Here is a 57,671-nt window from a genome sequence, read left to right on the forward strand (position 1 = left end):
TCAGGTTTTCCATCATCTCCATCGGGATCTCGCTCAGCGTCTTTATTGTACGTACACCCATTTGATTGAGTAGTTCAGTGGTCTTGGGGCCCACCATGGGAAGTTTTTCTACGGCTAGTGGCGCTAGAAACGACTTCTCTTCACCAAAAGGAATTTGCAGCTGACCGTTTGGCTTGGCTTCATCAGTTGCTACCTTGCTTACCAGCTTATTTATAGAAAGACCATTAGAGATCGGGAGCCCTGTTTCCTTTAATACCTTGCTACGAAGTTCTTGGCTGTACTTCTGGCAACCAAAGAACTTGTCCATCCCCGTTAGATCGACATAGAACTCATCAATACTGGCTTTTTCAAACTGCGGAACATTGTTACGGATAATATCAGTAACCAGGTGAGAGTACTTGCTATAGCTTTCCATGTCGCCACTGATAATAGTGGCTTGGGGGCATAAACGCTTGGCCAGCCTCATTGGCATGGCGGAACGGATGCCAAACTTGCGGGCTTCATAGCTACAGGCCGCCACGACTGCTCGATCACTGTGGCCACCAACTAGTAGTGGCTTTCCCTTGAGCTTGGGATTTTTAAGACATTCAACATTGACAAAGAACGCATCCAGGTCATAGTGCGCTATTGTCCTTACCTGCGTAGGCATAATGGGTTAGTTAGTAATGTAAAACTAAAATAATTAGTAATATATATGCTAAAAAGTTTAGCACAATGGCGATGCACTTAAGCGTAATGGACACCCACGTTAATCGGCATCTTTATCCACAAATAAGGTAATGCGCTATTCAGTTGTTGTGTTGGGGTGAAGGCTTTGTGCTTGGCTGTCCAACAACTTTTGATGTAAGGCATAACTGCCTTTAAATAAATTCGGTTGTTGATGCCGCATCACAGACTCAATTGAATACCAACAATAGCGTAGAAAAGAATTTATTCTTAATACGGTTACTATCTTTATTGCAGGTTATGATGCGTCTGTTTACTTTTTTACGCTGCTGCTTCCGTCTGTATTTTTTTCCTGCAAAGAACATCGTGTTCCTGCATCTTATTTTGTTTATATAGATACTGCTAGCTCATTTACAAGAGAGTTTCCTAAGGTTAGCAAACCTAGTTACTATCCCTATGCTTTGACCAACGACAAGGCACAACAACTTCAATTGGATACTATTGATCGTGGTTATAATAACTTTCAAGCCAGAATATGGTATGAACAATCGCGTGGTCAAAAACGTAAACTTGTTGTAATCAAAGATGATGCTTCCGACTGGAAGGGATGGGTATATGAATTGCGAGTAGAATGGGACGGTGAAAAGGAGCACATCTTAACAAAGACGGTCAAAGAAGTTGTGCCAAAGTCAGGATGGAACCATTTTATGAAACGGTTGATTGATTTACGGGTTACTACACTTCCAGATATGTATGCTATTGAAGAGTTAGTTGACAATTGGAAAGATGGGCACAGCTATAGCGTAGAAATCGCTAGTAAAAATCAGTACCGGTATTATACTTACCATGTGCCAGAGGAATTTCAGCAATATGAAGAAACCAGAGATATGTCTGCCATTATTGATTTGCTTAAGGAAGAACTGGCTGTTGAAAGAATAGATACTTATGCGAGATTGGTTCATTAAAGCAAGTCCTTGAACTGCGGATCCCGGAACTTTTTTTCTAATCAGTTTATTGATACACAAAGCCCCTGCGTTATAAGGGGCTTTGCTATTTGTTACAAGACTTTATACAGCAAGCGCCTCAGCCTGTATCATTTGTCCAATTACTTCTTGTGGGCTGGTTGTCATTCCGCTGGCATTCACTTGATCAAAGTAATTATGCCAACCTACGCTTTCTACCATTTTTTCAAACTCACGAGCAGCGTCTTCGCTGGGGAATGACCAAACAGCAAAATAATCATAGCCAACTTTCTTTACTGTTGCAGTATCATTGGCTCCCCAACTTATTATTTGTACTCCATTGTCCAATAGTTTTTGAATGGCAGGCCCTAATCCGTTGGTGTAGTTTTCTCTTTCTTCTTTGGATAGATCATTCCAAGTGGATTTTGCTTTCCATAACTCGATGTAAGTAATCATTATTTGTGTTTTTGGTAAAAAAATAGGTGCTTACTCGTTGGTCATATCATTCGGTATAGAACCAATTCGTTTTTCTTATAAACAAAATGTATAAGCTTACTTCAGCCGCTCATAGGTTTCTGTGCCCTTACTGCCACTAGGAAATACAATGGTTTGCTTAAAACGGTCTTTCCCCATAAACTCCAATTCCAATGTAACTGGGACGTTTACTAAGGCCGTGCGGAAGGTGGAACTCATATTCACTTCTTTGGCGCGATTGGCGCCCATCATCTCAAATGTTCCATAGCCGTAATTAGAGACTAGTTGATGACTGGCAGAATCGGTTTGTGTATTGGCCCATATAAAATGGCCCGATTGAAAGACTTTAAACTGGGTAGGGTGATCATCAACCGTTGTTTCACCACTGGTAGATGTGAATTCAGTCTTTACCTGTTTCCAGGCGCCATCAAGGGGCGTATTCACGTTTTTGCTTACCGTTTTATAGTCTTCTGTTAATACACCCTGGCCATTAAAGTTGATCACTTGCGTATAGCCATCATTCTTTTTGGTAATGGCCAGTTCAAAGGAGCTATTGCGGGCGCCGCTGTCGGAGGTAAAGAAAACATGTTCTATTACCTTGCCGTTTTTGATCTCGTAAGTACCAATACCATACATGCCCAGAGAATCATCTGGTAGCGAATGAGCATACATCATGTAGCGGTCGGTGAAGATCTTCAATTGCTGGGTATTCATTACACTATCCTTTTTGCCATCATTGATCACTTGTCGTTGCATCAAATAGGCGCCTTGCATGGACTTGCTGTTTCCTGTATTCTTATTTTGAGCGTTAGTGACAGTAGTAAATGCCAGCAAGTAGGATAAAATGCATAGCATGATCAACTGTTTCATATAAAAGTATTTAAGATTGATGTGTGACTGGCGATACCAGTTTAGCAAAGGGCAGTACCTGGTTTTGGTAGGAGAGGTTCTTCTAAGTTAGTTAACTTGTCATTCAATTCAAAGTGGTATGGGATAAGACGTTTAGTCCATATTGCCGTCTTATTTGAAATAAATGATGGAAAAGCTGTATAACAAAAGCAGGATTTTGTTATACACGAAAGCCATGCAGCTTGTGCAAATGGTAGATCAGTAATAGTAAATAATATCGCTTCAATAATTAGGAAGCTGGTTGTAGTGCCGCAAACGCAAGAAAACGATTGATTTGCTGCTTTAGCGCTTCGTAAGTAGGTGGCTTGGTTACCATCTCTACACCAAACCGGTTACAAAAACTGCTATCAGTGTGGGCACTGGAAGTGGTAAATACAACTACAGGAATAGACTCTGTTTCGGCTTCACTTTTCAAAATAGCCAGCGTTTCACGGCCACTTAAGCGAGGCATGTTCATGTCCAGAATAATCAGGTGGGGAGGATTGGCCCGCCCTTCTTGTGAGCGTAAATAATTTAGTGCTTCACGACCATCGCTTGCTTCCTTTACCACATACTGCGGATCAATAGAATGAAGCACATCGCTGATCATCTCTCTGTCATCTGGATCGTCGTCTACACAAAGTATTATAGGGTGGCTTGTCATGGAAGGCGCAAAGGTAATGCATTGTATGCAGTGCAGAGGTCTATGTGGTAGTGTTTAACGTTCTTTTGCTGTAAACAGTGTTGGCCGTAACTTTATCCTCCTTAACCTTACCATGACAACGTTAAACCTTAACACCAACGTAGTACTTTCCCTGTTGGATAACCAGCCCGACTCTGTATTCTATTTTGTACCTGTGTACGCAGCAGATAACAATAAAGAAATCGTAGATTTTAAACTTGCCTACTGTAACAAACATGCGGCTTTAATGGCAAATGTTTCAACAGAAACCTTAATAGGACAGAACGTTTTGACGCTGATCAATTCCAATAATTTGTTCTACGGGATAAAGCTTGATGAGCTTTCCCAGGTATATCAAACGGAAAAACCTTTTGAAGCCAGCTTTTTGAATCCGGCACTTAATAAACATTTTCAATTATGGTGTACAAGAGTAGAAGAAGGGGTGCTCACTATTACCCGCAATACAACAAATGAAGTTAAAGTCCAGGAAGAACAGCAACGACAAGTAGAGCTTACCGATAGTATACTTGATGCTTCTATCAATGGAGTGCTTGCTTTAGAAGCTGTCCGTAATGAAAATAATGAGATCGTAGATTTTGAATTTGTAAAGGCTAATGACAAGGTAGAGCTGCTGCTGGGTAAGAAAGAAAAAGAGCTTATTGGAAAAAGCTACTTATCCATGCTGGCGCCTTCAAAGGAGAACGGAATGTTTGATCTGAAGGCCGGGGTAGTTGAAACAGGGGTGCCCGTGCGTATGGAGTTTTACTATAAAGGGGTAGGTATTGATGGATGGTTTGATATATCTATTTCCAAACTGGGAAAGAGCGGTGTGGTTGAAACCTTTACCGATATTACCGAACGCAAGTTGGATAAAGACCGGTTAGAACAATCGGCACAGCGATTTGAAACAGTGGTGAATACATCTAAAGCAGGAATGTTTACATTGATTCCCGTTAAAGATGAAAAGGGCGAGGTGATTGACTTTCGCTTTGGTATTGTAAACCAGGCAGTAGCAACCTACATTGGACAAACTGCAGAAGTACTAATGGGGTCATTAGGCAGTACTTATTTTCCGGCCTATATGACCAATGGCTTGTTTACCATTTATAAAGACTGTTACCTGCATAATAAACCCTACAACTTTGACTTTCATTATGAAGATGGGTATGATGTCTTTTTTCAGATTGATGTCACCAAGATGGGCGATGAAGTATTGGTAACATTTACCGATCACACCGTTATGAAGCGCTTGCAACGTGAACTGGAAATGAAGATCATTGAGTTAGGCCGCTCCAACGCTAACCTAGAGGAGTTTGCCAATGCGGCTTCGCATGACATGAAAGAGCCACTACGCAAGATCCGCACGTTTGCGGATCGGCTGAAACGTAGTTTAAACCCCAAAATGGATGAAACGGAAAAAAGCTTGTTTCACCGTATTGAACTATCCACAGAACGGATGCAACTCTTGCTGGACGATCTGCTGGAATTCTCGCATGTTAGTGAGCGCCCTTTGGAAACGGAGCTTGTAGACCTGAATGAAAAAGTGAAGAAAGTGCTAACCGACTTAGAGCTACCCATAGAGGAGAAACATGCTACTATCATTGCAGAAGCCTTACCTACCATAAATGGTTATCGGCGCCAGTTACAACAGCTCTTTCAAAACCTGATTGGTAATGCATTAAAATACAGTAAGGCTGATGTAGCACCAGAAGTTATTATTCGCTCCCGTATAGTAAATGGGACAGAAGTTCAGGATAAAATACCTGTAGAACTGAACGATAAAACTTTTTACCTGATAGAGGTTAGTGATAATGGAATTGGATTTGAGCAGCAATATGCTGAACAAATCTTTGATATGTTTCAACGCCTGCATGGCAAAATGGAATACTCGGGTACAGGTGTAGGACTGGCCATTGCCCGTAAAGTAGTGGAAAATCACAATGGCTTTATTTGGGCTACCAGCCAACCGGGTATCGGGTCCACATTTTATGTATTGCTTCCTGCTTAAATCGGAAGGATTTAGCGCCTGCCCTTGTTTATGGAGGTTGCGTTTCTATGATTTATGGACTAAAATTTGTTATTGGGAAGGTGACAAAAAGTACCAATGAGCAGAATTTACCTACTCGTCCAAAACAATATTAGAACAGGTCCTTTTACGCTAGAGGAACTGCTCCAACAACCGCTGCATGATAATGGTTTGGTATGGGTCATTGGCCAGAGTGAAGATTGGCTTTCCCCCTTAGAAATTGCGAGTTTAGAACCTTTTTATTTTAAACGCCCCGACGGCTCTATTGCCGTTAAAGAAACGGTTATAGAGGATATCCGTTCCAAACGTTTTGTTGATCTGCATGCTATTGACAGTGTAGACGAGCACCGGCAAGGTGTTTTAGATACACAATTGTTTCAAGAGGAGCATGAAATAAATTCGCTACAAGCAAACTCCTTAGAAGAAGGTAACACACCAATACAGGCCATTGAAAATGAGGCACACACTCATTATGTGCCAGCCCCTGCACAACAAGAGCGTCTGAAAGCTGGTAAAAGTGTGATAGAAAAAGAGGACGATAATCTAGCTATCGCCAAAAAGAATTGGGCAGTAGTAGGAATTGCAGCCTTACTCATTCTCTTTATTACCTGGAACGCCTTGTTTAACGATGGCGCTAAGGAAAAGCGCCGGCTCTCTTCAACAAGTAAAAAGGAGCAGTTGATAGAAAACACTTCCTTTGCAGCGGCTGCACCAACTGAAAAGAAAGAAAGCACTAAGCAAACTGGATATCTGTCAAGAAATGAAGTAACCCACACCCCAGTCCCAACTAAACCTACTGATGGTTTCCTTGATTCCGTACAGCGTGTGATGGATGAACAAGATCAGCTGATGGCGGATGTTGATGCGGTTTACCACAAAAGCTTTTCATATCGTAAACGATATCCTTCTAAGCAAACAACAGTTTCATCTTCCAGAATAGCAAATAAGAAAACTTCTAATTCCATAGCTGCCTTACAACAAGCGAATACCGCAACTAACGTACCGTTAAGCCAACAGGTAGATCTGCAAAGCCGTTTGATAATGGATAAGAAAAATCAGCAAATAAATGCAGTGGAGTTGAAAGTGAAAAACAACAGTGGGGAAATCTTGAAAAAGGTAAGTGTAGATGTATTTTATTATAAAAATGGTCAAAAGCTTTTAAATAAAGAGACTGTTTACTTTACCAATATTTACCCCAGGCAATTAATGACCATGTCGATTGCAAGTAGCCAGCGCGCTACATCTGCACGCTTTCAATTGGGGTCAGTATTAGCCGGAAAGAATTGACGCCCTATGCATTGTTTAATAGGTTAGCTGCCGTTTTATAAAATAGAAAAGGGCAGGCTGACAGTTCACATCCTTTAGTATACATACAACCATTTAAGAAAACAACCGATTATATGAATCCACCTACGTTCATATAATATTTATTTGATTTTCTTTTATTTATCTTATTAATTATTGTTATTTGTAGCGCCTTTTTAAACCCAAGAAAAACTAAAGCTTTGATAAGTGCCCACCACACCGAACTCATTATTAATAGCTTCCCTGGTATTTTTTATATAGTTGATCCAGCGGGTAAGTTTCTTCAATGGAATAATAATCTTGAAACCATTTCTGGTTATAGCGCAGATGATATAAAGGGTATGATCCTGTTTGACCTTTTCCGGAATGACGAGAAGCAACTGATGGCAGAAACCATGCATAAGGCAGTAGCGGAAGGCTTTGCCGATATGGATGGATATCTTATAAGTAAACAAGGGCAACCACTGCCACATTATTTTACAGGTACACTAACGGTAATTGATAATCGCCCATACCTGATAGGAACAGGTATTGACATTTCTCGCCGTAGAAGGGCCGAAAAGAATTTAAAAGAAAGTGAAGAACGCTACCGGCTAATTGTAGAAACAGCACAGGAAGGCATATGGATGATTGATGAAAACAGCCTGACAACCTTTGTAAATGAGCCAATGGCGCAAATGCTGGGTTACTCGCGGGAAGAAATGGCTGGTAAGCACTTGTACGACTTTATGAAAGAGTCGGAGTTCATGAAAGCTGATAGCAATATTGCCCGCCGGCGTAAAGGCATTGCTGATGAAGAAGAATTCGTTTTTCAAAAGAAAGACGGACAACTTATCTGGGCACATCTGCACGTTACTCCCATTTTTAAAGAGGAAGAATATAAGGGAGCACTCGCCATGGTAACAGATATTACTGATAAGCGAGAGGCTGAGCAACAGTTACGTTTAAGCGAGCAACGCTTTAAGTCGCTCGTACAAAATAGCTCTGACTTGATTTCGATCAATGACGAGCAAGGCGTTTGTCGATATGTTAGTCCTACTGTTTCTGAAATCCTGGGATATACTCCTGAGGATTTACAAGGTAGAAATGCGCTTGACCTGGTGCACCCAGATGACAAACCGGTACTGTTTATTAAAATGCAGCAGTTTTTAAAGGGACGAAAGCTCATTTCTTCACCTTATCGATATTTAAATGCCAATAATGAATGGCGATGGCTGGAATCGCGTGGTGTCAATTTGTTGAATGACCCTGATATCAAGGGCTTGGTTATTACCAGCCGCGATATCACAGAACGAATTGAACTGCAGACGCAGCTTGACCAACGGAGTAAAGAAATTCAAAAAGAGATGACAGCGGCTGTGATCAAGGCTCAGGAAAATGAGCGGTCTCAGTTAGGGCAGGAGTTGCATGATAATGTGAACCAGGTATTGACAACTGTAAAACTTTACAATGAAATGCTACGCGATGGGATAGGCAGACCAGATGATCTGCTGAGCAAGTCTATTTACCATTTGCAGATTTGCATCAATGAAATTCGGAGTATTTCCAAGCGGTTATCAGCGCCAACATTAGGACATATATCCTTACAAGATTCCATTAAAGAATTGGTAGAGTCCATTAACCTGATCCGACGTGTTAATATCATCTATACAATTGATGGCCATGTAAATTCTATAGCATCACAAGAGCTGCATTTAGCTATTTACCGAATTGTTCAGGAGCAGCTGAATAATATTCTTAAATACGCAGAAGCCAATTATGCTACTATTGAGATCTCTTTTAAAGATCATACACTAAGCCTGATGATCAGAGATGATGGAAAGGGATTTGATATGTCGCAAAAGAAAGAAGGAATTGGAATTACCAACATGAAAAGCCGTGCTGAAAATTTGAATGGCAATTTTCATATTAATAGTGCACCTGGTCAGGGCTGTATGATTAAAGTAAGTATTCCTATTGCAGCCGCTAATTAAGAGACAATTCTGTTTATTTACTGCTACCGTGAAAAAGTAGCCAGCTATGTTTTGTATGCTATGTTTACTTCTCCATTTGAGTCATTTTGCTTGACCAAAATCAATGACTTCACTTGCCAAATCTTATCCGCGTAATCCATTAAAAATCCCACTAGCAGCAATAAAAAAACCTCTTGTAAAAACAAGAGGTCTACCAAAACTAACTGCTTATAAGAAACAAGTTTAGCGTGCGCCAAACTTAAGCGATTGCAAGATAAAATTTTTATATGTGTTGCTGCAATTTATTTCTGATGTAGTTGAAAAATATTTCTAACATTCATCATCTTTTAAAATTTTGGGTGTTATATCCGGCAACATAACGTCATTAAAATAGGGGTCTAAGTAGCTTAGATCCTGAAAGCTGGCAATTTTTATTACTTCACTATCGCTGTGTCGGTAATACACTTCAGCATAAAAGCTGTCTATCTGGTACAGTTCTATAATGACATCAGCCAATTTCCTTTCTGCCAAACGTACGCCACATTCACAAATAACTTTGGCTTGCCATGGTAGAGAAAGCGTTTTGAAATAGGAAAAGCGCATACAAAAAAGTTTAAGTGACTTAAGTCGCTAACTGGCGTTTTTCGTGGCACTTCTCAAGGAAATTGTATTTCTAGGCTTTTATAAAACCGCTTTCATAAAGGATATGCAAACATTGTACCTGATCAGGGAAAACAGCTTTTGGGCTCAATTTGTAATAATTTCTCTACCTAAAACGGTTGAGATCTCATGGTTTTTGTCAAAATCGATTCTATTTCTTCCATCCGCAGGTTTTTTCCAATAATAGTTCCGGTAGCGTCCAATAAAATATTGAAGGGGACTAGTTTAACACCATAGCTGGTTGCAGCAGGGCTGTACCAGCCTTTTAAATCGTTGAGTTGTAACCATTCAAGCCCTTCGGTTTTAATAGCATTTAGCCAGGCAGAGCGGTTGGTATCAAGTGAAATGCCCACAATAATGAAACCCTGTTCATGAAACTGCTTATACAGCTTGATCAATGCCGGGTGCTCACGCTTACAGGGAAGGCACCAACTAGCCCAAAAGTTTATTAATGTAAAATGGCCTGTTTGATAAATGGGCAAGGTTTGATGGTTGCTATCTGGTAGCTCTAATTGAGGTGCAGGCCGGCCATTTGCCACCGCATAGCGTTGCTTTACGTCCTGCTCTAGCTTTTTGCCGGTAAGGGATCTTTGTAAAGGTGTATCTAAACTGTTGTATAATTGGTAATACACAGAATCATTTGCACTTTGCTCTAAGTAGTAATAATCAGCCAGCAATTTTAGGCTGATGGGTGAAGTAGGTTTTTGTAAAATATAGTTGGTCGCTAATTCCCGTTTATATTGTTTTATTGCTTCAAAATGCATGTTGCTTTGCAAAAGGGCGAGCGAATCAAACTGATGTATGAGTGCCTGGTAGTCTTCATTGGTAGTAGTGCCGTATGCTACCAGTTTTTTGCCTTCATCCCGGATCTTAATGGTGCCGGATTCAATAAAGAAGGGCAGAAAAAGAGTTTGTTTGCTTCGGGTTATTTTTAAAAGACCCTCTTGAGTAGATGCTACTTTACCGGTATAGCTGAATAGATCTTCTTGGACTGTACCATTGTAAATCATTGCTCCATTCATCAGTAATTGCACATTGGCACCATTCCATTGTGGTAGAAAACCTTTTACACTAAACCAGTTTATATTTACTGATTGCGCCTGACTCCCTGTTAGCAGCAAGAATGTGATGGTAAAAACAAGGAGGCGCTTTTTCATTTCAATAGTTCGGGTAAACACTGATAAAAACAATGGATTCAATTTAAGCATGTTTTATACATCTGCTAGCTGTTGGTTCTAAATGGCCGGGCATTTGTATAAGCAAAAATAGAAACTAGTCCCAAAGGATTAAACAAGTACTGTCTGTGGAATCTAAATTAAAGAGCTATGAAAAAAGTGCTAAGAAATAACAGCTTGTCGCTCGTCTTCTTCTTGTTATTTCTTGTTTCTATTGTAGGTCAAACCATAACCGGATTAAGGCAATACAATGAGAAGATGCAGGAAAAAGGGCGGCAGCAAGTCGGTTTGAGACAATATCTCAGTTCAGGGCATTTTCTTGAATCCACATTTGAAAACTGGGAAAGCGAGTTTCTTCAAATGGGGTTGTTTGTAGTAATGACGATTTTTTTATATCAAAAAGGCTCTTCTGAATCCAAAGATCCTGATGATCCAAAAGGAGAAGAGGATCGTGAACCTGATCCAAACAAAGAAGATGCGCCATGGCCGGTAAAACAGGGAGGTTTGATCTTAAAGATCTATAAGCATTCGCTCACTATTGCCTTATTTCTAATGTTTGCCATAAGTTTTGGTGTTCACTGGTACGGTAGTATGAAAGATTATAACGAAGAGCAACAATTGCTAAGGAAACCTACAGAGACAGCTATTGAATACCTGGCTAATAGCCGTTTATGGTTTGAATCTTTCCAAAACTGGCAAAGCGAGTTCCTGTCCGTTTTGGCCATCATTATGCTTTCTGTTTTTCTGCGTCAAAAAGGCTCACCCCAATCCAAACCGGTAGATGCCGCTTATGCCGACGAAACGGGTGAGTAAGTATTTAGCGTTTATGTTGAAGAAGAGTTCTAACCCAATAGCACAACACGGCCTTATTGTGTTATTTATGATCTTTTTCCCTTATACCATTTCTATTTATCCTGTATATAAGCCGCCTCTATATAGAGGCGGCTTATATACGGCTTATATGTGGCTTATATACAGCTTATATACGGGACATTTCGGGAAAAAGGGAGGCCGTAACAATGATTCTTTTATACTGTATGCTGAACATTTAGCTGTAAAAGAGATGTTCTACTTGTTTTGTCTCTTCGTTTTTAGCCGTATTATCTGAGCATAAAGCTTAAGGCTAAAGAGTAGAGGTTAGGTAATAATGGCGGCTAATCCTTCAGGCTTTAACTAGCCTTGCTTTTAATAACTCCTTATTAATCAGTAAGTAAAATGGCTTTCTGATTTAAATCCGTGTAGAACATTCTCTACAGAAGGCGCCTGTGGCTTTTGTTTAAAAAAGCCCTTTCCCGAGGTCTATTATTTGCAACCAAATGACATACTCATGCTCTCCATATAATGCAAAAAGAACAAAGACACATGAACGGTGTGCAACGGGCTGCGCGGATTTTACTTAAAATCGTCCTGTTTCTATTGCTATTTATAGTAATCGTATTCCTATTGGTTTTAACTCCTCCGGTGCAACGATTTGCAACGCATAAGGTAGAACTCTACTTGCAGAACAAACTGAAGACCAAAGTAGAAATAGGTAGTATTCACGTTGGTTTGCCACGTATGGTACATCTTCAGAACGTATATATAGAAGATCGTACAAAAGACACGTTACTATCTGGCGGGTCAATAAAGGTTAATATAGACTTGTTTCAGCTGTTATCTAATAAAGTAGAAATAAAAGATGTGCAGCTAACCGATATTACGGCCAAGGTAAAACGAATACTGCCGGACACGGTTTTTAATTTCCAGTTTGTTGTAGACGCTTTTGCACCCAAGTCTCAAACTACTGCTGATACATCCCAAACAGCTGCTATAGAGTTTAATGTGGATCATTTAGGACTGGATAATGTAAAGGTGGTTTATAAGGATGTGATAACGGGCAATGACATGTATGCGGCCATCAATAACCTTTCTCTGAATATCGATACATTAAATCCCTATACCTCCCATTATATACTGCCCAGCATGACAGCGAAAGGGATAAAGGTTCGTTTCAATCAGGCCACGCCGTTAGTAACGCCAGATCCTTTGTCAAAAGATATAGCTGAGGCAGCAGAACCCATCACCATGAAATTGAGCCTTGGCAATGTAGTATTGGATGATTTGGATTTGCAGTATGGAAATGATGTTTCTGCCTTTTATACTTTATTCAATATTGGCCACCTGGTGTTAGATGGCCGGCAGTTAGACCTACAAAACCAGGTACTGCACTTGGATAAACTACAATTAGATAATGCTGTATCCGCTATTAGGCTGGGTAAAAAGCCCGAGGCCCGCCTGGTGGCGAAGCAGGTAAAACAGGAGGTAGTAGCGCAAAAGCAGCAAAACTGGAGGATACGTGTTGATGATATGGCGCTTAACAAAAACACGGTGCAGTTTGACAACGACAATAACCCCAAGCAGCCTCATGGTATTGATTATGCCCACTTTAGAGGCGATAGCCTAACGCTGCATATAAAAGACTTTGTAATGAATGGCGATTCCGTTGCAGCTGTCATTACGCAAGGTTTTTTTAAAGAAAAAAGTGGCTTTCAGTTAGATGCAATGCAAGGCGAACTACTGTATGCCAACAACCAATCTTACTTAAAGAACCTGTATTTAAAAACACCGGGTACTGAGTTAAAACGGAATGCTGTACTGGAATATGAATCATTTGATGCACTGACAAAGAAGCCTGCAGAAACAGTCATTGACCTGGAGTTGGTTGATAGCCGTATACAGGTAAAAGATATTTTGGCCTTTGCACCGCAGCTGCGTGGACATCCCGCTCTGCGTGATCCCAATGCAGTATGGTATGTGAACATTGTTGGCAATGGTACCTTAAACCGTTTGAACTTTGAAAGCTTACGTTTTAGAGGATTAAAAAATACAGAGCTGGATGCCTCTGGTACGCTGGCCGGCTTAATGAACCCAACCGATGCCTCAGGTACATTTACCATCCGCCGCTTCCATACCTCGCAAACAGACCTTTCTGTTTTTACAGGGCAGCGCCTGTCGACTCGAGATATCAACTTGCCAGAAACATTTGCTGCCAGTGGTACACTATCGGGTAATATGAGTAACCTGGGAGCGAACCTGACCATACAGACTGCCATGGGAAACATTGGCGTGAGCGGCCGTTTTGCTAACCTAACCAATCCAACAAAGGCAAGTTATAATGCCGTAGTGAGGACTCAGTCTTTACGTATCGGATCAATAATGCGCAACAACACCATTGGTGCATTAACAGCCAATATGCGTGTTGTGGGTAGTGGTACTACGCCCGATAACATGAACGTTCGCTTTAATGGAGTGGTCAATTCTTTTGGGTACAATAACTACACCTATCGGAATGTCAAGCTGGATGGTAACTTTCGGCAGTCACTGCTCAATGTTACTACAGACATACATGATCCCAATATCGACCTTTCCGGAACCGCCCGTGTTAACCTGAAGAATTCAGCAATTTCTTTTAATGGCTTTGTTGATAGTATTAAAACACAACCACTGGGCTTTACCACAGAACCTTTGGTGTTTAGAGGCCGAGTTGATGCCAATGTATCATCAATGAGTGCCGACTATTTAGATGCTAATGTTTCAATAACTGATGGCTTATTAGTATCTGGAAAAGATCGTTTGACTTTAGATAGCCTGCAGCTGGTGGCTGGACGCAATGGAACAAACCAATTCATCAGGCTGTCGAGCCCAATAGCATCAGCTACTATTGAAGGGCAGTACCGTTACGCTGAGCTAGGCGCTATTATACAAAACAATATCGATCCTTACTTCTCCATTGTGCCAGGTAATAAGCTGCAGAAAGTAAGTCCTTATGACTTTACTTTCCAGCTTGATCTGGTCAACTCTCCATTCCTTTCAGCCTTTGTGCCAGGGCTCGAAATTCGGGATTCCATACATGTGAGAGGTAGCATGGCTACTGGGCGCGGTATGCAGGCAGTAGCCAGCGCTGCATCATTGGTGTATAATGGTATGGATATAACAGGCCTGAAGGCCAATATCAATACAACCGCAGACGGATTACAATTAACAGGAACCCTGGCACATCTGCAAACAGGCACTACTGATATTTACAATACACGGCTAAACGCAACCGCCTTGGATAATGTGATCAACTTTGGGTTGAAAGTGGCTGACATAGCTGGCAAGGATAAATATGTTTTGGCTGGTGTGCTGCACCAACCCCGTCAGGGTATCTATGCTATGCAATTGCATTCGGATAGCTTATTGCTTAATTATGATCGCTGGAACATAGCAGAGAATAATGAGATTCTTATTTCTTCCGACATCATTACTGCCAACAATTTCTCATTACAAAGAGGAGGGCAAAGCCTATCCATACAAAGTGAAGAAGGCATGAGTGGCGGGCCATTGAATGTTAAGTTTGGCAATTTTAAAATGGGTACCATTACCGGCTTTATGAAGGCCGATACCTTATTGGTAGATGGAACTATAAATGGTACGATCACCTTTGTTGATATCATGCAGCAGCCCTTGTTTACAAGTAATCTGAGGGTGGATAATTTGAGCTTCCGTGGAGACACACTGGGTAATCTTCAGTTAAACGTAAATAACAATCGTGTAAATAGTTATGTGGCTGATGTGAGTTTAACAGGCTTTGGTAATAATGTACGGGTTACTGGGTCCATGTTGCAGCAAGAAAATGATGTGGTCATGGATTTGAATATGTCTGTACAACCGCTTCAATTAAATAGCCTTGAAGGCGTATTGGCCGATTTTGTGAAGCAGGCCAGCGGTGCTGTAAATGGTAACATAAGTATTTCAGGAACTGCCAGTGCTCCTAAAGTACAAGGTAACTTGAATTTTGATAAAGCCAGTATCAGCACCTATATGCTCGGGGGGCCGTTGAAGATTGATGGAGAGGCAATTGCTGTAACAGAAAATGGCTTTGCGTTTAATAATTTTACCATCAAGGATTCTGTCAATAATGCTTTGACAATAAATGGTACAGCCAGTACGACCAACTTCATTAATTATGGTTTGAATTTGGATATCAATGCCGACAACTTCAAGGTGTTGAATACCACCCGTAAAGACAATAAGCTGTTTTTCGGTGATATGGTCATTACTACAAAAATGCATGTAGGGGGCACCGAAATAAAGCCAGTAGTATCGGGTAATGTAACGGTTAAAAAGGGCACCGATTTTACCATAGTGATTCCGCAAGAAGAACCAGGGGTAGTGCAACGGGAAGGTGTAGTGGAGTTTGTAGACTTTAGTGCGCCGGAAAATGATTCTTTGTTCCTGGCTTATGACTCACTCAATAAAACCAATGTTTTAGGCATGGATGTGTCTGCCAATATTTCCATTGAACGTGAGGCTAACTTCAATGTTATCGTGGACGTAGCAAACGGTGACCTTCTTAATATGAAGGGAACGGGTCAGCTATCTACAGGCATTGATCCAAGCGGTAATATTACGTTAACCGGAACCTATGAAATAGAAGAAGGGGGATACCAGTTTTCTTTCAACTTTTTGAGAAGAAAGTTTATCCTTCAAAAAGGTAGTAAGATCACATGGTATGGCGAACCTACCAATGCCCAATTGGACGCAACAGCTATTTATGTAGCTAATACAGCGCCCTTGGATTTGGTAAGCAATCAGATCAGTGATCCCAATCAGCGCAACTACTACTTGCAAAAGCTTCCTTTCAATGTATTATTGAAGTTGCAAGGAGAGTTGATGAAACCGGAACTCACCTTTGACATCATCTTGCCAGAAGAGCAGAATTATACCGTTAGCGGTGATGTGCTCTCGACTGTTAATACCCGCCTAACGCAATTGCGGCAGGAACCTTCAGAGTTAAACCGCCAGGTATTCTCCATTTTATTATTGAATCGTTTTGTAGGCGATAATCCTTTTGAGTCCAGCTCTGGTGGGTTTAGTGCAGAAACAATTGCCCGTCAAAGTGTAAGTAAGTTATTAACGGAGCAGTTGAATGACCTGGCAGGAGGATTGATCAATGGCGTTGATATCAATTTCGATGTACAATCCAGTGATGATTATACAACAGGGCAACGCAGGAGTCGTACCGATCTGAATGTAGGCTTGAGTAAACGCTTGTTAAATGATCGCTTGACCGTAACAGTGGGTAGCGACTTTATGTTGGAAGGTGCCACTCAGTCCAATCAGAATGCTGATAATATTGCGGGCAATGTGGCGGTTAATTATCAACTAAGCCGGGACAATCGATACATGTTACGCTTCTATCGGAAAAATGAATACGATGCTGTGGTTGATGGTTATATCATTGAAACAGGTGTGGGATTCATAATGACAGTAGATTATAACCGCTTCCGACAAATATTTTTAAATAGAAGACCTAAAAATCAAAATCGACAAGCAACTCCGCCAAAAACCGAGGGTGGCAAATAAAATCAACGACAGCAATGAGTACCTTTCGAAATAGCATAATATTTCTTTTTATTTGTTTTATAACAGCTTGTAGCACTACCAGGCATTTGCCGGAGGGAGAACAGCTCTATACTGGGGCTACTGTTAAGTTGGAAACATCAGGCACAACAGCCCGTCAGAAGAAAGTGTTGAAGGCCGACTTGCAGGGTATGGTCCGTCCTAAACCTAACACCCGGTTTTTAGGTATCCCTATGAAATTGGGTATATATAATATGTTTCGAAAGGCGAAGCCCAATTCGTTCTTTGGCAAGTTCCGGGATAAAAACGGTGAGCCACCCGTATTGGTTAGCAGTCTAGATCTGGAGAATAATATTAAGTTGTTGAGGGGGCATTTAGAAAACAAAGGCTTCTTTAAAGCTGGGGTAACAGGAGATACTATAGTGAAGGGGAAAAAAGGGCATGCTGAATTTGTTGCAAAAGCAGGCGCACAGTATAAGATTAACACAGTCGGCTTCCCCAACGATAGCAGCGACCTGGCAAAAGCAATACAACAGAGTACAGCCAACACATTTTTAAAGCCCGGCAATCCTTACGATCTGGATGTTATTCGCGGTGAACGCAACCGGATTGATGCTTATGTAAAAGATAGGGGGTTTTATTACTTCAGTCCCGATCATTTGATTGTTAGAGTAGATAGTACCATTGGCAATAATCGGGTAGACATGCGGGTGGCCATTAAAACCGACGCTCCGGATAATGCACTGGTGCCATACACCATCAATGATGTGGTGATTTATGCCAATTATAATATTAACAGCCCGCAGATTGATACCAGCATGCAAAATGCACAGCATTACAAGGATTATTATGTGGTAGACCGAAGAAAACGTTTTAAGCCGCGCATGTTTGAGCATGTAATGCAGTTTGACTCTGGCGAGTTATATAATAGAGTAGACCACAATCAAACCCTGAACCGTTTAATCAGTTTAGATGAGTTTAAGTTTGTACGGAACCGCTTTGAGCCAGTACCGGATAGCCCCGAACTGAATGCCTTTTACTATTTAACCCCAATGCCTAAAAAGTCCTTGCGGGCAGAGTTCAATTTAACCAGTAAGTCTAATGATTTAAGTGGTTCGGCTGTGCAGTTCAGGTGGCTGAACCGGAACATGTTCCGTGGTGGGGAGCAGGTAAGTCTTAGCGCCTACATTGCTACAGAGGTACAGCTAGGGGGAAAAACAGTTGATGAAAAAGGAAACACGCAAAAACGCTATCCAACGTATAGAAGTGGTGCAGAATTAAACTTTGCTAAACCGGGATTCATTGTTCCATTTGGTTTTAGTATAAATCCAAAAGGGAATTATGTACCACGTACCAATATTCGATTGGGTTATGATATTTTAAATCGTAAGGAACTCTATACGGTTAATTCGTTCCGATTCGATTTTGGATATATCTGGAAACCGTCTATTATGAAGACCCATGAGTTTCTGCCGATTAATATTAATTATGTGCAGCCGTTGAATGTTACAAAAGAGTATCGAGACAGTATAGCCAAGTACCCTTACTTAAACCAAATTATCGATTCGCAATTTGTGTTAGGAACGGTGTATCAGTTTACCTATAACCAATTAGCTGCAGGGCTGCAAAAGAGAAATGCTTTTTACTTTATGGGATTGGCTGATTTTTCGGGAAATATTGCCGGGTTAATTACGGGTGCCGATGTGAAGGCGGGTAAACAGGAACGAATATTTAATGCCAAATTTGATCAGTACATCAAGTTTGAAGTAGACGGACGATACTATAGAAGAATGGGATTAAACTCCAGCTGGGTAAACCGTGTCGATATTGGCTATGGGCATCCGCATGGTAATTCTTTAATTCTTCCGTATGTAAAGCAGTTCTTCACGGGAGGTAACAATAGTATCCGGGCATTTAGAAGCCGTTCGGTAGGGCCTGGAACCTTTAAAGAAGCGAATAGTACCAATACCAACTTCTTTGCGAATCAAACAGGTGATATTAAGTTGGAGTTCAATACAGAATTTCGCCCTCATATATCGGGTCCATTGTACGGTGCCTTATTTATTGATGCGGGTAATATCTGGCTGGTCAATGAAGACAGTACCAGGCCGGGATCAAAGTTCACCGGCAAATTTCTCAACCAACTAGCTGTTGGTGCTGGTGTGGGTATTCGCTTTGACATCCAATTGTTTGTAATTCGCCTGGATGTAGGTATGCCTTTGCGCAAACCTTGGGAGCAAAACCCCTGGGTAATGAATCAAATTGATTTTGGCACCCAAAAGTGGCGAAAAGAAAACCTTATCTATAACCTGGCTATTGGCTATCCATTCTAGTGTGAAGCAGTCAGAATTGTATATAAACAGAATGGAAATTCTGATGTGAAAAGAAGAAAAATGTAGTACTTATATGTCAAGGTTGATCAATAAGATGTTACCAATTTTGAATTGGAATACTACAAAAAAAGCCCCGGATGGTCCGGGGCTTTTTTTATGAAAAGTAGGATTGATTACTTTTTTGTCTTTTTAGGAGCAGACTTTGTTTTAGTTGTTTCGGTGCTTTTTTTGTTTTCCTTTTCATAAGTGGCATAAGATGCTTCGTCCAGTACATCACCAGAAATAGTCACTACTTTGGGCTCATTAATGCCGGCCAGTTTAATTGAAACGGGTTTTTCGAAATGGTTTAATGCGGCAGCATTATAGCCTACTTTCATTTTCACTGTCGCGTTTGGCGCAATAGGCTCTTTGGGTACTTCGGGAGTAGTACAGCCGCAGGAAGCCCATGCGTTTTCAATAACTACTGGCTTGTCAGAGATATTTTTAATTTCAAAGAATGTTGTTACAGGTACATTTTGCTTGATCTTACCAAAGTCGTATTTCTCCATGTTTACTTTGATAACTTCATCCGCTTTCTTATCCTGGGCCTGAACAGCAAGTGCGCTTACAAATAGAGATGCGATTAAGAACAGTTTTTTCATTCTTTAGAGTTTATAAAGTTTTTAAAATAGTTACTGCAATTGTGATTTTAAAAATTGTACAGATGCATTACTTGGTGCTGCCCCGGCAGGTGCTTTCCAGACAGTGCCCTTTATTATGATTTGTTTTGCTTGATTTCCGTTGTATTGCACAGTAATAAATTTTTCAAAAGAGCCCTCAGCGGCGGCATTATACCCTACTTTAATAGTAGAATTATTGCCAGCAGCCACCGGTTCTTTAGACCATTCAGGCGTTGTACAGCCACAACTGGCTTGTACATTATCGAGTTTTACAGGCACAGTACCCTTATTTATCCATTCAAATAAATGGTAAACAGGCTTGCCCTGAGGTATTTTACCAAAGTCAAAAACCGTTTCTTTAAAGTCAACAGCTTCCGGAACTTTAGTGTCAGCTTGCGTTTGGGCCTTTACGCCACTGCAGGCGATAGCCAATACTAATAATGTGTAGATTTTCTTCATAGAAAAGCTAGTGTTTTTCAAAATTAAAAGAATCAATGTAAAAAACTAATTGAAAACGTTACTTAGCTCAATTTTAACGGTGGGGGCTTTCCCCTATTTTTGCTAAATGGAAAATACTTTCGAGGGAGGGCAGCCTTCTATGGATAAATTGTCATTTGATAATTTTCGTGAAGAAGTTTTACAGGATTACCGCTGGGCTTGTATCAGTCGTGAAACAAGCTTGCTGGGGCGTAAAGAGGTCCTGACCGGAAAAGCCAAATTTGGCATTTTCGGCGATGGTAAAGAAGTAGCCCAGATTGCCATGGCAAAGTTTTTCCAGCCTGGCGATTTCCGTTCAGGCTATTACCGCGACCAAACTTTCATGTTTGCCAGCGGGTTAGCTACTGTAGAACAGTTTTTTGCGCAGTTATATGCTAATCCTGATGTAGAACAGGAGCCTTTCAGTGGCGGTCGCCAAATGAATGGCCACTTTGCTACGCCGTGGGTGAGTGAACAAGGGGAGTGGTTAGATCTGGCAAATCGCAAAAACGTTTCTTCTGATATAGCTCCAACGGCTGGTCAAATGACAAGAGGCTTGGGTTTAGCCTTTGCTTCAAAGTGCTTTCGTAATGTAAAGGACCTGCAACAATTCGATACCCTGTCTACTAATGGTAATGAGGTTTGCTTTTGTACCATAGGCGATGCCTCTACTTCTGAAGGGCATTTTTGGGAGACCATCAATGCAGCTGGCGTTTTACAAGTGCCGCTAGTGGTGTTTGTGTGGGATGATGGCTATGGCATATCCGTTCCTAAAAAATACCAAACCACAAAAGCTTCTATTTCTGATGCCCTGTCCGGATTCCAAAAAGAAGAAGGTACTAATGGTATCAATATCTATAAAGTAAAGGGCTGGGATTATGCCGCATTGTGCGAAACCTTTGAAGAAGGTATTCGCATGGCTCGTGAAACCCATACACCTACGGTTTTTCATGTTGAAGAAATCACACAGCCACAAGGTCACTCTACCTCCGGCAGCCATGAACGCTATAAGACCACTGAGCGCCTGGAATGGGAGCGCCAATGGGATGGCATGGTGAAAATGCGTCAGTGGGTTATTGCCAATGCGCTGGCTACTGAAGAAGAACTGGCCCATATAGAAGAAGAGGCCAAGCTGCAAGTGCGCGAAGAAAAGAATAGAGCCTGGAGCAACTACCTGGATCCAATAAAAGCACAAGTAGCCAAAACAGTTGATTTGTTAAATGATGTTGCTTCTAAGAATACTGCGGTAGCGGCATCTATACAATCGCTGGTGGCAGAACTATCTGGCCTGCGCGAACCTTTACGTCGCGATGTAATGCGGGTATTAAGTACGGCTGTAACCCTAGTGGGTACGCATGATTCTGGTTACTGGCTGAAAGATTACTACCAGGATCTTCAAAAAGAAAATCATAGCCTTTACAATACGTATTTAATGAATGAAGGAGAGAAGAGTGCACTTAAAGTTGCAGCTGTTGCTCCTTCCTACGATAATGATGCACCAACACTTAATGGCTTTGAAGTGTTGAATCACTACTTTGATCAACTATTCGCTAATAACCCCAAAACCTTTGCCTTTGGTGAAGACTTAGGCTATATCGGTGATGTAAACCAAGGCTTTTCTGGCTTGCAAGCCAAGTATGGTGTTGACCGCATCTTTGATACCGGTATACGGGAGTTAACGATTATGGGTCAAGGTATTGGTTTAGCTATGCGTGGCTTACGCCCAATTGCTGAAATCCAATATCTGGATTATCTGTTGTATGGTTTACAACCATTGAGCGATGATGTAGCGACCTTACATTATCGTACTAAAGGTCAGCAAAGCTGTCCCATAATTGTACGCACACGCGGTCACCGCTTAGAGGGTATCTGGCATAGTGGCTCACCAATGGGTATGGTGATCAACTCGCTGCGCGGTATGCATGTATGTGTGCCACGCAACATGGTGCAGGCTGCCGGTATGTACAATACATTATTACGCAGCAACGATCCTGGTATAGTGGTTGAATGTCTAAATGGCTATCGCTTAAAAGAAAAGTTGCCAAACAACTTGTTAGACTATACAGTGCCGCTAGGAATTCCCGAAGTAGTTAAAGAAGGCACTGATATTACACTGGTAACGTATGGGTCTACGCTTCGTGTAGTAATGGAAGCGGCTCAGTTATTAGAGAAGCAAGGCATCAACTGCGAGGTAATAGATGTGCAAACACTACTGCCATTTGACCTTGAGCATAAGATCTTGGATTCGTTGAAAAAGACCAACCGTATAGCTTTCATTGATGAGGATGTGCCTGGTGGCGCTGCGGCTTACATGTTTAACAAGGTGATGGAAGAACAGGGCGGCTACCGTTGGTTAGATGTGGCTCCTAAAACTATCACGGCTAAAGCACACCGTCCTGCCTATGGTAGTGACGGCGACTACTTCAGCAAACCAAACGCTGAAGAGATTGAAAGCGTAGTGAAAAAGATGATGGCAGAATAATTAAGCCAATAGTTAGTAAGTCATTGAGTCAATGGTAAGACATAAAACGTGAAAGGGAGTCCTATATAATAGTTTAGTAACGCTATTTATTAAGACTCCTTTTTGCATAGTGTGCCACGCTCTACTGTGAACCGTCGACTGTTGACCATGGACTTCTCTCACCTTTCACGTCTCACTTCTTTTAATGTATACTAACGTCTTAAATATTATCGACATTCTGGGCACTTTCGCTTTTGCGGTTTCGGGCACCTTTTCCGCTATGGAACGCAAGCTAGATCCTTTTGGTACTTTGATCATTGCTTTTACAACAGCTATCGGTGGGGAACGTTGCGCGATGTACTGGTAGGTAACCTGCCAGTAAACTGGCTGCACAACGAAGTAACTATCTTTGTGATCCTCTTTAGTGCACTAATAACCATGCTGTTTGGCTCGCATTTAAAACAGCTTACAACTTCTCTCTTTTTATTTGATGCCCTAGGTTTGGGGTTGTTCACTATAGTTGGTATTGAAATAGGCTTGCGATATCACTTAGGCCCTGGCGTTTGCGTGGCCTTAGGAACAATTACAGCCTGCTTTGGAGGTGTTATACGGGATGTGCTATTAAATAAAGTGCCATTGATCTTTCAAAAAGAGATCTACGCCTTGGCCTGTGTGCTGGGAGGTAGCGGATATATACTGCTGCTGCAATTCCCCTTGAATACCAACATTTCTAAGATCATTTGTATTCTGTTGATCTTTTTTATTCGGGTCATTGCTGTTCGTTATAAATTAGCACTACCACGAACTTCATTAAAACACTGATATGAACTTAAACATATTCCAGGTTGATGCTTTCACAGAATCTGTATTTAAAGGTAATCCCGCAGCCGTAATTCCATTAGAGCATTGGTTGGAAGACAATTTGATGCAACAGATCGCAATGGAAAACAACCTGAGCGAAACTGTATTCTTTGTGAAAGGAGAGGAGGGATATCATATCCGTTGGTTTACGCCAGAATATGAGATCGATCTGTGTGGGCACGCTACATTAGCTGCATCTTATATCATCAAGAATTTTATTGAACCACCTATAAAAGAAATTCAGTTTACTACACAAAAGGTGGGTCAGCTAAAAACGTATTGTAACGAGGGCGTATATACGCTGGATTTTCCGGCACGTATGCCTCAAGCTTGCGAAGTGCCAGAAAAGCTTTTGTCATCATTAGGCGTTTCTAATGCTGTTGAAGTATTAAAGTCCCGTGATTATTTTGTGGTGTTACCCAATGAAGATGCGGTTAGAAATTTACAACCGGATTATACACTCATGAAAGAGTTGGACACAATCGGTGTGATTGCTACAGCAAAAGGGCAATCGGCAGATGTGGTTTCCCGCTGCTTTTACCCCGGAGCGGGTATACCGGAAGATCCGGTTACAGGATCAGCTCATTGTAATATTGTGCCTTATTGGAGTGAAAAACTAAATACTACAGAACTGAATTGTAAGCAATTGTCCCCACGCGGTGGCGATTTGCAGTGTGAGCTGAATGGAGATAGGGTATTGCTTGCCGGAAAATGTGTGCTGTTTATGGAAGGCAAGGTTTACCTCGATGAATTAGGATAGATACAAATCCTTTATTCTAAAAAACGTTTTCGTACTGCCGAAGAAGGGATCATACAAGTTTCTCTTTTTCCAAACCAGTTATAACGATTATTAGCTATTAGCCTGTAGATGCCATCTCTAATAAAGCGAGGTGTCAACCAGAAGAGTTGTGCCCACTGCCAGTACCAAGGCAAATACCGCACAAGGCGTAAGGCTGCAGTTGAAGCGGTGTAGGGCTTACCGCTTTCAATAAAAAGGAAGGTGTTGAAATCTTCTTGTGAGAAATGGTGTTCTTTTAAAAGCTCTTGGCCTGCCTTGGATTGTAAAGCCGCAAAGCGGAAAACCTGCTTTTTGTCTAGCCGTAAAATAAAATTGACGGTGCTGTTACAAAAGTTACAAACACCGTCAAATAATATAATGGGCGATTCTGTCATGATTTCAATAGCAATGCAAAACTAGGCTATTGAGCTCAGCTTATAGCTTCCTGGCTTCAAGTGGTATTGTACTTTGTAATAGCTGCTGGCCTTTATTTGATTTAATGGCGAACAGCTGCAAAACAAAACCCCGCTTCTGGCGGGGCTTTGCTTATTGTAAGTTGTGAAACACTTTCTGAACATCTTCGTCCTGTTCTAGCTTATCTACAAGCTTTAAGACCTCTTGCGCTTTTTCTTCATCCAGTTCTACAGTAGTGGTTGGTATCCACTCTACCTCAGCGCTTAAAGGCGTTAGGCTCTTTTCTTCCAATCCTTTTTGTAGAGCGCCGAAATCATTAAAGGCACAACGTAATACCAATACGTCTTCACCATTCTCGCCTGTACCTTCCCCTAATTCTTCCAGGCCAAAATCAATCAGCTCCAGTTCCAGGTCTTCTGCGTTCAAGCCTTCCGGCTTTAATTTAAATACGCCCATTTTCTTGAACTGGAAGCTTACACTACCACTATTTCCTAAGCTGCCACCACCTTTATTGAAAATGGATTTTACATTGGCTACTGTTCGTACGTGGTTATCGGTAGCGGTTTCAACCAAAACGGCTACACCATGTGGGGCATATCCTTCATACAGGATTTCCTCATAGTTGTCCATTTCCTTTCCTTGTGCACGCTTAATAGCTGCCTCTACACGGTCTTTAGGCATATTTACCGCCTTGGCATTCTGAAAGCAGCGACGTAAAGCAGGGTTGGTATTCGGGTCAGGACCACCGGCTTTTACGGCAATCACAATCTCTTTACCAATACGTGTAAACTGCTTGGCCATGCGATCCCAGCGGGCAAACATGGTAGATTTTCGTACCTCAAATATGCGACCCATATATAAGTTTCTGGTTTAAAGTTTAGTTGTAAAATGGTGTATGGCTGTTTTTTAGCTAAAGGCTAATAGCTCGAGGCTCACAGCTGTACACATCAGAGGCGCAAATGTACTATTTGCAAAAGAAAAACCCCGCTTGCGGCGGGGTTTTGTATTTTAAATAGCAGTTTTAGCTGACTTTTTCAAAGTCTTTTGCTTTTGGCAATACATCAGAATAATTTCTGAGTTTGCTACGCTTGCGGCTGTAAGAGAAATACACCACCAAACCGATGATCATCCACAAACCAGCGGCTTGTAATGTACGGGCATCGATTGCCACAATCATCAACGTACAAATAACAGCACCTAAAACAGATACTACTGGTGCAGCAGGTGTTCTAAATGGTCTTTCCATATTGGGTTCTTTCTTACGAAGGATCAATACACCTAAGCTTACCAGTACGAAGGCGAACAGTGTGCCGAAAGAAGTAAGATCACCAGCTACGTGTCCGGGAACAAATGCAGCAAACAAGCCTACAAACACAAACAATATCCAGTTAGCCTTGTAAGGTGTTTTGAAACGAGGGTGCAGGTCGCCAAAAGCTTTTGGCAACAAACCGTCATTACTCATGGTATAGAAGATACGGCTTTGACCCATTAACATTACCAGGATTACAGAAGAGAAACCAGCTAAGATCGCTACTGTTACACCAGTAGATAACCAGCTATAACCATGCATATATTGAGAAATAGCATAGGCTACAGAAGCTTCACGACCTTTTTCTGGATCAACAAAATCTCTCCATGGTGATACACCTGTTAGTACGTGACCAAACAGGATATATAAAATAGTACATACTACCAGGGAACCTAAAATACCAATTGGCATATCACGCTTTGGATTTTTAGCTTCCTGTGCAGCTGTTGATACAGCATCAAAACCAATAAAGGCAAAGAATACGATAGCCGCACCACCAAGTACACCACCCCAGCCGTGTTTGAACACACCGGAATAGTTCACAATTTCTTTACCAGCATTATCCAATACAGGAGGCGTGCCTTCTGGAATCATATAAGGTGTATGATTCTCGGGCTTGATAAACTGCCAGCCAATAACAATGAATAATATTACAATTGCTACTTTAATAAATACAATTACAGCATTTACCAAAGCGCTTTCTTGCGTACCTCTGATTAATAAAAGGGTTAACAAAAGAAGAATGACCAAGGCCGGTGCGTTAATAATTCCTTGGTGCAGCACACCAGCAGCATCAGTGAAACTTTCAAAGGGCGAGTGCGACCATTCGTACGGAACAGCCCCTCCTAATAGCTTATTTAAATATTCACTCCAGGCAATCGATACAGTAGCGGCACCTAATGCGTATTCCATAATAAGAGCCCAACCAATGATCCAGGCTATAAGCTCACCCATGGTTACATAAGAGTAAGCATAGGCACTACCCGCAATAGGGATCATTGCGGCAAACTCGGCATAACACAAGCCGGCGAAAGCACATCCAATAGCAGCAATAATAAAGGAGAGGGTTACGGCAGGACCCGCAGCTTGACCCGCTGCAGCAGCAGTACGGACAAACAAACCAGCACCAATAATGGCACCAATACCCAGGGCCACCAGGTTGCCGGCACCCAGCGTTCGTTTCAAGCCTTTCTCGCTATCGGCAGCTTGTGCCAATATCTGATCGAGGGGCTTCTTGACAAATAAACTCATAAGTGTGTTTAATTAGTGGATTCGAATAAGCTCGAAAATTAAATAATAAATCAATACAGGCATGTTTTCTTTTATAGTATTGATTTGAACCTATTTCAACAAAAGTTTTCATCCTGCCTTTTTTTTCCGATTTTCGGCCATCTGTTTATTAAATCGCTTTATGAGAAAAGGAAACCGTCTGACGTCGTATATCATTCTGGCAATGATTTTGGGGATAATAGTGGGCTACTTTGTGCATAGGAGTGCGTCGCCAGAAACTATTGACTCGTTCTCTAAAAACATAAAACTCCTAAGTAACATCTTTATACGCCTGGTGCAAATGATTATTGCGCCGTTGGTTTTCACCACATTGGTTGTGGGCATTGCTAAACTGGGCAACCTGCAAACCGTGGGAAGAGTAGGAGGGAAAGCCATCTTGTGGTTTGTTTCAGCCTCACTTGTGTCACTATTACTGGGCTTGTTGCTGGTTAACGTTTTTCAACCCGGCCATTATATTGATCTTTCTCAAACTGATACAGCGGGCTTAAAAGACCTTATGGGTAAAACGCAAAGCTTTTCTTTAGAAAACTTCGTAACCCATGTTGTTCCACGTAGTGCTATTGAAGCCATGGCTACCAACGAGATCCTGCAGATCGTTATCTTCTCTATTTTCTTTGGCGTAGCGGCGGCTGCCATAGGCGATTATGCAAAGCCGGTTATTCATGCATTAGATATTACAGCTCATATCATCTTAAAGATGGTAAACTATGTGATGAACTTTGCCCCTTTTGGTGTGTTTGGTGCTATCGCTGCTGTCGTAGCAGCTAAGGGGCTAGGTATCTTCCAGTTTTATATTATTTATTTCGCCTACTTCATCTTAGGCATTGCTATTCTGTGGGTGGTTTTGCTTACTGTAGGTTTCCTGATCTTAAAAGGCCGCACAAAAGAACTGCTGCGTCGTATCGGCAGTCCATTATTAATTGCGTTCAGTACTACTAGTAGTGAGGCTGTTTTTCCTAAACTTACAGAAGAATTAGAGCGTTTCGGTTGCCGCGATAAGATCGTATCGTTTGTATTACCACTGGGTTATTCCTTCAACCTTGATGGTAGCATGATGTATATGACCTTTGCATCCTTAGCTATTGCACAGGCCTATGGCATTCATCTTCCTTTAGGTACGCAATTGACCATGTTATTGGTATTAATGTTGACGAGTAAAGGTATTGCTGGTGTACCGCGTGCTTCACTGGTTGTAGTATTGGCTACCTGTGCCATGTTCAATATCCCGCCAGAAGGCGTAGCCCTGATCTTACCCATTGATCATTTTTGTGACATGTTCCGTACCGCTACAAATGTGGTAGGTAATGCCTTAGCCACCAGCGTAGTTAGTAAGTGGGAAGGGGAGTTAGAAGGTTAGTCAATGATGAATAGCGAATGGTAAATAAAAGGCTACTTTTATTCATCACTCACCGCTCACCATTCACGAATTGAGTTGACTTAAAACTGAAAATCCGTAATGCATCATTTCCTAGATATCGTCTTACTACAGGGTGGATTTATTCATCAGTTTATTGAATGGATCATCAATAACGGGGGCTTATATATTCTGTTATTAGTGGTTTTTGCAGAAACGGGGTTGTTTGTTGGATTCTTTTTACCAGGCGATGCATTACTGTTTGCAGCTGGTATTTATTTAGACCAATTGGCTATAGAGTTCTTTGGTTTCCCTTTTTATTTTGTTTTGCTGTTGGTCATTGTTGCTTCTGTGTTAGGCAATTTGGTGGGATACTGGTTTGGTCGAAAAACAGGTCCCTTATTATTTGAGCGCAGAGAAACATGGCTTTTCCGGAAGAAACACCTGCTACGTGCTAAAGAATTCTATGATCGATATGGTAAGGCTACCATTTTCCTGGCGAAGTTCTTACCCATTATCCGCACGTTTGCACCCATTATTGCTGGGGTAGTAAAAATGGAGCGTTCCACTTTTATTTTATATAATGTATTAGGCTCATTGGCTTGGGTGTGCAGCATGATGTTGGGAGGTTATTACCTAGAAGGTTGGATCTTGTCAGCGTTTGGCTTTAGCCTGAAAGATCACATTGAAACTATTACTATTGGTATCATCCTTATTACAACAGTACCCGTTTTATATAAATTATTGTTTTCTAAAAAACGCACAGTGCCTTTAGATGAAAACGATAAGAACCCTATATTGTAATGGATAAAAAACAAGCCTCCCTCTTCAATGTGGCCGTCATAGTAGCCGCATTGGGATACTTCGTGGATATTTATGACTTACTGCTATTCTCTATTGTTCGTGAGCCCAGTCTGGTAGCTATTGGTATCAGCAAGGCTGATACTAAAGCAATGGTCGCGGCCAGCACTCGTATCATCAACTGGCAGATGATTGGCTTGCTCATTGGGGGATTGTTTGGGGAATTATGGGCGATAAGCGCGGACGCTTGAGTGTCCTTTTTGGCTCCATCATGTTGTATTCTGTGGCTAATTTCCTAACGGGTTATGTGACTTCCGTCGATCAATATGCTTTAGCCCGCTTTATTGCTGGTATTGGCCTGGCCGGAGAATTGGGTGCTGGTATTACTTTGGTAAGTGAGTTGTTACCCAAAAATAAAAGAGGCGTAGGAACATCCCTTGTTGCGGGTATTGGTTTATTTGGAGCAGTCTTCGCTTACTTTACATATAAGTTTACTAACGATTGGAGGCTTTGTTATAAAATAGGCGGCGTACTGGGTGTTGGACTGTTGCTGTTGCGTATAAGCGTTGCCGAGAGTGGTATGTACCAGGAAGTTAAAGATCTAAATGTAAAACGAGGCAACCTGCTGATGTTCTTTAACAACGGTACCCGTTTCCGTAAATATATAATGGCTGTTTTGATCGGTCTCCCTACCTGGTATGTCATAGGCATCCTGGTCAATTTAAGTAACCGCTTTGCTACTGAATTGTATGGAGCCAATAATGTAGACAGCGGACGAGCAGTAATGTTTGCATATGTAGGTATTGCGGTAGGAGATATACTCATTGGTTTTGTCAGTCAGTATTTTCAAAGCCGTAAGAAGGCACTGTACCTTTTCTATGCGTTGACTATTATTTCGGGTATCCTGTTCTTTAGTGCCTTTAATAGTAACGATGGCCGGATGTATGCCATTTGTGCTGCTCTAGGTTTCAGCACCGGCTTCTGGGCCATTTTTGTTACCATGGGTGCCGAACAGTTTGGTACAAACCTAAGGGCTACCGCAGCTACCACGATTCCTAATATTGTTAGGGGAGGATTGTTTTTAATGAATCTCCTATTTAAGGATCTTTTTCAGGATAGTTGGGGCTGGCCGCTGCTGCGTAGTGGTGTGACCACCGGTATCATTGTTATGGCTATTACCCTCATTGCCGCTTTCTTTACCCAGGAAACCTACGGTAAGGAACTGAATTATGTAGAGAAATAACTCATAAGCTATAAAAAGGAAGAGGGCTCCATGATTGGAGCCCTCTTCCTTTTTAAGGCCATAGCGCATTGATTATTGATCATTGATCATTGAAAATTGAGTATTGAACATTCCCTCTCTCCTTCCTCATTCCTCACTTCTTCCTTCATCCTTCCTTGTTCCTTATTCATTATTCCCTTCCTTATCAACTTGTAAATCAGTCAACTCTATTAGCTAATTGTCACATCAGCTAATCAGCTAATTCTAATCCTTTCCATCACTTACAAACCCTGCCAATCCGCGGTCCTTTGCGTATTTTCGCACGATGAAGTTTTTGGTGATCCGTTTTTCTTCTATCGGTGATATTGTGCTGACGACCCCGGTTGTACGCTGCTTGAAACTGCAGCGACCCGATATTGAGATTCATTACCTGATTAAACCACAGTTTAAATCAGTAATGGCCAACAATCCCTATATCGATAAAATTCATATACTGCAGCAGGATTGGAACGCCATGATTGAAGAACTGAAAGCAGAGAAGTTTGATCAAATTATTGATTTGCATCACAACCTGCGCACCCTAAGGGTGAAAAATGCATTGAAAGTACCAAGCGAATCCTTCAATAAACTCAATATTGAAAAGTTCATCTACACCCGCCTGAAGTGGAATGTGATGCCTAAAGTGCATGTTGTAGACCGGTATATGCAAACCGTAGAACCTTTTGGCGTAAAGAACGACGGAGCGGGCATGGATTACTTTATTGCGCCTAATGAAGAAATTACATTAAAAGATATTCCTGCATCACACCATGCAGGCTATATTGCCTTAGTTATTGGGGCAAACTACTACACTAAAAAACTACCCATATACAAGCTAAAAGAGCTGTGTACTAAAATCAATCACCCCATTATTTTAATTGGTGGGAAAGATGAAGTAGATGAGGGGAATGAAGTAGCCTCTGTTGATCCCATAAAAGTGTATAATGCCTGTGGCAAGTTCTCTCTGAACGAAAGCGCTGATCTCGTTCGCAAGTCAAAATTGGTGATAGGCCATGATACTGGACTTATGCACATTGCCGCAGCACTAAAAAAGCAGGTGATTGCTGTATGGGGAAGTACTACTCCTTCCTTAGGTGTAGAGCCATACTATGGTGATAATTATTTGTATCAGCACGCCAAGCCGTTCAACAACGTTAAAGTAGAAAAGCTATGGTGTCAACCCTGTACTAAGTTTGGCCGCAATAAATGCCCTCAAGGACATTTTAAATGCATGAAAAACATTTCTATCGATGTGATCGTGCAAATAGTAGACAAACGATTAGGCAGGGTATAAAGTTGAATAGGAAGAGCTTCGCACAGTGTGCGCATTCACTATTTACTTTACACCATTGGCCAATAATTAATGACTTTCCTACTGTGGACTGTTGTCTGTCGACAGTGAATTACTCTCTCCTATGCATCCATCTGCAAAAAGATATAAGCTTTCTTTTTGTTGGTAGTGATGTCCAACGAAGCGTTCAATGCTTCTGCTCTTTTATGCATCTCTTGCCAAGAAGGTGTTTGTGCTGTTTTATCATTGCCTTCAGTTAAACAGTCGGCCTGAAACTTTAAGGTAAGTTTACTCTTAATATACTCAAGAGAAATATGAATATGCGTGCAGCCTACTTGTTCAATCATATAGGCCAGGGCATGTTTATAGAAAAGTAAAAATTCATGTCTGCACCTCATGTCCATTACCAGCTTGTCAATATTCTTATTGCTGTTTAGTTCAATAGCAATATTGTGAGTATTCTTAAAGCCAGCTGTATATTCTTTAAGGCGCAGCAGCATCTTTTCCATACTATCATTCTCTGGATCCAAGGTCCAAAGAATATCTTCCATCGATTCCATCATGTCGCGGCTCTTATGGCTGATGGTATCAATGTAATCCTTGGAGCGGTCAATGTCCTTATCGGCCTTGATCTTGGCCATCGCACTCAATACATTAATGTCACTTAGCGTTACATGTATGTCCTTATGCAAGTCGGTGGCTATCTGCGAACGCATTTGTTGTACGGTACGTAACCGTTTAAGTCTCTCCCTATCTATTAGAAAAAGAATTAGCAGACCCAATAGTGTAAGTAAGGCATAGAACCAGGTTGTTTTCCAGAAAGGCGGTTTTACTACAATATTTATTGTTGCATAATCTTTACTGGAAACACCATCTTCATTCACGCTTTTTACTTCAAACACATACTGTCCAGGAGGAATATAGTTGTATTGGGCATGGTTGCCAGCATCAGCAAGAATCCAGTCAGCATCCAGGTTCTTTAAACGGTAATAGTAACGTAGTTTTTTCTGTCTGAAAAAATGCAGGTTGCTGAATTCAATATAAACAGAGGTACTATTATACCTAAGACTTACTTCTTCCTGTTGAAGCAGCGAGTCCACAGGAAGTGTCTTATTACCTAGTCGGAAAGTGGTTACCATCGGTTGGGAAGGCCGTTCTGTTTGTACCGCTTTCAAAGGATCAAATACTACTAAGTTTTGATCAGTGCCAAAAACCAGGCGACCGTCTTGAAGTGCTAAAGCTCTGTTGGGCTCAAAGTTGTCGTAAGGAATACCATCTCTACGGTCATAAGGAATAAAGATATTCTTCTCCAGGTTTACACGACATAGTCCACTGGTCATACCAAACCACAATACCCCACGCTTATCTTTTAAAATGGAAACAGCCGTATTAGAAGGTAGGCCATTGGCGGTAGTGATATGAGTTACTTTGTTATTCTTAAGGTTGATCAGGTTCACTGTACCTGCTGCTACTATCAGCGTACTGTCGTTATATTGTAAGGCGTCACAAAGCTCATTGGTCGTTAGTTCATATCCTTTGGGTGCATCTTCTACAAAGTTGCGCAGCACTACATTTTTCTTAGGATCAACCTTTAAGAGACCCGCACTATTGGTAACAGCCCAGATCGTGCCCTGCCAATCTCTATAAAGCTTTCTGATATTGCCTGTACGGGCTACAAGTATATAGCCTTTATGCACATCGCCTTGCGCTAGTTGTTGATCCCATTTTACCAAATAGCCTCCTTGAGTGCCAAACCAAATGTTGCCATCAAGGTCTTCAATCATCTGCCGGATTGGCTCTGTTCCAAAGATGCTGTTATTGACCCATTCTACTTTCTTAGTCTTGGGATCATAAACCATTGCATTATTGCCCTGGTTTTCAAGTGTAAACCATAGCTTACCGCTGGGTGAATGTTCATGTATATCCCAAACAGTGAAGTTTTTTTGCAATGCTTTTATAGGAGCAGGTACTTCAATAGCATTGAAGTGATTGTCAAAGTAAAAGAGTCCGCGTCCCCATGTGCCAGCCCAGATATTTCCATCTTTTGTTTGTTGTATGGACATCGATAACACACCTCTTTCTACAACAGCTTCGTCTGGGCGTATCAGGCTGAATGAATTGAACACTTGACCGTCGGGGTTGAAGAGAAAAAGCCCGTTGTCTGTAGCAATCCAGATATTATTTTCTCTATCCGCGTAGCTATAGTTAGCATAGTTGAATTTGATACTCTGCTCACCCTGGTAAGTGTTGGGTAAGGCCTGAAACCGCTGCTGTTCCGGTAACCACTGGGCAAACATATATACACCATGCGCCCATAGATTGCCAGTTTTTTGCTGCACTAAACCATGTATCTCGTAGTAGTTCAGGTTTAATTCTTTTCCTGGGTTAGAGACCGTAGCTGCTCCTGTATTCCTGTTGTAATAATATAGAAGAGGTAATGCTACTGCATTTAGCTGGGCATAAAAACCAACAGCATTGTTTGTCAACATGACTACGTTAAGTATACCTGTTTCATTTTCAAAGCGCTTGATAACCGGATCTTGTTCTGTATTATGTCCTCTGTAACTAAGAAGTTTTGAAGCCGGATTGTATACTACTAGGCCCGAGTCGGTAGCAATCCAGTATCGGTGTGTCTGCCCATCCCAGGTAATGCGGTTGTGTTTCCAACTAGCAGGTAATTGTATCACGTTATGCTCTACTACAAACTGGTCGGTTTTTTCATCAAAGCGATAGATATTGCCTTTCTCTTCATAGAGGTATAACCTGCCGTCTGCTGCTTCCAAAAAGTGCTTATACAAGTAGGTTTTTTCTTTTCGCTTTAGTTGAATCGGAACGTCATTATACACAAACCGCGATGTATTAAAAATGCCAACTGTATTGTTATGACCAATCAGCCACAGACGTTTATGGCTATCAAAGTAAAGTCCTCTTAAATTATTGGTAGGAATGGATGTGTTATCATCAGGTATGGCTTTGAAGTTTAAAAACTTGTTGCCATCAAAACGTTGTAGCCCATTAATGGTACTAAACCACATGTAGCCCTTGTCATCTTGTAAGATGCTGGTAACAATATTAGAAGCCAGCCCGTTTGAGGTAGAAAAATTGGTAAATACGTATTCCTTACGTTGTTGTGCCAAAGCAACAATAGCAAAAAATAAAAAGTATGTTGCAATGACAACGGTTCTCAAGTTAGTTCGTTTTTGCTTTTTATAGGAGGTCCTATGGAGTAGGGTGGTATACAAAGTAATGGCAAGGCCGTAATTAATTGGCAGTTAAAATAAGAAAATCTGGCCTATTCAAGGATGAAATGGCTTATTCCGGACTTAAAAGACCTCAAAAAAGATATGGAATGAATAAATAAAAAAAGCGAAGCGCCTTGACCAGTAAATGCTTTTTATTCTGTAAAAAGAGGAGTTGCTAAGCATCCAGCTCTAACCAAATGCCAATCTGGTGATCTTCATTTTCGATACGCAAGTCGGCATTTAGTGCTTCAGCTCTTTTGTTCATTTCATCCTGGGCAAGTCTTGTATTTAAAGTCCCGTCTGGCATATGAGTGCTGCGTGATTTAAATTGGAGTTGAAGTTTTCCCTTTTCATAATTAAGCGTGATATGAATGGTAGGGTATAGGTTCTTTTGAATAAGAAAGGAGAGCGCGTATTTGAAAAACAGTAAGAGCTCATGTCGGCATCGCATGTCTAATATCACTTTCTTAACAGAGCGGCTGTTGTGGAGCTCTACCTCTGCTTTGTTACTGTTTTTGACTCCATATACATACTCTTGCATACGCAACAGCATTTTTTCCATGCTGTCATTCTCTGGCTCTAGTGTCCATAGAATGTCCTTGATCGACTCCATCATGTCTTGACTTTTGTTACTGATAGAGTCAATATAACCTTTAGAGCGATCAATGTCTTTATCTGCTTTGATCTTAGCCATAGCACTCAGTATATTGATATCGTTCAGGGTTACATGAATGTCTTTATGAAGATCTCCTGCAATCTGGGAACGCATTTGTTGAACAATGCGTAGCCGCTTAATACGCTCTTTATCAACCAAGAATAAAATTAATAGTCCTAGTAAAGTTAGAATGGCATAGAACAAGCCTGTTTTCCAGAACGGAGGCTTCACTTCTATATGTAATTCGGCGGACTCTTTACTAGACAAACCATCTTCGTTGACTGTTTTTACATAAAAAGTATATGTGCCGGGTTGAATATAATTGTATTGTGCTTGCTTAGTAACATCAACCTGCACCCAGTCTTTGTCTAACCCCTCCATTTTATAATAGTACCGCAAGGTTCTTTGTTTGGAGAAACTCAGATTGCTGAAACCTATGGCAATTGAACTGTTGTCGTAGTTAAGCTTTACTTCGTTCTTAAGTAAGGAGTCAATGGATAACGGTTTATTGGCAAGGTAAAATGAAGTAATGAGTGGAGACATTGGCCTTGTAGCCTGAACTGCTTTTGATGGGTCAATGAGAAGTTGGCCTTCAGTTGTTGAAAATAGGAGCTGGCCGTTGTTAAGTTGTAGCGCTTTGGCTGTTAAAAAGTTATCATAGGGTATACCATCTTTTCTGTCATAAGTGGTAAAGGTTTTCTTTTCCAGGTTCACACGGCAGATGCCACCCAATAACCCAAGCCATATAATTCCCCGTTGGTCTTTTAGTATTGAAACAATTGTATTGGCCGGCAATCCATCCTCCGAAGAGAGGTGAGTAATTTTATTATTCTTTATGTTGATCAAATTAAGATTAGCGTCTGCTGCAGCAATGAGGATACTGTCATTGTACTGCATTACATCAAAAATATCAGTGCCTAAAAGCTGATAGTCTTTACCTGTTTGTTTGCTAAAGTTTCTTACTACGCTATTCTTTTTGGGATCAAGTTTTAATAATTCGCCTTTAATGGTCACAACCCAGATAAAACCTTCCCAATCTGTATACAGCTTGCGTATGCGGCCAGGTTCGTTTGCAATAAGCTCAAATCCTTTGTTGATATCGCTTTTAGCCAGTTGTTGATTCCACTTGATAATATGACCTTCCAGCGTGCCAAACCAAAGGTTGCCATCTTTGTCTTCCGTAATGTTGCGGACGGTACTACCTTCAAAAAGCGATGTGTTCACCCATTGTATCGTTCCTTTTTGAGGGTCGTACACCAGCAAACCCTTGTTGCGCGGGTCGTCTACTGAAAGCCAAATCTTACCTGTTGGTGCATGTTCACGAATATTCCAAATGGTGATGTCCTTTTTCAGGCGTTGTAAGGGTAAGGGAAGTGTAAGAGCATTAAAATCTTTATCAAAAAGAAAGAGACCCGATTTCCAACTTCCCACAAAAAGCTTTTCGTCTTTCGTTTGTAATAAAGACATAGTAAGCACGTCTTCATCATCACGCTTTTTTTCCTGCGGACGCTCCAATCGGCGTACATCAAATAGTTGCGCATCTGGATTAAAAACAAATAAGCCATTATCTGTAGCTACCCATAAGTTGCTTTCGCGGTCTTCAAAAATGTAATTGACAAAATTGGACTTGATTTTATATTCTGCATTATAAAAGCTGGATACTGGCAGCAGCGTTCCTTTTTCTGCCAGCCACTGGGCAAACAACTTTACACCATGCACCCACAACTGGCCGTTTTTCTGATGGAATAGCCCCTGTATCTCATAGAATTTGAGTCCAAGCTGTTGGCCCGGATTTTCAACAGTTGCCGTATTGTTATTTCTGTTATAGTAAAATAATAAGTAGAAAGGATAATTTATGTTATAAAAGCTAATGGTATTATTGGCGCCTACATACAGTTTTCCAATGCCTTTTATCGTTTCAAAACGGTTAATAACCGGATCTTTTTCTACGTTGTGATTTCTGTAACTGATAAGTTTGTTGGCTGGGTTATATAATACTAACCCAGAGTCACAGGCAATCCAATATTTTTTTATAATGCTATCCCAGCTTATGTGGTTTTGTTTCCAGTTGAAAGGCAGTTTCACAAAATCTTTATTCAAAACAAACCGTGTGGCTTTGTCATCAAAGCGATAAATCGCGCCTTTCTCTTCATAGAGCAGTACTTGGCCCTCGGGTGTTTCTAAAAAATATTTCGGGATATAGCTTTTTGCGCTGTTTGCATTTTGAAGTGGAGCTTCCTGAAAGGTAAATTGAGTGGTATTGAAATAACCAATAGTATTGTTATTTCCAGCTAACCATAGCCTATGACGTTTATCAAAAAATAAAGCTTGAATATAATTGTGTGGTATCGTTTTATTGTTGCCGGGGATATTCCGGAACGTCATGAACTTGTTACCATCAAAACGCTGCAGGCCATTATAGGTGGCAAACCACATATAGCCTTTTTCGTCTTGGGCAATATGGGTAATTAGGTTGGTGGCCAGACCTCCGTTTGAAGTGGAATAGTTAGTAAATATATATTCCTTGCGATGCTGAGCCAGAGCAACGGTATAAAAAAGCAATAAAAGAATAGCAGTGCAAAAGCGTTTCAAATCATGTGTATTTTGGTGGCTCCCATGTAGGAATGTACGGTGTGTAACGTGAGCTTATAAGGTGGTAAATTACTATTAATGTTAATATAATAAGCTAAGTCTGTAAAATCCGTTTTAATACGTAAGTGTAGTCCACAGTTTTCTGAATCCGTTACTAACAACTTTACGTTTAGCCCTATTGGTATGCGCTAAAACTCAAATTCCTTTACCGTAGGGTCGTGCAAGATGCTATCAACAAATTGCTTGTGGGCCTTTTCTGTACCTAGTACCAGCCAGGAACCAAGAATATTATCTCCCACCTTTGTTTGCTTGATACGTTTAAAGCGAAGGTTGTAGTCTTTAATCCGCTTTTCATATTCGGTAAGTAAATCTTCTCTATAAGGACTTATAATTTTATAAACTCTGGATTGGTTGATCTTATCGATCACGCGCTCCAGCTTGGTTAATAAAAGTAGGGCCGCAAGAATTACAGTTGTTGATATAACGACAATTAAGTATTGGCTGGCAGCTACCCCCATGCCCAAGGCTGCAGTGGCCCAAATGGTAGCAGCTGTAGTAATACCATTTATCCGGTTCTCGTCTTTATAAATAACCCCAGCACCTATAAAGCCAATACCGGTGACTATATTGGAAGCAATGCGATCATTGGTACTGCCACTAATGCTAATGGAGAAAATGCTAAACAAATAAGAGCCAAGACAAATAAGTATAATGGTCCGGAAACCAGCGGACTTATTAAAAAACTCTCGCTCGGCCCCAATGAGGCCGCCAACTACCATTACCAGGGCTAGTTGCTTTAGGAATACATCAATAGGAGGCATATTCAACCATTTTCCAATGGTTGAATATGTACAAAAAGCTTACCCTGATACTACTAGCTAAGCTAGCAACGCCAGTACGGCTATTAGCACTGAAATACCAATAATTAAAAGGGTGTCTCTAACACCATCGTTTTGAAGTGTATTATTTTTCTTCATGCGCAAGCATTTAAATGATTACTGATTTAAGTTCAGGTTCTCAAAGGCTTACCAGATGTCAAAACGTCGGCTTTTCAAAGAGGGATTTCTACCTTAAAGATAAAAAGGAAACTCTGCAATAACAAGCATTTTATGCACTTTCGCTCAACTCTAACCATCGCATTTCCTTGGTGTCGATAGCCTCACCAATTTCACCAATTCGTACTGTTACTTGCTGTAGTTGATCATACGGAAGACTGGAGTCATTCAACTTTTCGTAAAGCGTCGCTCGTTCTTTTTCCAAGTCGGCAATTTCTTTTTCCAGCATTTCAAACTCGCGCTGCTCTTTATAAGAAAGCTTTTTCTTGGCTTTTGCTGCTTCAGGCTGTTGCGCTACTACAGCTTTTTCTTCCTTTTTTTCAGCTTGAGCTTCAGCCTGTTGCGCTTTTTGCCATTCCCGGTATTGGCTGTAGTTGCCTGGGTAGTCACGTATCACACCTTCCCCTTCAAACACAAATAAATGATCAACCAATCGGTCCATAAAATAACGGTCATGGCTAATCACAATCAGGCACCCTCCAAACTCTAGCAAAAAGTTTTCCAACACAGAAAGTGTAGGTAAATCCAGATCATTGGTCGGTTCGTCCAGTATTAAAAAATTCGGATTGCGGAAGAGTATGGACAATAAGTGCAAACGGCGTTTTTCCCCACCACTCAATTTGGAGATGTAGGTGTATTGTTGTTCAGGGGGAAAGAGAAACAAATTCAGGAATTGCGACGCGCTAAGTGTGGCACCATTGGCTAGTGGAAAGTTTTCGGCAATGTTCTTTACAAACTCTATTACCCGCATGTCTTCTTTCACCAATAAGCCAGTTTGGGAGTAATTCCCAAATACTACGGTATCACCAATATTGATCTTACCGCTATCCGGCTGTTCTAAGCCCTGAAGAACATTTATAAATGTGGATTTGCCAGCACCATTCTTTCCGACAATGCCTATGCGATCGCCCTTTTTAAATGTATAATCAAAACCGTCTAAGATGATCTTATCATCAAACTTCTTATATACTTTTTTCAGTTCGGCTACCTTACCACCCAAGCGGCTCATCTTGGCTTCCAGTTGCAGCTTCTGCTGTTGAATCTGCTGCTTGGCCTTGGCTTCTACTTCGTAAAACGCATCCTGCCGGCTTTTACTCTTTGTAGTGCGGGCTTTTGGCTGCTTACGCATCCATTCCAGCTCCTTGCGGTAAAGATTGCGGGCTTTATCTATTGAGGCGGCTTCACTTTCTTCTCGTTGGGCACGCTTCTCTAAAAAATTAGCGTAGTCACCTTTGTGAATGTATAGGGTGCCATTTTCCAGTTCCCACACTTCGGTACACACCGCATCTAGGAAGTAGCGGTCGTGGGTTACCATAAACAGGGTACTGTTCTCTTTATTCAGGTAGTGTTCCAGCCATTCCACCATTTCTACATCCAGGTGGTTGGTCGGTTCATCCATAATCAGCAACACGTGCTTGTGCTCAAAACCAATATCTATGAGGGTTCTGGCTAGGGCTACCCGCTTACGCTGGCCGCCGCTTAGGGTGCTTACCTGCTGTTGTAGCTGGTGAATATTCAGCTTGCCTAAGATCTGCTTAACCTTGGCTTCAAAGTCCCAGGCGCCTAGCTCATCCATTTGAACTAGCGTTTGACCTATGGCCGCTTCATCGCCACTGTCTACAGCCGCTTCGTATTGCTTAATGGCATTAATGGTTGGATGGGCGTGGTGAAAGATATTATCCAAAATAGATGATTGCTCCTCCAACTGGGGCTCTTGCTCAAAAAAAGCCACGTCTACATCCTTATGGATCCACACGTTTCCAGAATCAGGGAATTCCTTTTCACCAACTATTTTCAATAGGGTAGACTTACCCGCACCATTGCGGGCCACCAGGGCTATTTTATCGCCTTCAGAAATATGAAAGGAGAGATCTTGAAACAGGGGTTTTACACCAAACGATTTAGTCAAATCCTTCGCCGACACATAATGCATGCGGCAAAGATACGAAAGCTAGACTCGCTTCGCCCCCCTAAAGGGAGCGCTTCGCGCTGGATGGTGTCTCGCAGAGGCGCAGAGGACAGTGAGATTTGAACCATGGAGACACTGCGGACAAGGAGGGGCACAGAGGAAGGGTTTCTCACTGAGCGAAGGAGGAAAGAAGGACCGCAGATGATGTGGATTAATTAGCGTTACAGGATTACAACCTTAAGGTATTATGCTTTTTTGCTTTCTGTAAACCGTTGAAAGGCGCAATAGATAACTGGCTGTTCTACCCATTGCAGGAGAGGTGATGTACGCAGCATCGCCTCCGCTTCGGGGCTTGTTCGAGACTTCTTCGAAGTGCCCCGAAGGAATCTCGAACAAGTCCCGAAGCAGTATGGACAAAAGGTCGACGTTGGACGCAGCAAAAGGTAAGGGAAAGGTAGTTGATGTTTCTATACATGTGCCTTTGAACATGTCCTTTAAAATGTGGAATTAGGATTTTCGTATTTCCTTTTTCGACTTTCTCTTATAATCAGCTCACTTAACCGCTTACCTTAGCGCATATGCTTAAAGTTTGCTTGTCTTTTTTATTTTGGATCGTTGCTATGGCTGCCTGTGCACAACAGGCAGGAGCGGTAAAGGAAACTATATTGACCTTTTATAATGATGTGACGGTTACAATAGATCAACCCGCCCAATTCAGTAAGCACAAGGCAACAATGATCATCCTGTATGCGCTTCCTAATGGTAATACCACAGCGCAAACAAAAGGTAAGTTGCTAAAGGAGGGCGATGACTGGCACTATAATATTCAGCATATAAGCGCACAAACCACTTTCTTACGGCAAGTGTTGAGCGATAAAAATGTAGTAGTCTGTTACCTCGAAAACAGCTATAAAAGCTGGCCGCTGTGGAAACAAAAACATCCACAATTTCAACAGGAGATCACACATATAGTAGATACCCTGTACCAGTATTTTCCTTTTAAAAAGAAACAAATCTTATTGAATGGACATAGTGGCGGCGGCAGTTTTATTTTCGGTTACCTGGCCGGTGTAAAGCAGATTCCATCCTTTATACAGCGCATCAGCTTTCTGGATAGTAATTATGGATATGATAGTACGTATACGGATAAGCTAAGCGATTGGTTAAAGCAGAACAAGAAAGCCCATCTTTCCGTGTTTGCCTACAATGATTCTGTGGCACTGTATAATGGAAAACCCATTGTTTCAGCAAAGGGGGGCACGTGGTATAAATCACACCAGATGTTAAATGACCTGAGTCGTTCTTTTACATTTAATGAAGCGAAGGCAGATAGCTTTACGATATATAAATCGGTAGATGATAAGATAGCTTTCTTCTTAAAACCCAACTATAACCAAGGAATTTATCATACGCAACAAGTAGAGCTGAATGGATTTATTCACTCTATACTAACAGGAACAAAACAGGAGAATGAAGGGTATTCTTATTACGGAAAGCGTTGCTATGAAGCGTTTATTCCTAAAGAATAACAAGTTGCTTTGTTTCTTTCTAATTCTTGCAATAAAAAAGCGCCCTTTAAGGGGCGCTTACTTTTAGATGATTTTCATACTAAAGACTCTGGCAATAAAGTGAGTCTTAGGGTCGTCTGTCTCTGTCTAGGCCTCTGAGCCAATCGATTACATCTTCCCGGGTTTTTCCCAACTTGGTTTGCAAACGGCCATACAGTTCATCTTCTTTTCCTTCTTCATAACGAAGGTCATCATCGGTCAGATCGCCGTGGGCTTGCTTCACTTTGCCCTTCAGCTCATTCCAGCGGCCTTTTAATTCTAATCTGTCCATATTAACTGTTTTGGAAAGAATAGAAAAATCCGTACCACTATTTGTGAACGGGGAGTTCAGCTGTTATAGGAAGCATCACTGTCAGCTGAGCAGGAAGAATTTCGGCGTTAAGCTGGGTAATTTTTCCCCGATATTCACCATCTACCTGGAAATACGTTCTTCTTACTGTAGACAAAGACGCTCTTTTCGTTTTAAACACTTCTATGCGGTTGGGATGAAAAGGTTTGTTTGTTAGAAATGATTTGAAAACTTCAATAAGGTTGAGCTTGCGTACTACCACTATTTCAAAATAGCCGTCGCTTACCTTCCCATCAGGATTAATATTAGCCCCGGTGCCATACTTACGGGCATTGGCTATTACTACCATGTAAGCCTGGCGTCGATAGGTGTCTTCATCGGTATGTATCGTTACCCGCATTTTTTGCTTTGTCCAAAGCATACGGAAAACGGCTTGTCCATAACCCCACATACCGCGTTTCTTTGATTTTTCAAAGTACTTGACCAACATGGCGTTTAATCCGATATCGCTGAGGTGTATACAAATCTCCCTATCGTTGATACGGATGAGGTCAATGGGTTGTTCTCTTCCATCCAGAGCTACATCCAGGGCCTCATTAACGTCTAAAGGAATTTCCAGTTCGCGTGCCATACCGTTAGCCGATCCAGCCGGTATAATACCCAATGGAGTTGAGGTACCCTGAACCAGCTCTGCTACCAGCTTTACGGTGCCATCGCCACCAACGGCTACTACACGATCTGGTTTTACGCGCTCCAGGTGTGTGCGTACCGATGCGGAATCATCAACACCCGACATTAAGAAAAACTCCATATTGTGTGGGGAAGTTTTGAAATAATTCCTGATTTGTTCTTCCCAATCTCTTTTTTCTTTTCCTCCCGAAACAGGATTTATAACAAATAATACTTTCATTACCGTTTGTATTTAACCTCAATCATTTCATCATTGTGCACATTTCTTGCGTACTTGTTTTTATGGCTAATCAAGTGCAAAAGACGAAGAGCTGGAAGACCCGCTTGTTGAACGCAGTGGGTCTAACCGATGAAGTAACAATAAAAGTATACCACGGCTACGGACATGAAGAAAGTATAAGCCTGTACGGGCATGTGCTACGCGTGGGGCCTAAGCCCCGCAAGCGCTATAACCAAACATTTTTAGGCAATACGGCCTCGCTACTAAGGTTATTTATTGTAAAGCCTTTGGGAAATGTGAAAGTGCAGACCGAATGGGAGGGAAAAGTGATTACCACTAAAACGGATACGGATGGCTTCTTTCACCTTGAGTGGAAAGATGAGCCGCCTCTTGAGGCAGGATGGCATGAGATGACTGTGCGCTTAGTTGATCACCCTGAAAAAGCAGAGGGTAGAGGTGCTCTTTATATTCCACACGATACGCAATATGGATTTATCTCTGATATTGATGATACGTTTTTGATCTCGCATTCATCCAACCTGCGAAAGCGGTTGTATGTACTCTTTACTCAAAATGCCTGGACGCGTCAGCCGTTTGAAGGTGTAGTAAAACATTATGAGTTGTTGGCAAAAGGGAATACAACGCCAGATACGCCAAATCCTTTTTTCTTTGTCAGTAGTAGCGAATGGAACCTGTACGATTTTCTATTAGAGTTTACTACGCGCAATGGTGTGCCGCGTGGTATTTTCTTACTCAATGTGATGAAACGTTTTTCCCAACTATTAAAAACCGGGCAAAACAATCATCAAACAAAGTTTACCCGTATAGTCCGAATACTTAAGACATATCCACACCAGCGGTTTGTACTCCTTGGCGATAGCTCGCAGCATGATCCCTACATCTATCAGGATATTGTAAAACACTTTGGTCAACAAATAAAAGCAGTGTATATACGCGATGTGTATAGGAAAAATCAAGCTAAGGCCCGGGATGTATTATATAAAATAGAGAGTGCTGGTGTGCCATGTTGCTTTTTCAGTCATAGCCATGAAGCTATTGAGCACTCGAAAAAGATTGGTCTGATACAAGAAACAGAGCTCATAGAAGCTCATGAAGAACCTGGAACGGATAATTCTAAATCTCAAATCTGAAATCTTAAATCCGAAATTATTTGTGGCACAACATTTTCGCAGATTTAGATATTCCTCATTATTCAATTAACGGTTATGGAAAAAAGTTTGCAGAATGAAGAAGCGTTGAAGAAGTTTAAGAAACTGGTGCAGGAAGTGAATGTTTGCATGTTTATTACCAACAATCAAACGGAACATGAACATACCCGGCCCATGGCAACTATCGATGTAGAGGATAACGGTACGCTTTGGTTTTTTACTGATATACGATCTATAAAAGTAGAAGAGGTAACATCCGATCATCAGGTTCATTTGACATATGCTCATCCGGGAAAAGTCAGTTACCTGGATGTGAAGGGGACTGGTTCCAGTGTTACCGACCGCGATCTCATGCGGGCAAAATGGTCGCCAGTGGTAAGAGCTTATTTCCCCAATGGTGTAGATGATCCCAACCTGGCGTTGCTCAAAGTGAAACCGCAATCTGTTTATTACTGGGAAAGTGAAACCGGTAAGATGGTACAGTTTTTTAAAATGGCTGTAGCAGCCGTAACCGGCAAGCCTAATATTGCAGAAGGTGCGGAAGGTAAATTAGCATTGTAGAACAATTAGCGTACAATAAGAAAGTGGTGTTTCACATAGTGGCACCACTTTTTCTTTTTAGGGGTATGAAAAAGCGGAAAGCAGATGATCTGATACCGGAGCAGCATACCGGAAGTGAGAGTAATACAGAGGCTGAAGTGCTGTTCTCTACTGAACAGGACGCTCAACAGTTTTTTGAAGTGGCTTGCCAGCGGCTGGTCAATGTTAACGAATGGCATCAACTGGCTGGCACAGGCTCTACAGAATTTATTCTTTGTGATTCACAAGGCCATGAATTGGCACGTACCGCCCAACAAGGCGATTATTTAAAAATTGATATTCCAGGGCCGGGTACAGCAACCGGTGATGGGTATGATTGGGTACAGATAGAAGCAATCGAGAGAATTGAAAGCCCGGAAGAAGAAGCGTTAGTGATACGTGTACGACCAGCCTCCAACCCGCATAATAGCAAGGAAGACACTGCTCATTTTTTTACAGAAGAAGCGACCTCCAGCTTTATGGTAAGAAGACAAGGCTTAAAAGTAAAGGCCGAGGTGCATGGGCGAAATGAAAAGCCAAATACAAAAGCAGAAGCCATAGTAGACAAAGCACGAAATGCAGCAGTGGCTACCGGAGCTATTACTGCCTTTTCTAAACTGCAATGGACAAAATTGGTCAATGGGCTGGTAAAGTTGGATCCGTAAAAGGGCAGCGTAGCTTCTTAGTGTTGCAGGAGCCATGTGATTTGGGCCAAATGGTGATCATCGTGTTCGGCTATAAAGTAAGCTAGGTCAACGGCCTTCATGGGTCGTTTTAAGCGAGGGTGAAAAGGCGCCATTTCCAGATCGGCATCAGATAAAGACCGGAAGCTGGCGACTAGCTTTGAACGTTCTTGTCGAAATGCTTCCAATAGCTCGTCAAAAGACTTGTCATCATGATGGGCTTCCTGGGTTTTCCGGTTTCCCATGTCGGCGGCTACCAGTTCTGGCAGTCCTGCCTTTAGTTGTTCAATACGCGTTTGGCCTAGCCACTCCAAGTCAATCAGGTGGCCAATTTCTTGCTTAACCGACCATTTATCTGGTAAGGGCTTGTTATTGATGGGGCCTTTATGCGAACGGATCTTTTCCTCCAGTCTTGCAGGTGTACCTTCTAGTCGTTCTATAATATCTGGTAGCAATCCGCTGTCTTCTATTGTATGGAAGGTTCTATTTAGCCAAAGTGTTCTTTTCATGAATACTGCTTTTATACGTTTTGTTTGGTAGCGTAAGTATCAATAGCATTCAAAAACGCATCATGCTGGTCAATGTTTACTAAAACAACTTTAGCAGGTTTCTCTATGCCAAAGGCTTTTGTAATTGTAATGGGAGTTTTCAGGTAAATGGCAATATTGTGATTTTCCAATCCTTTTATAAGAGCTAGTTTATGTGCGCCATTATCGTTTACCGATTTCTTCGTGGATGTTACTTTTTCAATTTGGGTAAGCGGAATATATGCTTCGCCTCCCATAAGGCCATTGCGTATGGTCAAACTGGTAGAACTTAATACGACAGGTCTTGCTTTAACGGCGCAAATATGTCCATACAACTGGATACAGGAATAGGCGCTAAGGCCAGTTATTATCCAGGCAGCAGTTGGATTCCAAAGAGTAAACAAAAAGCGCATGCCCACAGTTTCAATAACAAACAAGCTTAAAAAGGTGCCTAGGATGAGCAGTATGCCGTTTGTTTTGTAAATACTAAATGTATGGTAGCCATCTGGCTTTGATCGTTTACTGAAAAAGGCATAATAGAATACAGCCAATTCTCCCGCCAGTATATGAGCCGCTTTTTTATGTCGGGTAACGGTGAATAAAGCATCTTTTGCCTGCGTAAACCAATCAGAAGCAAGCGGTTGTTCCTTTTTTTGCCTGGCTCGCCAAAGTTTATACAAAACAAAACCAATGAGACTTGTTTCAATAACGGGTGATACCCACGTTTTTAGAAAGTTAAAGAGGTTGCTTTGTTCCTTAGATATCAGAAGACCTGTTGTGAATATGCCAATCAGGAATACACGGAAAGTAGAAGCTTTTGCTGCGGTGGTCCTTCGAATAGTAAGAAAATAGAGTAGAGGCGCTATCAAACAAAGGTCTATTGTAATGGCTGGGCTTATCAAATCATGCCTTTCTTTAAATGCTGAACTCAATGTAATACATACACAGCAAGTAAGAATAATTGCTGGAAGCCCCAGTGCTATAGTCCATTTCGGTTGCGAGAGTGTCTTCATATACTTGAGTTAAGCAATTATAAAAAGAACAGTTATTTCCCGGTTAGGTCAATATTAAGGTACTATCTATTTTAGGACTGACGCCACAGATCTTGTTTCATGTGTAGCTATTGGAAGGTCAATTGAGGAAAAGGCGGATGAATCTGAATTTTGGGGTAATAGTTCTATCGCTGATTCATATTCGAAAATATCTTTTCTTTGAAGCGTTAATTAATATGAGTCAGGATAAGAAACGAGATGCAATTATAGAAGCAGCCTTAAAACGCTTCGCCCATTTTGGTGTGGCTAAGACCACTATGACCGAGATCGGTAATGATCTCTCGCTTTCCAAAGCCTCGCTGTATTACTACTTCCCAGATAAATTAAGCCTGTATGCTGCTGTATTAAAGCATATTTCAGAAGCTACTGAAAAGAAAGACGAGGCGATTATTACAAGCAAAGAAATTCCACTGGAAGCCATTCATACCTACCTGGATATCCGAACCGACTTTATTATTAAGTATCACAACATACTGGAGTATTTAAAGACGTATACCCCGTTGACCATGCCTCCTGAGCTACAAGAGTTGTTTTCTTATTTTTATAGCCGTGAGTTGAGTCGTATTACGGCTATTATAGAAAAAGGCAAACAGCAAAGCGTTTTTCATATTTCAGATTCCCGAAAAACGGCCGAGCTATTCTTTGACTTCTTGGAAGGCTTCCGGTATTCCTTTATAACACGCAGTGGCAATTTCTTCCCCGACAAAAAGCAATTCCTGACCATCTTAAAAAAGGAAAAGGAGTTTGCTAGTATCTTTTTTAAAGGCCTTTCTTAACAGCCATCAACTTTTAACATTTTAAAATCCCTTAAAAATTAGGGATAATTCTTTTTGTTATACTTTTGACTTTTAAAGCAAAAAAGTCAAATAGTCAAAAAGTCAAAAGTATAAATGAAGGCAGAAGGAATAGAGAGACAGGAGCACATACTGGAAGCCGCAATCCGGCGCTTCTCTCACTTTGGAATTCATAAAACAACGCTAACCGAGGTAGCAGACGACCTGTCTATAAGTAAGCAGGCGCTGCATTATTATTTCGCGGATAAGCAAAGTTTAATTGCGGCTGTTCAGGACAAAATCACAACCGATTATCTCAATGGCATTGCTAAAACACTTGAAGCGGCAGGTTCAACGGAAAATGCATTGGTAAAGTTGATCGATGTTAAAAAAGACTTCTTTGAAAAATACTTTATGCTGGCTTCTCAGTTTAGAGGTACAGATAGTAATTGTATAAATGCAGATAAAAAGATCGAAGAGGTTAAACAGAAATTAATAGAGGAGGAGAAAAGTTTATTGGCAGCGTTGTTTCAAAAAGGAATTGCATCAGGCGAATTGAAAATAGTAGACTCCGTCAAAACAGCCGGTTTGTTACTAGACACACTTACCGCATTTACCTACTGTATCAGTGCTAAAAGCCTGCCGGAACCAAAAGATTTCAAGGATCTCTACCGAAAACAAAAGGAAGTAATGCAACTTTTTTACAACGGTTTAAAAAGCTAGGCAATGGGAGAAGTGGTGTTACAAAAAGCAAAAGAGTTGTTTTTCACCTACGGGTTGAAAAGCATTTCCATGGACGACCTGGCCAAACAAGCCGGTGTTTCCAAGAAAACCATTTACCAAGCCGTAGCCGACAAACAAGAGTTAGTCGGGAAAGTAGTGGATGATTTAATCCAATGTCATCAGGCTACATTGACTACCAGTTGCACATCATCTGCCAATGCCATTGAAGAAGTGATCAATCTCTCTTGTGTGCCTTTTGACACATTAGCCGCCATCAATATCAACTTCTTCTACGAGTTGGAAAAGTTCTTTCCTGTAGAATGGAAAAAGCTGATAGCGCACAAGCAGAAAACCATGCAGCCTACCATTATTAAAAACCTGGAAAGAGGAATGGCTGAAGGTCTTTATCGTGAAGATTTAAATAGTGCTTTTACAGCTGCTATTCGATTACAGCAAATTTCAACCGCTTTGAATCCTTCTGATTTTAATGAAAAGAAAATGGATACAAGGCAACTGATGAACGACCTGACTCTCTTCTATCTACATAGCATTACAACAACAAAAGGAAAACGAATTTTTACTAAATACCTAAATCTCAATAATGAAAACAAATCCATTCAAGCATAAATCCCAACTGTTTTTACAGCGAGGGGTGTTGCTGATCGCTGTCTTATTCAGCTTTGTAGGGATGCAGGCGCAAGAGCCGGTGCAGTTGAATCTGAAGGATGCAGTGAATTATGCTGTTAAAGCAAACCAAAATGCCAAAAAAGCCCGTTTGGATGAAGAGAACAGTCAGTACAAAATAGATGAAGTACGTGCGCGGGCACTGCCTCAGATCAATGGTTCTGCTGCTATAGTGCATAATCCGTTATTACAAATGAGTGCACTACCCAACATCTTTGGACCGAATCCAAACCCGAATGAAACCATATTGGTGGCCTTTGGTCAAAAATGGAATGCGAATGCAGGTGTTTCTTTAAACCAGGCATTGTTTGATAAATCGGTATTAACTGGTTTGAGTGCAGCAAAGGCTACACAGGAGTTTTACAAGTTAAGTGCTCAATTGACAGAAGATCAGGTGATTGAACAAGTGGCTACCAACTACTACCAGGTATTGGTACAACGCCAACAGGTAGGTGTGTTGGATTCTACCATCAGGAACACCAGGCGCGTGCAAAGCATCTTGGAAAGTCAATATAAAAATGGGTTGGCTAAGAAAATAGATATAGACCGTATTACGGTAAATATCTCCAACTTGAATAGCCAACGCCAACAATTGTTGAATACATTGGCTTTGTTGGAAAACCAATTGAAGTTCTACATGGGAATGCCAATACAAACACCCATTAGTATTCCAAATGCTGATATAGAAGCAATTCAACCAAAGGCTGTAGCAAAAAACGATTCGGTAAATGTGGAAAGCCGACTGGAGTACCAGTTGTTGAAGCAACAAGAAGAGTTATTGACGCTGCAGAAAGAAGCGTACAAGTCGGAATATTATCCAAGTCTTTCTCTGTCCAGCAACTACTCCTATCAAGGTACAGGCAATAAGCTACCTGTATTAAAAGGAGAAAAGCAAGGCGTGAATTGGTTTGATGCCGCATCTGTAAGTCTGAACCTGCGTGTGCCCATCTTTAATGGTGGTGCTACAAAGGCACGCATTAAGCAGGCCGATGTAAGTATCAAGAAGTTGAATGAAGATATCAATAACACCACGTTGGCATTGAACCTGGCATTTGAAAATGCCAAGACACAGATCAACAATAGTATTATCACACTGAATAGTCAGCAGGAAAACGCACGCCTGGCCCAGGAGGTTTACTTCAATACACAGAACAACTACAACAATGGTTTGGCTACATTAACCGACCTGTTGAACGCAGAAACTTCATTAACGCAAGCTCAGAACAGTTATTCTTCTGCCTTGTTGAATTACAAGGTGGCAGAGATTCAATTAATAAAAAGTCAAGGACAATTAAAATCGCTATTAAACTAAATCAAGAAGCATAACAATGAGAAAGAAATCAATAATAAGAGCACTGTTAACAATTGTTATACTGGTAGGTGTTGTCGGATTGATCGGATGGGTGTTGACCAATAACAAAAAGAAGAATGAAGCAAAGACGGCATTAGTAGCGCAAGCAGCTTCCGGTGAAGTAGCCGTACGGGTTACTCCTGTTAAAAAAGAAGCGTTAGCTGCCAACTTTGGTGCTAACGGAAACTTTGTCCCTGCTCAGCAAATGAATTTTGCTTCTGAAAACTCCGGTCGCGTTACCCGCGTATTGGTAGATGAGGGCAGCTATGTACACAAAGGACAAACCCTGGCTATCATTAAAACCGATGCGTTGAATATTGACCTGGAAAGTGCACAGGCCTCTTACCAAAATGCCGCACGTGACAAGCAACGTTTTGAAAATGCTTTTCAAACAGGTGGCGTTACCCAACAACAATTGGATCAGGCCAAACTGGCATTGGAGCAGGCAGAAGCAAGAGTGTCACAGGCGCGTATTCGTGTAAGTGATGCCAATATCAAATCGTCTATCAATGGTATTGTTAATAAGCGTTATATCGAGCCAGGTGCTGTGGTAAACCCAGGAACTCAATTGTTTGAGTTGGTTGATGTGTCTCGCTTAAAGTTAAACATCACGGTAAATGAATCACAGGTAGCCAACCTGAAGCTGGGAGATAAGGTAGATGTGAAAGCAAGCGTGTATCCCGACTTGAACTTTGGTGGCACTATTACATTTATTGCGCCTAAATCTGATGCTTCTTTGAACTTCCCTGTTGAAATAGAGATTGCCAGCAATCCGGGAAATAAATTGAAAGCGGGTATGTATGGAACGGCCTTATTCAATTTTGAAAATGCAGCTCCTATTACTGTGGTACCTCGTGCAGCCTTTGTAGGTAGTGTAAGCTCAAACCAGGTGTTTGTATTGGATAATGGAAATGTAGCCAAGCTGCGCAATGTAGTAGCAGGTCGTGTGTTAGGCGATAAGGTAGAAATATTACAAGGCCTGAATGAAGGTGAGACTGTAATAATCAGTGGTCAGATCAACCTGACTGATGGTAGCAAGGTTGCTCCATTAAAATAAGAGATTGAGGCTGTAGGAATTCAAAATCAAAATGTAAAGATGAAACTAGCAGAAGTATCGATAAAACGTCCCACCCTCATAATCGTATTGTTTACGATACTGATATTGGGTGGACTCTTAAGTTATTCGTCACTTAACTACGAGTTACTGCCAAAGTTCAGTCCCTCCGTAGTTTCTGTGACTACCATTTATCCGGGTGCATCACCCAGTGAAGTGGAGAATACGGTATCAAAAAAGATTGAAGACGCGGTGTCTTCCATGGAGAACATCAAGAAGCTTGATACCAAGTCGTTTGAAAGTGTATCGTCTGTGGTAATCACAATGAAAAGCGGGGCAGATGTGGACTACGCCCTGAACGATGCACAACGTCGTATCAATGCGATCTTAAAAGACTTGCCAGAAGATGTTGATCCACCATCATTGAACAAGTTCTCGCTGGATGATCTTCCTGTGATGACCTTGTCGGCTTCTGCCAATATGGATGAAGCGGCTTTCTATGATTTGATGGACAACCGTATTGCGCCTGTATTATCAAGAGTAGACGGTGTGGCCAAGGTAAACCTGATTGGTGGCCAGGAGCGCGAGATCCAGGTGAGTATTGATGCCAACCGTTTGCAGGGTTATGGTCTTTCTTTATTGCAGGTACAAAATGCCATTCTTTCTTCTAATCTCGACTTCCCTACCGGTAGTGTACAAACGAGAGAGCAGGATGTATTGATCCGCTTATCGGGCAAATACAAATCGGTAGATGAGTTGCGCAATTTGGTCGTTGCTAACCGTAATGGCGTGCAGGTACGTTTAATAGATGTAGCTGATATACAGGATGCACAGAAGGACGTAGATAAAATAGCCCGTGTAAACCAGCAAAGTGCCATTGCCGTTCAGATCATGAAGCAGTCTGATGCAAACGCTGTTGGCGTAAGTGAACAGATCCACGCAACTATAGATAAACTGCAAAAAGATTATGGTAAGACAGGTTTGAAGATTAGTGTTGCTAACGATAGCTCTATTTATACCTTACAGTCTGCAGATGCCGTAATTCACGATCTGATGCTGGCGGTTGTGCTAGTAGCCTTTGTAATGCTGTTCTTCCTGCATAGCATCCGTAACGCAGTGATTGTAATGGTGGCTATCCCGGCATCATTGATCGCTACGTTTATTGGTATGGCCCTGTTAGGTTATACATTGAACCTGATGTCTTTGTTAGGCTTATCACTGGTGGTAGGTATCCTGGTGGATGATGCCATTGTGGTACTAGAGAATATTTACCGGCATATGGAGATGGGTAAGAACCGCGTGCGGGCAGCTTATGAAGCTACTAAAGAAATCGGGTTTACGGTAACCTCCATTACATTGGTAATCGTGGTCGTGTTTGTACCCATTGCCTTAAGTACCGGTTTGGCTGCGGATATTATTAAGCAGTTCTGTGTAACCGTATCTATTGCCACATTGATGTCTTTGTTATCATCATTTACAATCGTGCCTTGGTTATCCTCTCGCTTTGGTAAGCTAGAGCGCATTTCTAATAAAACCTTCTTCGGCCGCATTATCATTGGCTTTGAAAAAGGCTTGCATTCGTTTACTGAATGGGTGGGCAATATCCTGAAATGGTCACTGGCGCATAAGAAAACCACTTTAGCGTTAGTGTTCGGTTTATTGTTTTCTTCTTTCTTCTTGCTGGGCGCCGGCTTTATTGGGGCAGAGTTCTTTGCCAAGAGTGATAGAGGCGAATTCTTAGTACAAATAGAATTGCCTAAAGATGCTTCTATTGAACGAACCAATGCCGTTGCTCAAACCGCTGAAAACTACCTGAAGAATAAAAAAGAAGTGACCAAGCTGATTACTACAGTCGGTCAGTCTAGTGAAGGCATGGGGGCTTCTCAATCTACACCATACAAAGCTGAAATTGATGTGCAGTTGGTGGCTAAAAAAGACCGTGAAGATGATGCGAATATCTATGCGGCTAAAATAAAGAAGGAGTTAGAACCTTTGCTGGTGGGTGCTAAAGTAAAAACAGTACCCGTAAGTATCCTGGGTACGGCAGAACAAGCTCCGTTAGCCTTGATTGTTACTGGTCCTGAATTGGATAGTGTAATGGTGTTTGCCAAAGCGGCCATGAATGAATTAGGAAAGGTAAAAGGTGCTACAGAAATGAAGCTGTCTGTAGAAGCGGGTAACCCGGAGATCAATGTACAGGTAGACCGTGATAAGATGGCGGCACTGGGGTTGAATCTTTCAACTGTAGGTGCTACTATGCAAACAGCCTTTAGTGGTAATACCAATGGTAAGTTCCGCCAGGGAGAATATGAATACGATATCAATATCCGCTATGGTAGTTTCAACCGCCAAAGCATTCAGGATGTGAGCAACTTATTGTTCACCAATGATAAGGGGGAGCAGATTCGTTTATCTCAGTTTGCAGCTATTAAAGAGGGTTCAGGCCCTAGCATGTTGGAGCGTCGTGATAAGAGCACTTCAGTAACGGTGCAGGCGCAAGCGGTTGGTCGCCCTACCGGTACAATTGCTGCCGAGTGGCAGGTAGCTTTTGATAAACTGCGTCGTCCTGCTGGCGTTAGCTATGTATGGAGTGGTGATATGGAAAACCAAAGTGAAGGTTTTGGTTCATTGGGTATTGCCTTGTTAGCAGCCATTGTATTGGTGTACCTGATCATGGTGGCCTTGTATGACAGCTTTGTATATCCGTTTGTGGTATTGTTCTCTATTCCTTTGTCAATCATCGGAGCCTTATTAGCACTGGCGTTAACGAATAATACATTAAACCTGTTTACGATCCTTGGTTTGATCATGTTGATAGGTCTGGTAGCCAAGAACGCCATCATGCTGGTAGACTTTACCAACCAACGTAAAGCTGAAGGTGCGTCTACGTACCAGGCGTTGCTGGATGCCAACCACGCCCGTTTACGCCCCATCCTGATGACAACGATAGCGATGGTAATAGGTATGCTGCCAATTGCGATTGCCTCAGGTGCAGGTGCAGAATGGAAGAATGGCCTAGCTTGGGTTATCATTGGTGGTTTGATCAGTTCGCTGTTCTTAACATTGGTAGTGGTGCCCGTAATGTATGCTATCTTTGATAAGCTCATCAACAAGGCAAAGCGTGGTAAAAAAGATCAGCCGATCCATGAGTTAATGGAAGAGCCTTACGAGTTAAAGCCACATCACGAACACAGCTTTGATCCATCACATATTTAATTAGAAAATAAGGGCTTTAACAAAGTTTGGCATTGATTATTAGATAGGTAATATAGTAGGAGGGCTTATGCCCTCCTGCTTAATGATTTTAGGTACACTGCTTGTGAGTTCAGATAGCGGATTGATTTTGATTAGCGTTGTTCAAAAGATTAATTATGAAAAAGGTAGTAATAGTTGGTGGAGGATTTGCTGGGGTTCGTTTGATTAAGAAGCTCTCAAAAGACAAGCGATTTCACATAACTCTGGTGGATAAAAATAATTATCATTTTTTCCCACCCTTACTTTATCAGGTTTCTACTGCATTTATTGAACCTTCTAGTATTAGTTATCCTTTCCGCCGTTTATTTCAGGAAAAGGATAACCTGCGTTTTCATATGGGCTCGCTGGTAAAAGTAAATCCACAGTCGAATACCATAGAAACTGATACCGGCACAGTACCATATGATTATCTGGTGTTGGCATTAGGTACAGAAACCAACTACTTTGGTATGCAAAATGTAAAGCAATCGGCCTTGCCTATGAAAACGATAGATGAGGCTTTGAACTTGCGCAATCATTTGCTGCTGAATATGGAAAAGGCTGTACGCGCTACTAATAAAGCCGATAGAGACCGTTTGCTTAATATCGTCATTGCAGGCGGTGGCCCTACTGGTGTAGAGCTGGCAGGTATGTTGGCTGAGTTAGGGCACAACACCGCCAGAAAAGAATACCCGGAAATCAAGGACTTTGGTAGCCACATTTATGTTGTTGATGCCGGTCCGGTTTTACTGGCACCCATGAGCAAAAAATCACAAGGAGAGGCATTGCATGTATTACAACATCTGGGCGTTAACGTGATACAGAACACAGCTGTAAAAGACTATGTAAATGGAAAAGTAGTTTTGGCCAATGGTAATATCCTAGAAACGGAATCTCTCATTTGGGCATCAGGTGTTGTGGCAAGAGAAGTGCCTGGCTTGCCAGCAGAAGTGTTAGGAAGAGGAAGGAGAGTATTGGTAGATGAATTTAATTGTGTGCAGGGTACCAATAATATTTTTGCTTTAGGCGACCTGTGTTTGCAAACAACAGATAGTAAGTTTCCTAACGGCCATCCGCAAGTGGCACAAGTAGCAATTCAGCAGGGACAATTACTTGCAAAGAACCTGCAACGTAAAGAAGATAATCAATCCATGCAGCC

General features: G+C 41.5%; 46 protein-coding genes and 1 pseudogene (2 of these 47 only partly in view). 28 read left to right on the forward strand and 19 right to left on the reverse strand.

The window, feature by feature from the left end; translation table 11 throughout:
- A protein-coding gene (dinB, locus tag SY85_RS21460) for a DNA polymerase IV (RefSeq protein ID WP_066407524.1) crosses the window boundary here: on the reverse strand, positions 1-649 show its 5' portion. Its footprint begins 503 nt before the window's first position; the window shows 649 of its 1,152 coding nt (coding positions 1-649); the start codon lies at positions 647-649; its stop codon lies beyond the left edge, outside the window.
- A 478-nt stretch (positions 650-1,127) separates the two neighbouring features.
- Here dinB and SY85_RS21465 point away from each other — a divergent pair, with 478 nt between their 5' ends.
- Positions 1,128-1,631 carry a hypothetical protein gene (locus tag SY85_RS21465; protein WP_066407526.1) on the forward strand — a complete coding sequence of 168 codons (504 nt, stop codon included), beginning with the start codon at positions 1,128-1,130 and terminating at the stop codon, positions 1,629-1,631.
- Between the two features lie 102 nt (positions 1,632-1,733).
- Here the strand turns inward: SY85_RS21465 and SY85_RS21470 are convergent, their stop codons facing one another.
- The 3 genes from SY85_RS21470 to SY85_RS21480 form a co-directional block, all read right to left on the reverse strand.
- Entirely contained in the window at positions 1,734-2,084 is a 351-nt protein-coding gene (locus SY85_RS21470; RefSeq protein WP_066407528.1) for a DUF6616 family protein, read from the reverse strand.
- A gap of 96 nt (positions 2,085-2,180) precedes the next feature.
- Entirely contained in the window at positions 2,181-2,972 is a 792-nt protein-coding gene (locus tag SY85_RS21475) for a hypothetical protein (protein WP_066407530.1), read from the reverse strand.
- A 268-nt stretch (positions 2,973-3,240) separates the two neighbouring features.
- Positions 3,241-3,654: a response regulator gene (locus tag SY85_RS21480; RefSeq protein WP_066407533.1), complete on the reverse strand. Its 414-nt coding sequence runs from the start codon at positions 3,652-3,654 to the stop codon at positions 3,241-3,243.
- A gap of 112 nt (positions 3,655-3,766) precedes the next feature.
- Here SY85_RS21480 and SY85_RS21485 point away from each other — a divergent pair, with 112 nt between their 5' ends.
- From SY85_RS21485 to SY85_RS21495, 3 genes are all read left to right on the forward strand, one after another.
- On the forward strand, positions 3,767-5,680 hold the full coding sequence (locus SY85_RS21485) for a PAS domain-containing sensor histidine kinase (protein WP_066407535.1): 1,914 nt from the start codon (positions 3,767-3,769) through the stop codon (positions 5,678-5,680).
- Between the two features lie 96 nt (positions 5,681-5,776).
- Positions 5,777-6,985, forward strand: a complete 1,209-nt coding sequence (locus SY85_RS21490; RefSeq protein WP_066407538.1) for a hypothetical protein — start codon at positions 5,777-5,779, stop codon at positions 6,983-6,985.
- A 218-nt stretch (positions 6,986-7,203) separates the two neighbouring features.
- A complete protein-coding gene (locus SY85_RS21495; protein WP_066407546.1) occupies positions 7,204-8,976 on the forward strand; it encodes a PAS domain-containing sensor histidine kinase in 1,773 nt (590 codons plus the stop codon).
- Between the two features lie 309 nt (positions 8,977-9,285).
- Here the strand turns inward: SY85_RS21495 and SY85_RS21505 are convergent, their stop codons facing one another.
- On the reverse strand, positions 9,286-9,558 hold the full coding sequence (locus SY85_RS21505) for a hypothetical protein (RefSeq protein ID WP_066407551.1): 273 nt from the start codon (positions 9,556-9,558) through the stop codon (positions 9,286-9,288).
- A 167-nt stretch (positions 9,559-9,725) separates the two neighbouring features.
- Positions 9,726-10,823: a TlpA disulfide reductase family protein gene (locus SY85_RS21510; protein WP_066407554.1), complete on the reverse strand. Its 1,098-nt coding sequence runs from the start codon at positions 10,821-10,823 to the stop codon at positions 9,726-9,728.
- Positions 10,824-10,940: 117 nt separating this feature from the next.
- On the opposite strand from SY85_RS21510, the gene SY85_RS21515 reads away from it, so the two are divergent.
- The 4 genes from SY85_RS21515 to tamL all read left to right on the forward strand — a co-directional run bounded on the left by SY85_RS21515 (position 10,941) and on the right by tamL (position 19,507).
- Entirely contained in the window at positions 10,941-11,603 is a 663-nt protein-coding gene (locus tag SY85_RS21515; protein WP_066407557.1) for a DUF6766 family protein, read from the forward strand.
- A complete protein-coding gene (locus SY85_RS21520; protein ID WP_148661253.1) occupies positions 11,581-11,898 on the forward strand; it encodes a hypothetical protein in 318 nt (105 codons plus the stop codon). The genes SY85_RS21515 and SY85_RS21520 overlap by 23 nt, the downstream gene beginning before the upstream one ends.
- Before the next feature lie 233 nt (positions 11,899-12,131).
- Positions 12,132-17,177, forward strand: a complete 5,046-nt coding sequence (locus SY85_RS21525; protein ID WP_066407562.1) for a translocation/assembly module TamB domain-containing protein — start codon at positions 12,132-12,134, stop codon at positions 17,175-17,177.
- A gap of 14 nt (positions 17,178-17,191) precedes the next feature.
- Positions 17,192-19,507, forward strand: a complete 2,316-nt coding sequence (gene tamL / locus SY85_RS21530; RefSeq protein WP_066407564.1) for a translocation and assembly module lipoprotein TamL — start codon at positions 17,192-17,194, stop codon at positions 19,505-19,507.
- Positions 19,508-19,680: 173 nt separating this feature from the next.
- Here tamL and SY85_RS21535 read toward each other — a convergent pair whose 3' ends face one another.
- Entirely contained in the window at positions 19,681-20,148 is a 468-nt protein-coding gene (locus SY85_RS21535) for a DUF1573 domain-containing protein (protein ID WP_066407565.1), read from the reverse strand.
- Positions 20,149-20,178: 30 nt separating this feature from the next.
- A complete protein-coding gene (locus SY85_RS21540) occupies positions 20,179-20,625 on the reverse strand; it encodes a DUF1573 domain-containing protein (RefSeq protein ID WP_066407567.1) in 447 nt (148 codons plus the stop codon).
- A 106-nt stretch (positions 20,626-20,731) separates the two neighbouring features.
- Between SY85_RS21540 and SY85_RS21545 the strand changes: the two genes are divergently transcribed.
- The 4 genes and pseudogenes from SY85_RS21545 (at position 20,732) to SY85_RS21555 (ending at position 24,725) form a co-directional block, all read left to right on the forward strand.
- Positions 20,732-23,125, forward strand: a complete 2,394-nt coding sequence (locus SY85_RS21545) for an alpha-ketoacid dehydrogenase subunit alpha/beta (protein ID WP_082886643.1) — start codon at positions 20,732-20,734, stop codon at positions 23,123-23,125.
- A gap of 259 nt (positions 23,126-23,384) precedes the next feature.
- Positions 23,385-23,491 (forward strand): annotated as a pseudogene (locus SY85_RS26060) (TRIC cation channel family protein); the annotation flags it as partial.
- 51 nt (positions 23,492-23,542) lie between these two features.
- The gene (locus tag SY85_RS21550; RefSeq protein ID WP_418251543.1) at positions 23,543-23,926 is read left to right on the forward strand and encodes a trimeric intracellular cation channel family protein; all 384 of its coding nucleotides are present in this window, start codon (positions 23,543-23,545) and stop codon (positions 23,924-23,926) included.
- Position 23,927: 1 nt separating this feature from the next.
- On the forward strand, positions 23,928-24,725 hold the full coding sequence (locus tag SY85_RS21555; protein WP_066407572.1) for a PhzF family phenazine biosynthesis protein: 798 nt from the start codon (positions 23,928-23,930) through the stop codon (positions 24,723-24,725).
- A gap of 11 nt (positions 24,726-24,736) precedes the next feature.
- On the opposite strand, the gene SY85_RS21560 is transcribed toward SY85_RS21555, so the two are convergent.
- From SY85_RS21560 to SY85_RS21570, 3 genes are all read right to left on the reverse strand, one after another.
- A complete protein-coding gene (locus SY85_RS21560; RefSeq protein ID WP_066407574.1) occupies positions 24,737-25,138 on the reverse strand; it encodes a thiol-disulfide oxidoreductase DCC family protein in 402 nt (133 codons plus the stop codon).
- Positions 25,139-25,289: 151 nt separating this feature from the next.
- Positions 25,290-26,012, reverse strand: coding sequence for a YebC/PmpR family DNA-binding transcriptional regulator (locus tag SY85_RS21565; RefSeq protein ID WP_066407576.1), 723 nt, complete (start codon positions 26,010-26,012; stop codon positions 25,290-25,292).
- A 166-nt stretch (positions 26,013-26,178) separates the two neighbouring features.
- Positions 26,179-27,717, reverse strand: a complete 1,539-nt coding sequence (locus SY85_RS21570) for an amino acid permease (protein WP_066407578.1) — start codon at positions 27,715-27,717, stop codon at positions 26,179-26,181.
- A 160-nt stretch (positions 27,718-27,877) separates the two neighbouring features.
- On the opposite strand from SY85_RS21570, the gene SY85_RS21575 reads away from it, so the two are divergent.
- From SY85_RS21575 to SY85_RS21590, 5 genes are all read left to right on the forward strand, one after another.
- Positions 27,878-29,113 carry a dicarboxylate/amino acid:cation symporter gene (locus tag SY85_RS21575; RefSeq protein ID WP_066407584.1) on the forward strand — a complete coding sequence of 412 codons (1,236 nt, stop codon included), beginning with the start codon at positions 27,878-27,880 and terminating at the stop codon, positions 29,111-29,113.
- Positions 29,114-29,212: 99 nt separating this feature from the next.
- Positions 29,213-29,914 (forward strand): DedA family protein, encoded by a 702-nt coding sequence (locus SY85_RS21580; protein WP_066407587.1) that lies wholly within the window; start codon positions 29,213-29,215, stop codon positions 29,912-29,914.
- The gene (locus tag SY85_RS26010; protein WP_226998936.1) at positions 29,914-30,162 is read left to right on the forward strand and encodes a hypothetical protein; all 249 of its coding nucleotides are present in this window, start codon (positions 29,914-29,916) and stop codon (positions 30,160-30,162) included. Before SY85_RS21580 ends, SY85_RS26010 begins: the two co-directional genes overlap by 1 nt.
- Positions 30,159-31,154 (forward strand): MFS transporter, encoded by a 996-nt coding sequence (locus tag SY85_RS21585; RefSeq protein ID WP_236938258.1) that lies wholly within the window; start codon positions 30,159-30,161, stop codon positions 31,152-31,154. The genes SY85_RS26010 and SY85_RS21585 overlap by 4 nt, the downstream gene beginning before the upstream one ends.
- A 304-nt stretch (positions 31,155-31,458) precedes the next feature.
- Complete coding sequence (locus SY85_RS21590) at positions 31,459-32,466, forward strand: glycosyltransferase family 9 protein (protein WP_066407589.1); 1,008 nt, start codon at positions 31,459-31,461, stop codon at positions 32,464-32,466.
- A 119-nt stretch (positions 32,467-32,585) separates the two neighbouring features.
- Here SY85_RS21590 and SY85_RS21595 read toward each other — a convergent pair whose 3' ends face one another.
- The 4 genes from SY85_RS21595 to SY85_RS21610 all read right to left on the reverse strand — a co-directional run bounded on the left by SY85_RS21595 (position 32,586) and on the right by SY85_RS21610 (position 41,940).
- Positions 32,586-35,651: a sensor histidine kinase gene (locus tag SY85_RS21595; protein ID WP_066407591.1), complete on the reverse strand. Its 3,066-nt coding sequence runs from the start codon at positions 35,649-35,651 to the stop codon at positions 32,586-32,588.
- Between the two features lie 229 nt (positions 35,652-35,880).
- Positions 35,881-38,952, reverse strand: coding sequence for a ligand-binding sensor domain-containing protein (locus tag SY85_RS21600; RefSeq protein ID WP_066407593.1), 3,072 nt, complete (start codon positions 38,950-38,952; stop codon positions 35,881-35,883).
- A 188-nt stretch (positions 38,953-39,140) separates the two neighbouring features.
- The gene (locus SY85_RS21605; protein ID WP_066407602.1) at positions 39,141-39,773 is read right to left on the reverse strand and encodes an MgtC/SapB family protein; all 633 of its coding nucleotides are present in this window, start codon (positions 39,771-39,773) and stop codon (positions 39,141-39,143) included.
- Positions 39,774-40,059: 286 nt separating this feature from the next.
- Positions 40,060-41,940 (reverse strand): ABC-F family ATP-binding cassette domain-containing protein, encoded by a 1,881-nt coding sequence (locus tag SY85_RS21610; protein WP_066407604.1) that lies wholly within the window; start codon positions 41,938-41,940, stop codon positions 40,060-40,062.
- A gap of 554 nt (positions 41,941-42,494) precedes the next feature.
- On the opposite strand from SY85_RS21610, the gene SY85_RS21615 reads away from it, so the two are divergent.
- Positions 42,495-43,445 (forward strand): hypothetical protein, encoded by a 951-nt coding sequence (locus SY85_RS21615; protein ID WP_066407606.1) that lies wholly within the window; start codon positions 42,495-42,497, stop codon positions 43,443-43,445.
- 106 nt (positions 43,446-43,551) lie between these two features.
- On the opposite strand, the gene SY85_RS21620 is transcribed toward SY85_RS21615, so the two are convergent.
- Positions 43,552-43,755 carry a CsbD family protein gene (locus SY85_RS21620; protein WP_066407608.1) on the reverse strand — a complete coding sequence of 68 codons (204 nt, stop codon included), beginning with the start codon at positions 43,753-43,755 and terminating at the stop codon, positions 43,552-43,554.
- 37 nt (positions 43,756-43,792) lie between these two features.
- Positions 43,793-44,683 (reverse strand): diacylglycerol/lipid kinase family protein, encoded by an 891-nt coding sequence (locus tag SY85_RS21625; protein ID WP_066407612.1) that lies wholly within the window; start codon positions 44,681-44,683, stop codon positions 43,793-43,795.
- Positions 44,684-44,745: 62 nt separating this feature from the next.
- Between SY85_RS21625 and SY85_RS21630 the strand changes: the two genes are divergently transcribed.
- The 3 genes from SY85_RS21630 to SY85_RS21640 all read left to right on the forward strand — a co-directional run bounded on the left by SY85_RS21630 (position 44,746) and on the right by SY85_RS21640 (position 47,096).
- Positions 44,746-45,834 carry an App1 family protein gene (locus tag SY85_RS21630; protein WP_082886748.1) on the forward strand — a complete coding sequence of 363 codons (1,089 nt, stop codon included), beginning with the start codon at positions 44,746-44,748 and terminating at the stop codon, positions 45,832-45,834.
- A gap of 75 nt (positions 45,835-45,909) precedes the next feature.
- On the forward strand, positions 45,910-46,413 hold the full coding sequence (locus SY85_RS21635; RefSeq protein ID WP_066407615.1) for a pyridoxamine 5'-phosphate oxidase family protein: 504 nt from the start codon (positions 45,910-45,912) through the stop codon (positions 46,411-46,413).
- Between the two features lie 65 nt (positions 46,414-46,478).
- Positions 46,479-47,096, forward strand: a complete 618-nt coding sequence (locus SY85_RS21640) for a hypothetical protein (RefSeq protein ID WP_066410062.1) — start codon at positions 46,479-46,481, stop codon at positions 47,094-47,096.
- A gap of 17 nt (positions 47,097-47,113) precedes the next feature.
- Here SY85_RS21640 and SY85_RS21645 read toward each other — a convergent pair whose 3' ends face one another.
- Positions 47,114-47,623, reverse strand: a complete 510-nt coding sequence (locus SY85_RS21645) for a DinB family protein (RefSeq protein ID WP_066407617.1) — start codon at positions 47,621-47,623, stop codon at positions 47,114-47,116.
- An 11-nt stretch (positions 47,624-47,634) separates the two neighbouring features.
- Positions 47,635-48,654, reverse strand: coding sequence for a hypothetical protein (locus tag SY85_RS21650; RefSeq protein ID WP_066407618.1), 1,020 nt, complete (start codon positions 48,652-48,654; stop codon positions 47,635-47,637).
- A gap of 137 nt (positions 48,655-48,791) precedes the next feature.
- Between SY85_RS21650 and SY85_RS21655 the strand changes: the two genes are divergently transcribed.
- The 7 genes from SY85_RS21655 to SY85_RS21685 all read left to right on the forward strand — a co-directional run.
- On the forward strand, positions 48,792-49,469 hold the full coding sequence (locus SY85_RS21655) for a TetR/AcrR family transcriptional regulator (protein ID WP_082886646.1): 678 nt from the start codon (positions 48,792-48,794) through the stop codon (positions 49,467-49,469).
- Between the two features lie 114 nt (positions 49,470-49,583).
- The gene (locus SY85_RS21660) at positions 49,584-50,189 is read left to right on the forward strand and encodes a TetR/AcrR family transcriptional regulator (RefSeq protein WP_066407622.1); all 606 of its coding nucleotides are present in this window, start codon (positions 49,584-49,586) and stop codon (positions 50,187-50,189) included.
- A 3-nt stretch (positions 50,190-50,192) separates the two neighbouring features.
- Positions 50,193-50,816, forward strand: coding sequence for a TetR/AcrR family transcriptional regulator (locus SY85_RS21665; RefSeq protein WP_066407624.1), 624 nt, complete (start codon positions 50,193-50,195; stop codon positions 50,814-50,816).
- Positions 50,791-52,185, forward strand: a complete 1,395-nt coding sequence (locus SY85_RS21670; RefSeq protein WP_066407632.1) for a TolC family protein — start codon at positions 50,791-50,793, stop codon at positions 52,183-52,185. The genes SY85_RS21665 and SY85_RS21670 overlap by 26 nt, the downstream gene beginning before the upstream one ends.
- A 16-nt stretch (positions 52,186-52,201) precedes the next feature.
- Entirely contained in the window at positions 52,202-53,281 is a 1,080-nt protein-coding gene (locus SY85_RS21675) for an efflux RND transporter periplasmic adaptor subunit (protein WP_099459404.1), read from the forward strand.
- Between the two features lie 39 nt (positions 53,282-53,320).
- Positions 53,321-56,494, forward strand: a complete 3,174-nt coding sequence (locus SY85_RS21680) for an efflux RND transporter permease subunit (protein ID WP_066407634.1) — start codon at positions 53,321-53,323, stop codon at positions 56,492-56,494.
- A gap of 155 nt (positions 56,495-56,649) precedes the next feature.
- Positions 56,650-57,671: the 5' portion of an NAD(P)/FAD-dependent oxidoreductase gene (locus SY85_RS21685; RefSeq protein ID WP_082886647.1), read on the forward strand. The gene runs 310 nt beyond the window's last position; 1,022 of the gene's 1,332 nt are visible here — the first part of the coding sequence; it begins with the start codon at positions 56,650-56,652; the stop codon falls past the right edge of the window.

This window comes from Flavisolibacter tropicus (assembly GCF_001644645.1).
GTDB classification, from domain to species: Bacteria; Bacteroidota; Bacteroidia; order Chitinophagales; family Chitinophagaceae; genus Flavisolibacter; species Flavisolibacter tropicus.

Coding starts and splice junctions, on each gene's coding strand:
- SY85_RS21515 (WP_066407557.1), top strand. CDS start 10,941: ATGAAAAAAGTGCTAAGAAATAACAGCTTGTCGCTCGTCTTCTTCTTG.
- SY85_RS21510 (WP_066407554.1), bottom strand. CDS start 10,823: ATGCTTAAATTGAATCCATTGTTTTTATCAGTGTTTACCCGAACTATT.
- SY85_RS21580 (WP_066407587.1), top strand. CDS start 29,213: ATGCATCATTTCCTAGATATCGTCTTACTACAGGGTGGATTTATTCAT.
- SY85_RS21545 (WP_082886643.1), top strand. CDS start 20,732: ATGGAAAATACTTTCGAGGGAGGGCAGCCTTCTATGGATAAATTGTCA.
- SY85_RS21535 (WP_066407565.1), bottom strand. CDS start 20,148: ATGAAAAAACTGTTCTTAATCGCATCTCTATTTGTAAGCGCACTTGCT.
- SY85_RS21555 (WP_066407572.1), top strand. CDS start 23,928: ATGAACTTAAACATATTCCAGGTTGATGCTTTCACAGAATCTGTATTT.
- SY85_RS21680 (WP_066407634.1), top strand. CDS start 53,321: ATGAAACTAGCAGAAGTATCGATAAAACGTCCCACCCTCATAATCGTA.
- SY85_RS21655 (WP_082886646.1), top strand. CDS start 48,792: ATGAATCTGAATTTTGGGGTAATAGTTCTATCGCTGATTCATATTCGA.
- SY85_RS21645 (WP_066407617.1), bottom strand. CDS start 47,623: ATGAAAAGAACACTTTGGCTAAATAGAACCTTCCATACAATAGAAGAC.
- SY85_RS21635 (WP_066407615.1), top strand. CDS start 45,910: ATGGAAAAAAGTTTGCAGAATGAAGAAGCGTTGAAGAAGTTTAAGAAA.
- SY85_RS21610 (WP_066407604.1), bottom strand. CDS start 41,940: ATGCATTATGTGTCGGCGAAGGATTTGACTAAATCGTTTGGTGTAAAA.
- SY85_RS21520 (WP_148661253.1), top strand. CDS start 11,581: ATGCCGACGAAACGGGTGAGTAAGTATTTAGCGTTTATGTTGAAGAAG.
- SY85_RS21570 (WP_066407578.1), bottom strand. CDS start 27,717: ATGAGTTTATTTGTCAAGAAGCCCCTCGATCAGATATTGGCACAAGCT.
- SY85_RS26010 (WP_226998936.1), top strand. CDS start 29,914: ATGGATAAAAAACAAGCCTCCCTCTTCAATGTGGCCGTCATAGTAGCC.
- SY85_RS21565 (WP_066407576.1), bottom strand. CDS start 26,012: ATGGGTCGCATATTTGAGGTACGAAAATCTACCATGTTTGCCCGCTGG.
- SY85_RS21670 (WP_066407632.1), top strand. CDS start 50,791: ATGAAAACAAATCCATTCAAGCATAAATCCCAACTGTTTTTACAGCGA.
- tamL (WP_066407564.1), top strand. CDS start 17,192: ATGAGTACCTTTCGAAATAGCATAATATTTCTTTTTATTTGTTTTATA.
- SY85_RS21625 (WP_066407612.1), bottom strand. CDS start 44,683: ATGAAAGTATTATTTGTTATAAATCCTGTTTCGGGAGGAAAAGAAAAA.
- SY85_RS21660 (WP_066407622.1), top strand. CDS start 49,584: ATGAAGGCAGAAGGAATAGAGAGACAGGAGCACATACTGGAAGCCGCA.
- SY85_RS21675 (WP_099459404.1), top strand. CDS start 52,202: ATGAGAAAGAAATCAATAATAAGAGCACTGTTAACAATTGTTATACTG.
- SY85_RS21470 (WP_066407528.1), bottom strand. CDS start 2,084: ATGATTACTTACATCGAGTTATGGAAAGCAAAATCCACTTGGAATGAT.
- SY85_RS21650 (WP_066407618.1), bottom strand. CDS start 48,654: ATGAAGACACTCTCGCAACCGAAATGGACTATAGCACTGGGGCTTCCA.
- SY85_RS21540 (WP_066407567.1), bottom strand. CDS start 20,625: ATGAAGAAAATCTACACATTATTAGTATTGGCTATCGCCTGCAGTGGC.
- SY85_RS21505 (WP_066407551.1), bottom strand. CDS start 9,558: ATGCGCTTTTCCTATTTCAAAACGCTTTCTCTACCATGGCAAGCCAAA.
- SY85_RS21525 (WP_066407562.1), top strand. CDS start 12,132: ATGCAAAAAGAACAAAGACACATGAACGGTGTGCAACGGGCTGCGCGG.
- SY85_RS21550 (WP_418251543.1), top strand. CDS start 23,543: ATGCTGTTTGGCTCGCATTTAAAACAGCTTACAACTTCTCTCTTTTTA.
- SY85_RS21480 (WP_066407533.1), bottom strand. CDS start 3,654: ATGACAAGCCACCCTATAATACTTTGTGTAGACGACGATCCAGATGAC.
- SY85_RS21575 (WP_066407584.1), top strand. CDS start 27,878: ATGAGAAAAGGAAACCGTCTGACGTCGTATATCATTCTGGCAATGATT.
- SY85_RS21665 (WP_066407624.1), top strand. CDS start 50,193: ATGGGAGAAGTGGTGTTACAAAAAGCAAAAGAGTTGTTTTTCACCTAC.
- SY85_RS21640 (WP_066410062.1), top strand. CDS start 46,479: ATGAAAAAGCGGAAAGCAGATGATCTGATACCGGAGCAGCATACCGGA.
- SY85_RS21615 (WP_066407606.1), top strand. CDS start 42,495: ATGCTTAAAGTTTGCTTGTCTTTTTTATTTTGGATCGTTGCTATGGCT.
- SY85_RS21490 (WP_066407538.1), top strand. CDS start 5,777: ATGAGCAGAATTTACCTACTCGTCCAAAACAATATTAGAACAGGTCCT.
- SY85_RS21630 (WP_082886748.1), top strand. CDS start 44,746: ATGGCTAATCAAGTGCAAAAGACGAAGAGCTGGAAGACCCGCTTGTTG.
- SY85_RS21590 (WP_066407589.1), top strand. CDS start 31,459: ATGAAGTTTTTGGTGATCCGTTTTTCTTCTATCGGTGATATTGTGCTG.
- SY85_RS21605 (WP_066407602.1), bottom strand. CDS start 39,773: ATGCCTCCTATTGATGTATTCCTAAAGCAACTAGCCCTGGTAATGGTA.
- SY85_RS21620 (WP_066407608.1), bottom strand. CDS start 43,755: ATGGACAGATTAGAATTAAAAGGCCGCTGGAATGAGCTGAAGGGCAAA.
- SY85_RS21475 (WP_066407530.1), bottom strand. CDS start 2,972: ATGAAACAGTTGATCATGCTATGCATTTTATCCTACTTGCTGGCATTT.
- SY85_RS21560 (WP_066407574.1), bottom strand. CDS start 25,138: ATGACAGAATCGCCCATTATATTATTTGACGGTGTTTGTAACTTTTGT.
- SY85_RS21485 (WP_066407535.1), top strand. CDS start 3,767: ATGACAACGTTAAACCTTAACACCAACGTAGTACTTTCCCTGTTGGAT.